Raw genomic sequence first — 55964 nt, 5'->3', positions numbered from 1 at the left:
AGCGAAGGTCAACACGTTCCTGGATGTCATCCTTGAGATATTGAAAGCCCCGCGGTCCCTCGATCTGCTGGAGGGAAACGGTCCTGATATAAGCGAGGATATCCTGGTGAATATCCTCGGAAACCTTGACATCCGGCGGCCCGTTGAACAGCAGCGCGACTTCGAGTCGCACCCAGTTTTCTGAAGGGTAGGCGAGGTTCGAGGTGATCGGCTCGAGCTGGACGACGTTGTTGGCCTCGGTCGAGATGCGCGCCAGGCCTTCCTCGGCCTTCTTCTTCGCCTCCGCATCCTTGGCCTGTTCGGCCTCCTTGGCGCCCTTGATGTTGGGCGCGACGATCGTGCCGACCGCCCAGCCGCCGCCGGCGCCGAGCAGTGTCAGGACCGCGATGCCGATGATCGTCATCAGCGCGCCGGATTTCTTCTTTTGTTGACCTGTGCTTGCGTCTGGCTCTGCCATCGTCGTTCAGCCTCAAAGCGGCGAGAAAAGGTCGACGGCCTGCTGGCCGCGCGGAGGCTGCTGCACTTCCATCAGACGGCCGCGACCACCGTACGAGATGCGGGCTTCGGCGATCTTGTCGTAGGAGATTTGGTTCTCGGCATTGACGTCCTGCGGCCGAACGATACCGGCGACGTTCAGGATGCGCAGTTCCTGGTTCAGGCGGACTTCCTGCGAGCCTGATATAACGAGGTTGCCGTTTTCGAGAATGCCGGTGACGACGGCGGCGACCAGAAGGGTGAGCTTATCGGTTCGTTCGATCTTGCCCTTGCCGTCGGTGCTGGTGTCGGAGCCATAAGTCAGGTCGGTCTTCGACTCGGGCGTCCAGCCGAAGATCTGGGCGTTGACATCCCAGTTCATGCCACTTGAATTCGTGCGGCTGCGGTTGGTCTCGTTGTCGAAGGAGGCCTTGTCGTTGATCTGGATGTCGACGGTCAGGATGTCGCCGACGTTGAGCGCGCGTGCATCCTTGAAGAGGGCGGCCTGCGAATCGCTCCACAGCGAATAGCCTTGCGCCACAGCACGCGGCTGCTTCGGATAAAGCGCCATCTGCGGCGTCTGGCCGTAGGCGAGGCCGCTGCCGATCGGGCTCATGGCAGGCGCACGGCCGATCTCGCTGACCGCCGTCGGAGACTGGCAACCTGCAAGGAGTGCGAGGGCAGCGATCGCGGCCGGGAAACGCATATTCATGAAGGATCCTTCGACGTATTGGGATCGGACGCACTGGCGATGACGCTGGCGATGACCGCGGCCTTCTCAGGGTCCATCTCGTTGAGGATGAGGCTCGACTGACGCGGGCCGAGCCGCATGATCACGGCGGAGGCCACCTCGATCTTCATGTCCTGCAACTGAAGTGCGGCCGCATCCGGCTTCATCTTTCTGTAGATTTCAGTGAGGCCGGCTTCCGCCTGCTTCAGGAAATCGTCGCGCCGTTTCAGCCAGTCCTGGTATTCGGCCTTGCGCTTGTCCATTTCCGCCATGCGGGCGTCGATGTCGGCGCGAAGCTTTTCCAGCTCCTGCTTCTGCAGGAGATAACGCTGGTCGCGGGCAGGCTCTGCAATGTTGGTGCAGAACTGCTTGATCTCGTCCTGGGAGGTGATGTCGCCTGCCGGCGCATGTTCCTGCGCGAAGGCGCTGGGGATCGACAGAAGGACGAGGCCTGCGGCCGGCAGCGCCAGCCGGCGCAGCAATTGCAGAACCGTCATGTCAGGGTTGATGATATCAATCATTGCAGCACAAGCTCCGCCTGCAGGGCGCCTGCCGACTTGATGCCCTGGAGAATGGCGATGATGCCATCCGGTTTCACACCGATATTGTTGAGGCCGGCGACAAGGGTCCTGAGATCTGGACCGTCGATGATGGCGACGCGCCCGCCAGTCTGCTCGGCCGCGATATCGGTCTGCGGCTGCACGGCGGTCCGGCCGCGCGAGAAGGGTTCGGGCTGGATGATCTGCGGCGTCTCGGTGACCTGGACAGTCAAGGTGCCGTAGCTGACGGCGACCGGCGAGACGCGGACGTCGGAGCCGATAACGATCGTTCCGGTGCGCTCGTTGATGACCACCTTGGCCGGCGTATCGGTTTCGACGATGAGGTTTTCGACGTCGGCCATCAGCCGGGTGAGATCGGCCGCGCGCGGCTTCTGGATCACGACTTCCTGCGAATCCTTGGCTTCGGCGACCGGGCCGCCGAAGCGCGCCGAGGCATAACCGTTGACGATGTCGGCGATACGGATCGCCGTCGAGAAGTCTGGGTTGCGCAGCTGCAGGACGAGATTGACCGAGTCCTTGAAGCGGGACGGCAGTTCACGTTCGATGATCGCGCCGCCGGGCACGCGGCCCGCGGTGGTGACGCCTTCGGTTACGGTCGCCGCCTGGCCCTGCGCTTGGAAACCGGAGACGATGACAGCGCCCTGCGCGACGGCATAGATCTGGCCGTCGGCGCCGGAAAGCGAGGTCATGACGAGCGTGCCGCCGCGCAGCGACGTCGCGTCGCCGAGCGAGCTCACCGTCACGTCGATACGACTGCCGGGACTTGCGAAGGGCGGCAGGTTGGCGGTGACCATCACGGCCGCGGTATTCTTGGCGTTGGACTGGCCGCCCTGCGTCGAGATGCCGAGATTCTGCAGCATCGCCCGCATCGACTGCTCGGTGAAGGGCGAGGCACGGAAGCCGTCGCCGGTTCCCTGCAGGCCGACGATGAGGCCATAACCGATCAGCTGGTTATCGCGCCCGGCCTGAAGGGAGGCAATATCCTTGATGCGGGAGGTCAGCGCCCAGGCGGGCGCGACATCGGCCAAACTCATGGCGAGAACCGCGACAAGGGTGACGAAACGGAAGAACAATTTCATTTTGCCCTCACATGGACCGTGCCGTCCGCAAGCACCGTGCCGCTGACGATGACGCCGGAGTCCATATTGCGCGCGCGAACGACCTGCCCGATCGTGCCGTCTTCGAGCGGCGTGCCGGCGGCGGAGATCGTCATCGCGCCGAGCGATAAGACCAGGCGGATCGAAGAGCCGCGCGTCACCGTATAGGCCTCGCGCAGACCCGAAACCGAAATCGTGCGGCCCGGCAACAGCGTGCGCTTGGAGACCATGCCTTCGACCTGGGAAATGGATTTGGCATAATCGCCGGCGAGGTTGGGGTTGGTGACCTCGACCTCCTGAAGCTGGCTCGACGACAATATGTCGCCGGGGTAGATGATCGTCGTCGGGACGACGGCATAACCCATGCCGGCATCCACGTCCGCGGGCAGGAAAATGCCTGCGACTGCGATCGTGGCTGCCGCCACCCATCCTGAGATGTGTCCTGCCCGGCAAAACATCATGTTTTCGGCCCTTCCCTTTACTTCAGGTTCTTGCTGACGATGGAGGCCATTTCATCAGCGGTGGTGATCACCTTGGAATTCATTTCGTAAGCGCGCTGGGCCGAGATCAGCTCGGTGATTTCCTTCACCGGGTCGACGTTCGAAGATTCCAGGTAACCCTGTTTCATGTAGGCGAAACCTTCCTCGTCAGGATTGCCGATGACGGCTTCGCCGGAGGCCGGCGTTTCCTGGAAGAGATTGTCGCCGAGCGGCTGGAGACCCGCCTCGTTGACGAAGTCGGCAAGGGTCAACTGGCCGAGCTCGGTCGCCTCCGTCGCTCCTGGCAGCTTGGCCGAGACCTGGCCGGAGCGGCTGATCGTCAGTTCGGTCGAGCCCGTCGGAATGGTGATGCCGGGAAGGACCTCGTAGCCGTCGATGGTGACGAGTTGGCCCTGGTCGTTCTTGTTGAAGGCGCCGGCACGGCTGTAAAGCGTCGTACCGTCGGTCGACTGGATCTGGAAGAAGCCCTTGCCGATCAGCGCTACGTCGAGATCGTTGCCGGTCTGGGTCAGTTCGCCCTGGAGATGCAGGTTGCGGACCGCCGAGGTCTGGACGCCGAGGCCGATATTGGCACCTTCCGGAACGACGGCCTGGTTGGCGCGGTTGGCGACACCCTTGGCACGTTCGGTCTGGTAGAGAAGATCCGAGAATTCGGCGCGGGCGCGCTTGAAACCGGTCGTATTGATGTTCGCGATGTTGTTCGCGATGACTTCCAGATTGGTCTGCTGGGCATCCATGCCCGTTGCTGCGATGGCGAGCGCTCTCATGTGTTCGTCCTCAAATCAGTTACATCTGCATCTTGGTGACTTCGAGAAAGGCCGAGACGACCTTGTCGCGGATGGCAATCGCGGTTTGCAGCGTCTGCTCGGCCTGGAGCATGGAATCGACGACTTCACGCGTCGTCGCCGTGCCCTTGATACCGGCAAAGGACATGCTTTCCGCACCCTTCAGGCTATTGACCGCATCGCTCGCCATGTTGCCCATGATGGAGGCGAAGCTCATGCCGTTGGCCGCACCTGCGGCGCCCGGCATGGTGGCGGCAGACGACGAGGCGGAATTTTCGGTATCGACGGCGCCGAGCGCACGGGTCATCGAAAGGTTGCTGACATTCTGGACGCTGCTGATCATTATTATTGGCTCTTCAGGAGGTCGATCGTGGAGGAGATGAGATCGCGGGTCTGTTTGATGGTCTGCAGATTGGCGTCATACGAGCGGTTGGCTTCGCGCATGTCGGCCATCTCGACCAGGATATTGACGTTCGGCAGTTTGACGACGCCCTTCTGATCCGCAGCCGGATTGCTGGGGTCGAATTCAGTGCTGAAGTCGCCTTCGTCGACGCCGACCTTCTTGACGCCGACAGTCTCGACGCCGTTGCTGCGATCCATCTGCTGGCCGAAGGTAATCGTCTTGCGGCGATAGGGGTCAGCACCGGGCGTGTCGCCGGTCGAGCGGGCATTGGCGATGTTTTCCGAAACGATGCGCAGGCGCGTCGACTGCGCCTCGAGCCCGGAACCGGCGATTTTCATTGCTGCTGAAAGCGGATCCATGACTTTACCTCCTGACCGTCATCAACATCATGCGGTTGAAGGAACTGACCAGCGAGGTGTTCAGATCGTACTGGCGCTTGATATCGCCCGACTTGGAGAGCTCCTCGGCCAAACCGACCGTATTGCCGGATTCCTGGACGCCGATTTCCTGGTCGAGCGCGGCGTCCTTGACGTCGATATCGCCGCTGTCGCTGAAATCGTTGCCGCTGAGATGCGCCGGATTGGTGCGCGCCATGTTGATATCGGAATTGTCGAGCACCGCATCAAAGGGCGTAACGTCCTTGGCGCGGAACTTCGGCGTATTGGCATTCGCGATGTTGCCGGCAACAACCTGCTGACGGATCGTCAGCCATTCCGCCTGCCGCGAAGCCAAGTCGAAAAGTTGGATCGGTTGCATGAGAACTCTCCGTTTTTACTGTCCCGAACCTAGTGCGGTAATCTTGCGTGGGACTTACGGGGAATTCAGGCTTCGGGGCAGTTTTCGGCCAAGGCCGCCGCGATGACGGCGCCGCGCGTCTTTCGGACATGCAAGAACGCTGTAACTCTTTGAATTGCTGCGTCATTCCCTAAATCGGAATTGATCGAAGGAATGACGGAATAAAAAACAGGGGCTCCGGCCGGTTCGCGGCGGAGCCCCAGTTGCCTTCGGCGTTTGCGGACAGGTTCAATTGTTCTGGTAGATCTCGCCCTTGGAGGTGACGATCACCCATTTGCCGTCGCGCTGCTCGAGTGTCGCAAGGCGGCTTTCGTCGGGCAGGATCGAGCCGATGCGCACCACATACATGCCCGAGGGATCCTCGATCAGCGCCCGGCCGTTGGAAACATGCAGCAGGCGGAAGGAAGATTTGCCGGGGAAAGGCTGGTCTTCCTGTATGGCACGGCCATCGCGCTCCTTGCCGAGATCGGAGACCGTCGCCGTCGTCAGCGGATCAATCGGCGGGGTCTTCTTGTCCGCCTCGTTCTTGTTGACCATGGCAAGCGGCGAGACGCTGAAGACGTTGCGGGCCGGCCAATCCGGCAGTTCACGCGAATTCTCGCTGGCGGCGACATTGATGCCGAATTTGTCCGCGTTGAAGAAGACGTACCAGGGAAAGAAGGCGGAGGCGCCGGCAAGCGCCAGGCCGGAGAAGGTCAGAAACCGATCCAGGATGGCGGCCTTCCTGCGCTGCTTCAGGGAAGCGATACGTTCGTCGTCGAAATCAGCCACGTCTAGCCTCTCCTCTGAATAGGTGCGCCCTGATTGCCCATGCCGGCTGCAGCCTTGAGCGCGCCGGCGAGATCGGCGAAAGCGTCGAGCGAGTCGCGATCGCCCGGAGACTGCTTCAGGACGTCGTAAATAATCGGCACCTGCTTGATCGCCATGTCGAGATCGGGATCAGCCCCCTGACGGTAACCGCCGATCATGCGCAGGTCGCGCGTCTCTTCGAAACGATGGATCAGCACCTTCAGCCGCGATACCAGCTTTTCCTGATCCGGCGTCCAGGCCTTGCGGGCAAGACGCGAGATCGAGGCGAGCGGATCGATCGGGGGATACCGCCCTTCCTCGGCGAGACTGCGCTGCAGGACGATATGTCCGTCGAGGATGCCGCGGGTCGAATCGGCGATCGGGTCATTGTGATTGTCGCCGTCGACGAGGATCGAGATGATCGCCGTGATGGTGCCGGCGCCCTCGGGACCGGGACCGGCGCGTTCTAGGAGGCGCGGCAGCTCGGTGAAAACGGAGGCGGGATAACCGCGCGCGATCGGCGGCTCGCCGGAGGCGGTCGCCACCTCGCGGATCGCATGGGCGAAACGCGTGACGCTATCGACGATGAAGAGGACGTTCTCGCCCTTGTCGCGGAAATGCTCGGCGATAGTGACCGCCGTCAGCGGTGCCATCTTGCGCAGCATCGGGCTTTCGTCGCTGGTGGCGACGACCGCGATCGCCTTCTTCATATTGCTGCCGAGCGTATCCTCGATGAATTCGCGCACTTCGCGGCCGCGTTCGCCAACGAGCGCAATGACAACCTTGTCGAAGGCATCGGCGCGGGCGAGCATGGACAGAAGCGTCGACTTGCCGACGCCGGAACCGGCGAAGATGCCGAGGCGCTGGCCGAGGCAGAGCGGCGAAAAGATGTCGATCGCGCGCACGCCGGTCTTGAAGCCGGTCTCGACACGCTTGCGGGTCATCGATGGCGGCGCGGTATTGGAGATCGAGCGGCGATCGAGGCCTTCGGTGATCGGACCCAACCCGTCGATCGGCTCGCAGAGCGAGTTGACGGTGCGCCCGCACCAGCTGTCCGTCGGTGAAATGCGGAAGGCGCCCTTGCGGATGACGGTATCATGGATACCGATCGGTTCGCCGGGTTCGATCGGGCAGACATAGATCAGTTCCGGCTCGACGCGCACGACCTCGCCGAGATGGATGCCGGTGGCCGATTTATGGGCCACGAACTCGCCGAGACGAACATGGCGGGAGAGACCGTGAACCGTGTAGTGGCCGGCAGCGATGGTCTGCACGCGGCCGCCATGGGCAACCGCGAACTCCGGCGATGCGTATCGGTCGACGAGGTCCGCCAGATGCGCCAGCTTCGGAGAAAGACCGTCCACTGATAGTAGGGTGGTGCTCATGCTTCAAATCCCGCCCTAAAATACGTCGCGTGCAGCTTGCTGCATGCGACCTATTTTGGATCTTTGTTCTTCATATCGTTCTCCCAAAACCGCCGGACACTTTTGGGCGACATGCATTAGCGGCTGCCCCCGAGCGTCTGGACGGCTTCCTTGAAAGAATCCTCGCTGTCGCGCATCAGCGACGAGACGCTTTCGAAGGCGCGGTTGACTTCAATCAGCTGGGTGATCTCGCGCATGGCGTTGACGTTGGAGTTTTCGAGATAACCCTGCTCGACACCGACATTGAAGCGGTCGACGACGGCGCGCGGCTGGTCGGTGGTCATGATGCCGCTGTTTTCGTAGCGCAGGTAACCCTTGCTGACATCGGCCTCGAACAGGCCGAGCGAGCCGATCTGGCGGCCGCCCTGATAGATGATGCCGTCAGTGCCGACGGCCGGCTCGCCGCCTGTCGTATTGAGCTGGATCGGCGCGCCGCCGGCGTCAAGAACCGGGTATCCGCGGATCGAGACGAGTTCGCCGGTATCCTTGATCGTAAAGCGGCCGTCCCGTGTCAGAACCCGGCCGGCCGGCGTGTCGAGCGCAAACCAGGCATCACCCTTGACGGCGAAATCGAGCATGTTGCCGGTGTGCTGCAACTCGCCATTTCCCTCGTTCAGGTAGTCGTTGCCCTGGGAAACGAACGCGACCTTGGTGTTCAGCTTGTTCTTGGTGGCTGCCACCATCTCGTCGAACTTCACCTCGGTGGCGCGAAAACCGGTCGTGTTCACGTTCGCCATGTTGTCTGCGATAGTGGTCAGGCGCTTTTCGAGGGCCATCTGCGACGACAGAGAAACATAAAGACCGGATTGCATGTCGGTAAGCTCCAAGCATTGGCGATGAACGGAACGAAAAGCCGGGCCTCGTCTTATGTGGTTCGGCCGGGATTTCGCTGAGGCGGCATCTCAGAAACGGGCGCGGACACCCATTCGTCCCCTTTAGACTGACGGCAGATGCTTGCGCGAAGCTGGCACGCGGAAATGCCTCGCGAGCGGGCCTTTCATCAGCCTCACGCAAGGCAGAAACCCTATCGGTCTCAATGAAAAGCAACGTTCAGATTGGGCTGACGATGAACATCATTATCGGATTTATAGTGACTTGCGGCTGTGTCATCGGCAGCTTCATGGCGATGGGCGGCGACGTGAACGCTCTGTTCCAGCCCTTCGAATTCGTCATCATCGGTGGCGCCGGTCTCGGCAGCTTCATCATGGCGAACCCGATGAAGGTGGTGAAGGATTCCGGCAAGGCGCTTGGCGAAGCCTTCAAGCATGCCGTGCCGAAGGAACGTAACTATCTCGATACGCTCGGCGTGCTCTATTCGCTGATGCGTGACCTGCGCACCAAGTCGCGAAACGAAATCGAAGCCCATATCGACAATCCGGCCGAATCGACGATCTTTCAATCGGCTCCGACTGTCCTGAAAAACAAGGAACTGACGGCGTTCATCTGCGACTACGTGCGCCTGATCATCATCGGCAACGCCCGCAGCCACGAGATCGAGGCGCTGATGGATGAAGAGCTCAACACCATCATGCACGACAAGATGAAGCCCTACCACGCGATTCAGATCATGGGCGATTCCTTCCCGGCGATCGGTATCGTCGCGGCCGTTCTCGGCGTCATCAAAGCGATGGCCCACATCAACGATTCGCCCGAAGTGCTCGGTCACCTGATCGGCTCGGCGCTCGTCGGCACCTTCCTCGGCATTCTCTTGTCCTACTGCGTCTGCTCGCCGCTGGTCTCCCAGATCAAGGTCGTGCGCAACAAGCAGCACCGCCTCTACGTCATCGTCAAGCAGACGCTGCTTGCCTATATGAACGGCTCGGTACCGCAGGTCGCTCTCGAATACGGTCGCAAGACGATCTCGGCTTACGAGCGACCGTCCATCGATGCGGTCGAGCAGGAAATGATGAACCCAGGTGGCGAAAACAAGGCGGCTTAAATGACTATGAGCAATGCTTCGCATGACAAACCGGCAATGGATCCTTCCCTTCTCGCCAAGCTGACAGGCGGGCTTGGCGACAGAGGCAGGGTCGCCAAGATCTGCAGCTCCTTCGGGGAAATCTACAGCGAATTCTTTCCCGACGTCATCAAAAGCGAGACCGGTCTCGACGTGACGGTCAACTATCTCGGCTGCGAGATTGGCTATAAGAACCACCTCATCGAAGACCTGAGCGCGAACGTCACACTCGTCGACGCGACGCTGCGCAACTGGTCGCAGAACATTGCGCTTGCTTGCGGCAACGGCTTCGTCATCACGCTGATGGAGCATCTGCTCGGCGCCACAGCCGATACGATCGAGGAACCGGCCGACCGGCTGCTGTCGATCATCGAGCTCGATCTGGCGGTCATGGTCTTCGACAAGATCGCCAAGGTGCTGCGATCGGCTGTCAACGCGCCGGGCGGTTTCGAACCCAGCCTTTCGGCTCCGTACGCCCATGACATGCGCGCCCGGCCGCAGGAGGATCGTCCGGATGAATTCGCGGCCGCCATTAACATGTCGATCACGCTTGCCGGCATCGTTTCGGAATTTTCGTTGATCGTTCCGCAGACGGCACTGCTCAAGACCAAGGTGACGCCGCCGAAGCCGAAACGCCAGGCCAGCAGCAACTCAGCGGAATGGACCGAACAGCTCGGCGACCAGGTCCGCCGCTCACATGTCACGCTCGAGGCCAAGATCAGGCTGCAGGACCTGACGCTGCGCACGATATCGAAGCTGATGGTCGGCGACGTCATTCCGTTCCGCGACCACGGCGACGTGCGTGTCGAGGTCAGCGCCAACAGCAAGGAATTGTATGTGTGCGAGTTCGGGCGTTCAGGCGAAAACTACATGGTCCGCGTCAAGGATACGATGAACTCGGATGACGAGCTCATCCGTCATTTAATGAATTAATCGGTTCTCTGGCTTTTGGGCTGCAAAGGCAGTTTGAGGCAAGTTTCAACTGGAATAGTGATTTTATGGCTACGAAGAAAACACAGCAGAACAGCGACCTCTCCCTGGATCTTCCGGGCAGCGAAGCCGATCTCGACCAGGCGATCGACGATCTGCGCGGCGTGCTGAAGCAGGATGCCGATGGCGACCTGTCGCAGTTTGGCGGCGACCTGCAGAGCGATCCGTTCGCAGCAGGAACGGACCTGGCGGCCTTTGGCGGCGAGACTTCGGAAACCCCGTTCGGCGGCGATGATTTCGGCGGCGACTTCGGCGGCGGCGATGCCAGCCCGGCGGCCGGCATGGATTTCGGCAGCAGCCCCTCCTTCGAGGCGTCGCCGGCCCCGCTCGGCAGCGCTTTGAATTCCAACTTCGACCTGATCATGGACATCCCGATCGACGTCCAGATTGTGCTCGGCACCAGCCGCATGCAGGTCTCCGGCCTGATGAACCTCAATGAAGGGGCGACGATCGCCCTCGACAAGAAGATCGGTGAACCGGTCGAGATCATGGTGAATGGCCGCAGGATTGCCCGCGGTGAAATTACGGTGCTTGATAACGACGACACGCGATTCGGTGTGAAACTGATTGAAGTTTTGAGTACGAGAAAAGCCTGATCCCTGTGTGGGACGGAGAGGTTAGACCATGATGGACTTTGACGATTTCGGCGGCGCACTAGCCGGGAAACCGTTGACCCAGGCTGAAAAGGCGGCGGCTGTTCTTCTCGCTATGGGAAAGGGCGTCGCCGGCCGGCTGTTGAAATATTTCACCCAGGCCGAACTGCAGACCATTATCTCATCCGCCCAGTCGCTGCGCGCTATTCCGCCGGACGAGCTGCTGTTGCTCGTCTCCGAGTTCGAAGACCTCTTCACTGAGGGCGCTGGGCTGATGGACAACGCCAAGGCGATCGAGGCCATTCTTGAAGAAGGCCTGACGCCCGACGAGGTCGACAGCCTGCTCGGCCGCCGCACCGCATTCCAGGCCTACGAAACCTCGATCTGGGATCGCCTCAGCGAGGCGGAGCCGACATTCGTCGCACAGTTCCTGCTGCGCGAACATCCGCAGACCGTCGCCTATATTCTTTCGATGATGCCCTCCGCCTTCGGCGCCAAGGTGCTGCTGCAGCTTCCCGACAACCGCCGCGCCGACATCATGAACAGAACGGTCAACATGAAGGCGGTCAGCCCGAAGGCTGCGCAGATCATCGAAAACCAGGTCATGACGCTGCTTGCCGAGGTCGAGGCAGAGCGCAATGCAGCCGGCTCGACGAAGGTCGCCGATCTCATGAACGAACTCGACAAGCCGCAGGTCGACACGCTGCTCAGCTCGCTCGAATCGATCAGCCGCGAGTCGGTCAACAAGGTTCGCCCGAAGATCTTCCTGTTCGAGGACCTCATGTACATGCCGCAGCGCAGCCGCGTCATGCTGCTGAACGACATCTCGGCGGACGTGCTCACCGTCGCGCTGCGCGGGTCGCCACCCGAGATCCGCGAATCGGTTCTCTCTGCCATCAGCCCACGCCAGCGCCGCATGATCGAATCGGATCTGCAGAGCGGCATGGGCGGCGTCAATCCGCGCGAGATCGCGATTGCCCGCCGCGCCGTAGCGCAGGAAGCGATTCGCCTGGCCAACTCCGGCCAGATCGAGCTCAAGGAAAAGGAAGGCAACGCTTCGGCGGCCGCCTAAAACGTCGAGACTGTTGACAAATCCGGCATGCCGAAAGGCGGCTGTTGATCGCCGTGTCACAGACGACTACCCTTCCAGCAATAGACCGTGCTCTAAAGCGCGTCGCATAGAACTCGGTTCTTGCGACGCGCTTTAAGTCTTTGTTCTGATGCATGTCGTCATCCCAAAAGCGCTGCACGTTTTTGGGCGACATGCATTGGCTACGGCCTATTTCTTTGACGGAGGGCCGCGACTTGGCAGACGATGACAAGGACAGCAAAACAGAAGCCCCAACCGCGAAAAAGCAAAGCGATGCCGCGGAAAAGGGCAACGTGCCATCTTCGCGCGAGCTTTCGATCTTTGCGACCATCCTTGCGACCTTCATTTACCTCGTATTCTTCCTTCCCGACAGCGTCGGACGCATGACTGAAATGCTGCGCGACATCTTCGAACAGCCCGACCAGTGGAAGATCGAGACGGGACCGGATGTCCTGGCGCTGTTCGTCCGGATCGGCTGGGCAAGTGCCGCGCTGCTGGCGCCCGCCTTCATCCTGTTCATGGTGTTCGGCGTCGCCTCCTCCGTCTTCCAGAATCTGCCGACACTGGTGCTTGAGCGCATCCGCCCGCAGGCCTCGCGTATCTCGCCGATCAAAGGCTGGTCACGGCTCTTTAGCCTGCCCGGCCTGGTCGAATTCGGAAAGTCGCTGTTCAAGGTGGTCGTGGTCGGGGTGATCCTGTTCTTCGTGCTCAGGAGCGAATATTTCGGTTCGATCGACGCGATGTTCTCCGATCCGCAGACGATCCTGGTGCGGATTATGGCGGCGATGCGCAAGATCATCATCGTCATGCTGATCGCCACCGCGATCGTGGCGATCGCCGATCTTTTCTGGACGCGCCATCACTGGTTCACCGAGCTGAAGATGACGCGGCACGAAGTGAAGGAAGAAAACAAGCAGGCGCAGGGCGATCCCTTGGTCAAGAGCCGGCAGCGCTCGCTGATGCGCGACCGGGCGCGCCGGCGCATGATCGCCAACGTGGACCGCGCGACACTGGTGATTGCAAACCCGACGCACTATGCGGTGGCGCTGCGTTACGCGCGCGAAGAGAACGACGCGCCGGTGGTGCTGGCCAAGGGCCAGGACCTGATTGCGCTCAAAATCAGGGAGATCGCCGAGAAGAACGGCATACCGGTGTTCGAAGATCCGCCACTTGCGCGCTCCATGTTTGCGCAAGTCTCGATCGATAGTGTCATCCCGTCAGTCTTCTACAAGGCGGTAGCGGAGCTCATCCACCGGGTCTACGCTGCGGACGCCAAGAACAAACGGGTAAGATAAGCCGAATGAAAAAATGCCCCCACTCTACCCAGCGTGAAAAGATCCTCGCAGACGCGATCAGCCCGGTCGCTACTGAACTGCGCCTTCTGGATGCTTCTGACCTTATTTCACTGCTGCGCTTCGAGTATTACGGCAATCTTTCCGATCTCGTCGCTTCGGCGGCGGAGCTTTTCTTTCATCCGGGCACGGTGAATTTCGGCCTGGGCGGCAACTATACTCTGGAGTGGGGCGGCAAGCCCGAAGTCGTTCTCGATCTGGAAATCAAGCCGCGCGGCGTCACCGTTTACGCGCAGCTCACTCTTGCCGAAGATCACGCCGGCATCGAGATCAGCCATATCGCTTTCCAGGAGCCCTCGGCCGATCCTGACGAGAATACCATCTTCCTCAAAAAGAGCCTTCGGGAAGCGCGTTACAGCGTCAACCAGCCGCCGCAGGCGCTGGCCGGCTGATTTTCTTTCGAGACAATCGCGCTTTCATTTCGACTTGGACAACAATTCAAAGCTTTACAGCGTCCGTTGCGGTAAAGGACTGGGCGGGTTCAGCTGATATAACCGAGCCGGATCGCCTTAGCGATCGCCTGGATGCGATTGACGGAATCGAGCTTGATGGTCGCCGAGCCAAGATAGGCGTTCACGGTGTGCACGGACAGGCCGAGCTTCTCGGCAATCTCTTCGCTGATGCGGCCGTCGCCGGCAAGCTGCAGACAGGCGATCTCGCGTTCGCTGAGCGCCTCGGCGGCAGCCGTGCGGCGTTCGTCGAGCGAGAGCAGGTCCATCATGATGTGGCAGCAGCGACCGTGCAGCTCGACGATGGTATCGCTCGAAGGATCGATCTCATCGCCAGTGAAAAGGATGAAACCATTGCCGACGGCGCCGAGCCGCACCGGAAAGGCAAGTCCGGAGAAGGGCAGAATACCGTCCTGCAGTCGCGTCATGAACGGCGAGAAGTCTGCCGGACCGGGTGCCGCACGGTCGTAACCGCCGGCCCATGAGAGCGGCAGCAGCGACTTGTCAATATGATCGAGAAGAATATCGCCGTAGGCATCCGTGAGGGCCTTGCCGAAACCGGCATTGGAAGACCCCCAGTTCTCAAGCTCGCAGACAAGCCTCTGCTTTGCCGGAAGGCCCGAGCCGCTGACGCGGAAGATCGCGAAGCCCTGCGCATCGGCGAGCTTCTGCATCGCGATCAGCCGCGGAAAAAGATCGGACCGGCTGGAAATCCTGTTCACACGCACCGAGCGCAGCTGCTCGGCGCTGCTCATCGTCCTGCCTGCTGGATAGCCCATGGATCCCCCTATACGAGATTATTGCGGACGGCGAAGGCAATGGCCTCGGACCGGGTCTTGGTCGCCGTCTTGCGCATCACGCTGGTGATGTAGTTGTTGATGGTATTGCGGGAGATTCCGAGGATCATCGCGATCTCGTCGCTGGTCTTGCCTTCGGCGATCCAGAACAGGCATTCCAGCTCGCGGTCGGTCAATTCGAAATCGCGATCGACCTTCGTACCCCCGCAGCGCAGGAAGCTCGCGACATAACCTGCAAGCAGGCCTACGTCCCGCAGGCGCTCCGGCGAAAGGATGAACCCCTCGCCGAACAGGAACATCAAGGCCAGCCGCGACCGGCCGACATTGAAGGTCACCGAACAATATTGGCGGCTGGCGCCGTCCGGAATCTCGGCACTGTCAGGCAGAAGAGCAAAATTCGGCTGGAAGACCTGCATGCATTTTTCCAGCTCTGTCGAGCGGGCATAGCCGCGGACCAGATCATTGGCGATGTCCCTGACCAGATCGAAAGGCCAGTCCGACGAAACGATGAAATCGAGGCCACTTTCCTGAAGGAGATCGCAGCGCGCCAGAAGGTAGTGCGAAGCACCCACGTAGTCCGTCAGAGCGCGCAGACCAGATTGCAACCTGCCGGTGCTGGCAACGCCGTGGAGGCGCTGGAGCAGCTCATCGCGCGGCAGCAGATCCGGCACCACCGCACTCGCGAAATTCGCCATATGCCTCTCGCCTTTGCTCGCCTGAATTACATTCATATCCATTGGCAATGTCCTGCGGCTGAGAAACGATCGAACTCGGTGCAACAGCAATTTTTCTGTAAAGGATTCAGGTCAAGTCCCGCTCGAATCCCATTTCGAATCACCCAAGGGTAAGCCAGCCGATGCAAATCACCATCTCCGACTTCTAGGGATTTACTTTCGCTGTCGCCAATGCACTGATTCGACCACTCGTTCCAGCCTTCAAGATCTAAGGAGGCTAAGGTGATTCTGGCGGTATCGCAACCAGCTTCGCGTTTTACGCGAATCCCTCTCATCATGTCGCGTTACAGCCGCATTTAAGTAGTCGGGTCTATAGTGTTGTTCGAATTCCCAACCCTGATTGTCATGCCCCAAGTCTCTCACAGAGCCGGGCATGGTTTTCAGCAACAGCGGTCAGGAAATCCAGCTTTGGTACCGACATGAAAAAAGGCCGGTTGCCCGGCCTTTCCTTTACGCTGCTTCGTCGATCGCCCATTTCCTGAGGATTTTCGCGGCGCGTTCCTCGTTGATCTCGACCATACGGGAAAGCTTGCGTTCCGGACCTTCCTTGACACGGCGATTGAAGTTTCCATCGTCGTCGCCGAGGCTGAGCAGGTCTTCGGTACTGTCGAAGCCGAAGTCGGACCCGAAGCCGTCCATGAGAGCGCCGCCGGGTGCTCCCGATGCAGGCGCGAAGTCCGGAAGCTCGAGGCCAGCCGCTTCCGGCGTCGCGTCGCCGAAAGCCGCGGAGCTGCCGTTGCCGTTGATGCTGCGCACCAGAGGCCGCAGGCCCATCCAGACCACCACGAAGGCGACCGCGACAAAGGCAAGCGAGTTGATGATGCCGGCAAGGTTGCGGCTCAGCATGTCCATGACGCGGACACCGCCGGTGGCGTCTTCAAGCAACTGGTTCTCGAGGAAGTCCATGGCCGTCACGGTGACGACGTCGCCGCGCTTGGGGTCGATGCCGGCCGCCGAAGAGACGATCTTCTGCATTTCGGCAAGATAGGCGTCGACCTTGGTCTGATCGGCTGGCTCACCGACCATCTTGGCGATGCGGCCCTTGTTGACCACCACGGCGATCGAAAGCTTTTCGACCTTATAGCTGCTGCGGGTCGTCGCCGTCGTCTTGCTGTTGATTTCGTAGTTGGTCTGCTCTTCGCGCTTGTCGGACTTGTCCTGCGATTCAGGCCCGGCGGAACCGCCGGCCTCGGGAGCCGCCTGCGGAATATTCTGCTCGACTGTCGTCGCGCTATCGGACTGCTTCTGCTGCGACTGCTGGGCTTCCTTCGTCGAGCGGACCGAACGTTCGACCTTGGATTCAGGATCGAAAACCGTTTCCTGGATCTGCTGGGCGTCGGTGTTGAGATCGGCGGTGACGCTGGAGCGGAAGTTGTCCATGCCGAGGAAGGGTGCCAGCGCCTTGTCGATGTTGGATTCGACTTCCTGCTGAACGTTCTGGACGATGTTGAGCGAGCGGTTCAGCGAGCTGTTGCTCGCCTCGTCGCCGGAAGCGAGCAGCTGGCCAGCGGAATCGAGGATGGTCACGTCATCGACATCAAGCCCCGGCACGGCCGAGGCGACGAGGTGGCGGATCGAGGTCGCCGCGCTCCGCCCGGTGGTGGCGCTTGCGCGAATCATGACGGATGCGGTCGGTTTCTGCTCCGCCTTCCGGAAGTTTCCGACCTCCGGCATGACGATATGGACGCGCGCGGCCGTGATACCCGAGATCGACTGGATGGTGCGGGCGATTTCGCCTTCCAGCGCTCTAACCCGCGTTACCTCCTGCATGAAGGAGGTCAGGCCGAGGGAGCCGACATTGTCGAAGAGTTCATAACCGGCATTGGCGCTGTTCGGCAGGCCGCGCTCGGCAAGCATCAGGCGGGCCTTGCCCGTCATCCCCGCGGGAACGCTGATGCTGGAGCCATCCGTGCCGACCTGGAAATTGATGTTGGCTTCGGCAAGCGCCATGCTGATCTGGTTGAGATCCGGCGAGTCCAGGCCGACATAGAGGGTTTCCTGTGCCGGCTTGTTGACGAAAAGGGCGGCCGCAAGGACGATTGCAATGGAAACGGCACCGACGCCTCCGAGAATCATCAGGCGTGTTCGGCCCAGGGAACCGAAGTTCTTAAAGATCTGAACTAATTGATTTAACAGATTCATTCTGTTCTCGCACGATCCGTCAAAGACAAAGCAGGCTTATTGCCTCATCTGACGAATAGTCGGCGAAACTTGTGCGAGCGTTTCGTGAGAGTGTGCGGGAGGGAAAAGGCCTAAAGTAATTCCAGCAAAAAATGCGCGGCGGTTTTGCGTCCGGAATTGCGCAGGAACAAAGAGAGAGCGTTTCCGTGACTCGGAGAAAAACGGGGTCGTTCTAGAAGAAATCGAAGTCGCCGGCTGCCTTGCTCAATGGCTGGGAGTGGCCGTGGCGTGTGGCGCCGCCCAGTGCCTTTTGCATCTCTGCCAGCTTGACGAGGCTGAGCGCGGTTGCGACGTCGACTGCCCAGCCGTGGGGGATTTCGCCGGTGATGGTGTCGATGAATTCGGCAAGGCCGCGCGATTTCTGCACGGCCAGATCGATGCCCTGCATGACCTTCATGGCATCCGGCGAGTTCAGGATTTCGGCGCCGCCGAGGTCGAGAAGCTGCGGCTCGATGCGCTCGATGAGATAGGCGACATCGTGCAGTTCGGACACGATGCGCATCAGGATGTCGCTCAGCGCTTCGACAGGCGCAGGCGGCTCCATCATCTGGGTAAATGTCATATGAAAATCCTCGCCATCAAAAAAATTCGATACTGGTTTCGACGGGCTTCTGCGGAGCGGTGGGGCGCTGCTCGAGAGCGACGGTTCTCTGCGTTTCGGCGCCGGTCAGGGGGTATTGCCGGGCACGACCGGAGACCGGCCAATATTCAAGCTTGCGTCCATGCTCTCCGCCGGTCGAGGAACCGACCACCGGAATGCCTTCATCCCTGAGGAACTGCACGGCGAAGGCCGCGTTCTGCTCACCGACATTGGAGAATGTCGAGATCGTCTTCGCGCCGCCGAAGATCTTTGCCTCCAGCCGGTCGCGCCGGGCGCCCTGCTTCAGGAGACCGTTGATCAGCAGTTCCATCAGATGCACGCCGTAGCGCGTGGCATCACCGCCTGATGTCGGCGACGTCGCCGAACCGGGCAGCAGAAAGTGGTTCATGCCGCCGACACCGGCGACAGGATCTCTGAGGCACGCAGCCACGCACGAACCGAGAATGGTCGAGAGGACCGCATTCGGATCGTTCAGAACCTTGTACTCGCCCTGAATGATGTGCACGCGGCGGGCTGCCCCCTCAGTGATCATTTCAGGGCTCCAAACACGGCTTCGATGGCCGCTTTCATCTTCTCGATCGTGAACGGCTTGGCGAGCACGTTGTTGGCGCCGAGCTGGGCCGCCTTCTGCACCAGTGCGCGGTCACCCTGGGCGGTCAGGATGATGAAGGCCGCCTTCTTGGTGTTGGGGTTGGTGCGCACTGCCTGAAGGAAGCCGATGCCATCCATCTTCGGCATGTTGAAGTCCGAGATCACCAGGTGGTGCGGCTGCTCGGCCATGATCTTCATGCCCTGCTCACCGTCACCAGCCGACGTGATCTGCTTGAAACCGAGCTGGGTCAGCGCATCGCTGAGCAGCAACCGGCTCGTTACCTGATCGTCGACGATCAGAACTTTGATTTTCTCCGCGAGCGACATTTATTCGGTCCCTTCCTTTCGGGCGGCTGTCATTTTCAATATTTCTTCACCGATGGCAGACAGCGGCAGCTGCTGCTCAACGGCGCCAAGTTCGTGAGCAACCCTTGGCATTCCGTAAACGACACAGGTTTTTTCGTTCTGGCCAAGCGTTCTGGCGCCGGCGTGGCGCATTTTCAACAATCCGGCGGCGCCATCGCGGCCCATTCCGGTCAAAATCACACCGACGGCATTGCGGCCCGCCAATTCCGCGACCGAATCGAACAGCACATCCACCGAGGGGCGGTGACCGTTGACCGGCGCGCGGTCAATGAGACGGCAGCAGGGCGCCGAGGCGCCGCTGACCTGCAGGTGCCGCTCGCCGCCGGGCGCCAGATAGATCTTGCCGATTTCGAGCCGGGCGCCGTCGGTCGCTTCCTGCACCACCGGCGCACAGAGGCGGTTCAGCCGCTCGGCGAAGCTCTTGGTGAAGGTCGGCGGCATATGCTGGGTGATGACGGTCGGCGGGCAATTCGCCGGAAATTTCTGCAGCACGGCAATGAGTGCCTCGACGCCGCCGGTCGACGAGCCGATCGCAACGATCTTGCGGCCGACGCGGAAATCGGCGACCGACGGTGGTGGCGCAACGGCGGCGACGGGCTGGGAATACTGGCGTTGCGTGCGCGCGGCGGCCTTGACCTTCTCGGCGAGGTCGCCGAAAGGCCTGAGTTCGCCCGGCGCCGGCTTGCCGACGCAGTCGAAGGCGCCGATCTCCAGCGCCGCAAGCGTCGCCTCGGCGCCGCGATGGGTCATCGTGGATACCATGATCACCGGCATCGGACGCAGCGTCATGATCTTTTCGAGGAAATCGAGGCCGTTCATGTTCGGCATCTCGATGTCAAGCGTCAGGACGTCGGGGTTCAGCCGCTTGATCGCCTCGCGCGCTTCCAGAGCGTCGCCGGCCTGGCCGATGACGTTAACCTCGGGGTCGGAACTCAAGACGGCGGTGATCAGGCCCCGCATCGTCGGCGAGTCGTCAACAACGAGAACTCTTGCCGGAGCGCTCATGCCTTCCTCCCGAGACCTTTGGCCGTGTAGCGATAGGTCGTGATGCCGATATTGTCGAAGACGTGTTTTGCCTCGCCGGAAACACGCTCGGAATGGCCGATATAGAGATGACCGCCCTCCGGAAGCAGACCAGCGAAACGCTGCCAGATCTTCATCTGCGTCGGCTCGTCGAAATAGATGACGACGTTGCGGCAGAAGATGACGTCGAACTTGCCCTTGAACGGCCATTGCGCCATCAGGTTCAGTTCGTTGTAGGTGATCAGCCGCTTCACGCGGTCGTCGACCTGGAACTTCCGGCGGCCCTGCACCTCGACTTCGCTGAACCATTGCTTGCGCATGGCCGGCGACACGGTTTCGAGCGCATTTTCGTCATAGGCGCCGGCGCGGGCGATCGCGAGGATCTTCGGATCGATGTCGGTTGCCAGGATCTTGAAGTCGTAATCCGCGACATTCGGCATCAGCGACAGCACCGTCAGCGCGATCGAATAGGGTTCCTGCCCGTCGGAAGAGGCGGCCGACCAGATGCGCACCCTGCCGCCCGATCTCGCCCGCTGCAGAAGCTCCGGCAGGACATGGTCGCGCAGATGGTCGAAATGGTGGTTTTCGCGAAAGAAGCGGGTAAAATTGGTCGTCAGATGCGAGAGCATCTCGCGGCGCGGCGCAGCACCCGCCGGCGAAGCGACGAGGTCGCAATACTCCCGGAAGCCGGACAGGCCGAGATTGCGGATGTGCTTCGACAGGCGCGAATAGACGAGCGACGCCTTCGTCTCGTTGAGGAAGATGCCGGCATCCGAATAGATCATCGCAGCGATCTCGGTGAGGTCGCGGCGCGTCAGCGGATATTCTCCGCTCGCCAGGACCTCGTCGGATCCCTGTCTCTGATCTTTTGCGCCCATTACACTCATGCGGCTTCGCTTTCGGTCTCTGGAAAGAGGGATTCGAGTTCGATCAGGCAGATCATGCGCTTCTCGATGGCGAGAATGCCGCGGGCAAATTGACGCTCGAGCTCGGAGGAGATCTCGGGCGTCGGCTGGATGGTTTCGTCGGTCACCGTCAGGATGTCGGAGACGGCGTCGACCAGAAGGCCGACGACTTTACGCCGGACCTGGGCGACGATGATGACATGGCGAGCGGTCGGATCGGCCGGCTTCATGCCGAGCCGGGCCGCAAGATCGATGATCGGCAGCACCGCGCCGCGCAGGTTGATGACACCCAGCATATAGTCAGGCGAATGCGGCATCGCGGTCGCCGGGGTCCAGCCCCGGATTTCGCGAACCGACATGATGTTCACGCAAAATTCCTGATCCCCGATACGGAACGCGATCAGCTCGCGATCCCCCTGGTTCAGATTTTTTACAGTGTACGACATTCCCTTACCCTACCGCTGCTAACGACATTTCCGCTTTGAGGGACTGGCCGCGCGAGGCGCCGACAACCGCGTCGACATCGAGGATGAGAGCCACGCGCCCGTCGCCGAGAATGGTGGCGGCGGCAATGCCCGGCACATGGGTGTAGTTCGCTTCCAGGCTCTTGATGACCACCTGGCGCTGACCCTGGATGGCATCGACCATCAGGGCGCGCTGGCCGCCGCCTTCGGATTCCACCAGAAGCGCCACGCCCTCGACCGGATTGGCCTGGGTGGCGCGGAAGTTCAGGATGCGGCCGACATCGACCAGAGGGCAGAAGCTGTTGCGGATCGAGATCAGCCGGTGGTTCGCACCGAAGGAGTGGATCGCGGCCGCTTCCGGCTGCAGGGTTTCGACGATCGCCGTCAGCGGCACGACCAGCGTCTGGCCGGCGACGGTGACCACCATGCCGTCGAGGACAGCGAGTGTCAGCGGCAGGCTCATGGTGAAGACCGAGCCGTGACCCGGCTTCGAGGTGATGTTGATGCGGCCGCCGAGCGCCTGGATCGAACGCTTGACGACGTCCATGCCGACGCCGCGGCCGGAGATGTCGGAGATCTTGTCGGCCGTCGAGAAGCCCGGCAGGAATATCAGGTTGTCGATTTCTTCGTCCGACAGGTTGGAATCGGCCGGGATGAGGTCGTTGTCGATCGCCTTCTGGCGGACCTTCTCGCGGTTGATGCCGGCGCCGTCGTCGGCAAGCTCGATCAGGATGCGTCCCGAACGATGCTTGGCAGTCAGGCGGACTGTGCCTTCGGTGTTCTTGCCGGCGGCTGCGCGCTTTTCGGGCGTTTCGATGCCGTGGTCGACGGCATTGCGGATCATGTGGGTCAGCGGTTCGGCGAGCTTGTCGATGACCGTCTTGTCGACTTCGGTGTTTTCACCTTCGGTGATCAGGCGGATCGACTTGCCGGTCATGTCGGCGATTTCGCGAACGATACGCGACATGCGCTGGAAGACCGGCTTCACCGGCTGCGCGCGGATCGCCATGACCGAGTCCTGTATCTCACGGGTGAGCTGCTGCAACTCCTCGAGGCCCATATTGATCGAGGAGGTGCCCGTCGTGTCGTTCTCGATGACGCTCTGCGACAGCATCGCCTGGTTGATGACCAATTCGCCGACGAGGTTGATGAGGCGGTCGACACGGTCGAGATCGACGCGGATCGTCTGGCCGGCACCGGCGGCATTGTTCTGGGCGGCAGCGCTTGCAGCGGCCGCTGCGGCGGCTGCCGATTCTTTCTTCTCGACGCGGGCGGCGACCATCTGCGTGACGTTGGAGGCAGTCTCGGCGGCAGCAACGGCTGCGGCCGTCTCCCGCGCGTCCGAGGCGGAAACTTCTTCCATTGCGCCCGTTTCGTCCAGGATCGACAGATCGAAGGGAACCGGCACCATCGGCAGTTCGTCGTTGCTGGTCGCGTCGGCCCTTGCTTCTTCGACCGGCTTGACCGTCAGTTCGCAATCCCACTCGGCGAATTCGAAGACGGTGCGGATGGCGTCCTCGCCCTTGTCCGTCTTGATCGTGACGTTCCAGAAGAAATAAGCGCCTTCCGGGTCGAGTTCCTCGAGGCCCGGCAAGTCATCCGTATTGCAATAGATCGTCATTTCACCCAGGCGCGAGAGATCACGCAGCAGCAGGGTGGCGTCATTGCCCTTGGAATAGAGTTCGTAGCGCGGCTTGAAGATGACTTCATAGGTCGGCATGCCGCCCGCATCGTCTTCGCCGCCAAAATCGTCGAAGGAAAAGGGGACCGGCTGGAAGCCGCTGTCGTCCGTCGGCTTGGGGGTCGGCGCCGGAGCGGCCGAAGCAACCTTTGCGGCGGCCTTCGGCGCAGGCGCCTCGGCTGATGCAGAGGGAGACGGCAGTTCGCCGTTGGCCAGCGCCTCGAGCTCCTTGACGAGGCCGCGGCTGCGGCTTTCATCGACGCTGCCGCCGTCGCGCGCAGCATTCGTCAGGTCGGCGAGCACGTCGGCCGACTTCAGCATCACCTTCAGGACATCCTGGTTCGGCTCAAGCTTGTTGGATCGAACGCAATCGAGAGTGGTCTCGAAGACATGGGCGAAGGCGACCAGATCGTCAAGGCCGAAGGCGCCGGCGCCACCCTTGATCGAATGCACGGCACGGAACACCGCATTGACGGTTTCCGGATCGCGATCGCCATCATTCAATTTCAGAAGACCGGATTCCAACTCGGCGAGCTGTTCCTCGCACTCCTGGAAAAAGATCTCTTTGATTTCGTTCATATCCATAGGAGCAAATCCTGGGTTTAAGCGGTTACACGCTCAATGGCATCGATCAGCTTGGCCGGGTCGAAAGGCTTGACGATCCAGCCCGTGGCACCAGCCTGGCGGGCGCGGTTCTTCTTTTCCGCGTCGCTTTCGGTGGTCAGAACCAGGATCGGGATCGCCCGATATTTCTCGTTGCGGCGGACACCTTCGATGAAGCCGAAGCCATCGAGGCGCGGCATGTTGATGTCGGTCACGATGACGTCAGGATTGGACTCTTCGAGGATCTCGAGGCCCTCGATGCCATCTTCCGCCTGGATCGTCTCGAAGCCGGCATTGTTCAGCGTCACGAGAAGCATGTTTCGGATGGTGCGGGAATCATCCACGGTCAGCACTTTTTTCTTCATTGCCGAATCTCCTTGGCAAGCAGGTGGTCAATATTGACGCCAACCAGCTGCATGGTTTTCTGAAATGCGTCGGACACCTTGGAGAAGGTGAACGGCTGCTTGTCCTGCTCCCAGGTCTTCTCGGCGGACATCAGAACCTGGGCGCAAAGAGCACCGATCCGTTCGACGCCGGATGCGTCTATCGAAAGACCGCTACCCCGGAGAGAGAGGAGTTTATCGCGCAAGGCGGAAGCCTCGTTGAGGTCGAGCACCGCTGTCAAATCCAGCGTCTTGCCACTCTTCTTTGCTGCCATCAGCTTTTCCTTGTCCCCTTATCCCCGGCCCGAAAAGACGAGCTGAGGCAATCATCCGATAGGTTAGTAAACATTCCGCCCACCTCCGACGCTTGCGAACGCTTGCGGAAGGCCAAAATCGTCATTTTCGTATTCGTCCACGACCGGTGCCGGGCGGGTAGCGCCCTCAAGGGCGCGCGGCGGTGTCATGCGCACTGGCGCCGGGCGCCCGGCAATGGCGTTTTCCCGGGCGATGCGGAATTCGCGAATCGTCTGGCCGAGCTCGAGTATGACGGAGTGGAGGTGGTCGGCGCCTTCGGCCGAGCGCTCCGCAAGGCCGGCGCTGTCGGCCACCTCGCCACCCAGGCCCTTGACGTCGGCTGCCACGCTGTCGAGGCTTGCGGCATGTTCGCCGGTTCGGGTGGCGATGCCTGACATGGCGGCGTTGATGTCGGTGACCTGGCGCACGATGCTGCCGATCGAATCCTGTGTGCGGCCGACCATCTGCACGCCGGCGTTGACCTGCGCCTTGGTCGTCGTCACCAGGGTCTTGATCTCGCGGGCGGCTTCGGCCGAACGCTGGGCAAGGGCGCGGACTTCCTGGGCGACGACGGCAAAACCGCGGCCGGAATCGCCGGCGCGAGCGGCCTCGATGCCGGCATTCAGCGCAAGAAGATTGGTCTGGAAGGCGATCTCGTCGATCGCGCCGATGATCTGGCCGATCTTTTCGGCCGACTGCTCGATATCGGCCATGGCGCTGATCGCGCGGCCGACGACCTCGCCGCTTTCCTCGACGGCAGCGCGCGTCGAGGCGGCCGCCTGTTCGGCAGCGCGGCTGTCGGCAGCACCATCGCGGACACCGCCGGCAATGCCGGCAAGGGCAGCGGCGGAAAGCTGCAGCCGGTCGGCTTGGCCGGAGGCCGTGCCGGCAAACTGCCGCGACATACCGGCAAGCGAACCAGTCGCCGCTTCGGCCTTGGCCGTGCGCTCGGTAATAGTGGTGAACTCGGCCTGAAGGCCATCCAACGCGCCGTTCAGCGCGGCGGCGATCCCGGCATGAGCGCCGTCACCGTCGACGGGGGCTCGCCGCGTCAGGTCGCGTGCGGTCAGGCCTTCGATGACATCGCCGAAGATCCGGGCAATTTCGGCCTCGCTGTCGGCGCGCTGGTCGGCAAGCGCGCGGCTCTGGGCGGCGCGCAGCGCGTTGAAACGGAGCGAGACGGCGATTTCAACATCGACCATGACGATGCGGATGATCGCCGTCATCAGATCGGAGATTTCGCGGGTGCGACGCTTGGCCGACGGCAGCAGCGGACGGCCGGCGATCTCTTCGGCGAGACCGGAAACGACATGTTCCAGCATGACGCCATGGCCGGCGACGTGCCAGCGCGGGTCGAGGCCCATCTTGCTTTCGGTATCGGAGAGAACCTTGACGCGCTCGGCATAGAGGCTGTCGAACCGCGCATCCGTCAGCACGTCCCAATGCGAGGACTGCAGATCGTGAAGGCGCTCGACCTGGCGCTCGCTCTCGAAATTGCGCGAGGCGTCGGGGAATGACTGGAACCTGTGGAAGAGATCCCGGAGGCCTGCCTTCAGATGCGCTTCGAGCGCCGGCCGGTTACGGCGCACCAGTTCACACTGGTCGGCATCGAGACCGGCAAAGCGCAGGCGGTCGCGCAAGCTGCCTGCCTGCGCTCCACGAGCCTGATCTGATGGCATGTCCTGCCTCAACGCCTGTCCCCAACCACATTCCGGGCGAAGGCCCGGCCAAAAACTTGCGCAGCATCCGTTGAACGCGAAGCGTGGAGATGGTCCTCACCACCGGTTACAACCGGCGGATCGAAACCCCCTGATCAGCTATGTTTCGGAGCTGTCTGAAGAGATGGATACCGGATCAACCCGGTACGGCGGGACGGCGTCATGCCTGGTGGGAACGAGTGCATCTTCCCATTCCGACGTGTACACCAATGTTTATGGTTAATTCCTTGCCTGAAGGTTAATAAGCCTTTCGCGGTGCAGGCTTTTGAAGCAATTCAAGGCCGTTCGCTGCAAATACTGTTGCGGAGTTGCATGGCTGCTACAAGGCACACGCAAGCTCCGTGTTATATGCCGGTCGATAACCAAGACATGACGTCGACAAGGACAGAGCAATGATTGTTCTCGGATTGGGTGCCTGCTTGATTGCAATGACGCTGCTTGCAGCCGTCGCCCGCCTCGATTCCCTCGCCGCAAACCGCGATATGCGCGCCCTTCGGGTGTTCTAAAAACCCACCCTTCCCCGTTGGCAGTCCGGCACCTTTGGTGTATCGCACTCGCGCCTTTCATGTCAGCGGAACTATCGGTTCATGTCCCCCAGATCTGGTCTCCTCATCGTTCTTGGCTTCACGCTCTGGCGCGTCGTCATGCTCAACTTCGATGCGACGGACCTTTTCGTCGACGAGGCACAGTACTGGTTCTGGTCGCAAAACCTCGACCTCGGCTATTATTCCAAGCCGCCGATGATTGCGTGGGTGATCCGGGCGATGACCGAGCTTTCCGGCTCCAACGCCATCTATTGGATCAGGCTGCTCGGACCGCTGATTCACATGGCGGCGGCACTGGTGCTGATGAAGACGGCAAAACGTTTCGTCGGGCCGGAGATCGAAGGCTGGACGGGCGCCACCTATATCACGCTCCCCGGTGTGGCGCTTTCTTCGGTGTTCTTCTCGACCGATGTGATCCTGCTGTTCTTCATCGCGATCGCCTTGCTTGCCTATTTCGGCTTGACGCAGCGGCGCTCGGTCGGGCTGGCGCTGGTCATGGGCCTTGGCGTCGGCTTCGCCTTCCTGACGAAATATGCCGTGCTGTTCGTTGTTCCGGGCGGCGCGATTGCCCTCCTCCTCATTCCGGCGGCACGCATCGCCATTCGGGATTTCATCATCGCGGTCGCGGTCGCGGCGGTCGTCGCCCTGCCGAACCTCTGGTGGAACCTGCAGCACGACAACACGACGGTACGGCATACGCAGGACATCGCCCATTGGAGCGAACTTGGCGTCAATCTCCGGCGCGGGCTTGAATTTTTCGCCGCCCAGTTCGGCGTCGTCGGGCCGATCATCTTCTTTGCGATGCTCTGGGCGGTCTATCGCATGATCAAGGGCAGGAGCGACGATCGGGAAAAGATACTGGTCTGGCTGTCGATGCCGGTGGTGCTGCTCATCACGCTGCAGGCAACGGTCGCCAAGGCTTACGCCAACTGGGCGGTGACCGCCTATGTCGCAGGCACCATCCTTGCCGTCTGGCTGCTTTATCGGATGTGGCCGAAGGGGCTCAGGCTGTCGCTCACCATCAACGGCATCGCCAGCCTGCTCTTTCCGCTGGCGACGATCTTTCCGCATCAGTTGCTGCTGCCGAACGGCGACGCGCTGATGAAACGCTATCTCGGCCGCGCCGAGGTCAGCCGCGAGACCGCCGCACTCGCAGCGCAAGCCGGCACCGATATCATCGTCACCGACAATCGCGATATGGTCGCCGATCTTTTCTATACGCTCCGCGATGCATCCTACAGGATCTATGCGCGGGCGCCCGCCGGCCTGCCGGAAAGCTATTACGAGCAGGAATTCGCTCTGCCTGCCGACATCACCAGCAAGGTGCTGTTCCTGACGGACGGGGCCTTCACCTGCGCCACCGAGACGCCGGAAGTGCTGAAGAACTGGCAGCCGACGGAGGGCAACTACAAGGGCAAGACGCTTTCCATCTACAAGGTCTCTGCCGCCTGCCTGGCACCCTGAGCGGGTTTCGGCCTGCTCTATGACACAGCCAAGCCCCTTTTAGAGGTGCGGCTCGGTATCACTTTGAATTGCTGAATCATTTTATCCAGCGGGCAGGCAGAGGCCGGTGCCCGCCCCTTCGATCTCCACGAATTTGACGCCGCCTTCCTCAAAGGCGAGGCGTAGCTGCGCCTCCGTCGCGCGATGGATGTCATGGTGCCGTCCCTCATAATCGCGGATGGTGCTGCGCGAGACGGCGGCCTTTTCGGCAAGGTCGGTCTGGGTCCAGTCCAGCAGGCCGCGCGCCGCGCGGCAGAGAGCGGGAGTGAGAATTGTTTCTCTTGCGCCTTGACCCATGATTTCAAGTTGCCCATATTGGTCGATATAGACCATATATGTCATATTACGGACGGGATTTCCAGATCGGGAGACAAAGATGCCACACGATACGCCCTTGATTTCGACAATCGTCGGCGGCCTCGTGCTGGCTTTCATCTTTGGGGCCTTCGCCCATCGGCTGCGGATGCCGCCGCTCGTCGGTTATCTGATCGCCGGCGTGCTCGTGGGGCCACATACGCCGGGTTATGTGGCGGATCAGAACCTTGCGCCGGAGCTTGCCGAAATCGGCGTCATCCTGCTGATGTTCGGCGTCGGGCTGCATTTCTCCCTGAAAGACCTGCTGTCGGTGCGCGGCATCGCCGTGCCCGGGGCGATCGTGCAGATCGCTTTCGCGACATTGCTCGGCTGGGGGCTCGGCGCCTTTATGGGCTGGTCGACCGGCGGCAGCCTGGTCTTCGGCCTAGCGCTTTCGGTCGCCTCCACCGTTGTGCTGTTGAAAGCGCTGCAGGAGCGGCGCCTAGTCGAAACGGAGCGCGGCAGGATCGCCGTCGGCTGGCTGATCGTCGAGGATCTCGCCATGGTGCTGGCGCTGGTACTGATCCCGGCCGCAGCCAGCATCGGCGGTGAGGGTCACGCTCCCGTCGAGCCGCTCTCAGCCGGGCTGAGCAGCCTCTTCGGCCTGGATCTCGGCATCGGCGGCATGATCGCCATGACGCTGGTGAAGGTGGCATTGTTCGTGGCGCTGATGCTGGTTTTCGGCCGCAAGCTCATTCCCTGGACGATGCACCGCATCGCCCATACCGGTTCGCGTGAACTCTTCCGGCTCGGCGTGCTGGCGATCGCGCTCGGCGTCGCCTTCGGAGCAGCGAAGCTCTTCGGCGTGTCGCTGGCGCTCGGCGCCTTCTTTGCCGGCATGGTGCTTGCCGAAAGCGAACTCAGCCATCGCGCCGCGCAGGAAAGCCTGCCGTTGCGCGACGCCTTTGCCGTGCTGTTCTTCGTCTCGGTCGGTATGCTGTTCGATCCGAACATTCTGATCGACAAGCCGCTGCCGATCCTTGCCACCATCTTCATCATCGTCATCGGCAAGTCCGTCGCCGCCTTCCTGATCGTGCTCGCCTTCAAGAAGCCGCTCGGCACGGCGCTGACGATTTCGGCAAGCCTCGGCCAGATCGGCGAATTCTCCTTCATCCTCGCCGCCCTCGGCGTCGAACTCGGGCTGCTGCCGGAGGAGGGCCGCGATCTGATCCTTGCCGGCGCCATCATCTCGATCATCCTCAATCCGCTGCTGTTCTTCCTCTGCGACCGCATGCGGCCACTGCTGGATGGTGCAAAGCGCGAAGACGTCGTGGCAGACCCTGCTCCCGCTGCGGATGCGATAGCAGCGCAGGAGGAGATGCTGCCCGAAGACGACGAGGTGCACCCGACCGCTCTCAGCGGCCACGCCATTCTCGTCGGCTACGGGCGGGTTGGCAGCATCGTCGGACAGAATCTCAAGTCGTCAGCCACACCTTTTCTCGTCATCGAGGACTCCGACAAGCGCATCGGCGAGCTGAAGGCGCAGGGTATCGAAACTCTGTCGGGCAATGCGGTGATGCGGGAAACGCTCGACCTTGCCAATCTCTCTGGCGCCCGCAGCATTGCCATCGCCATCCCGAACGCCTTCGAAGCCTGCCGTATCGCCGAGCAGGCGCGCAGCGTCAATCCATCCATCCTCATCGTCGCCCGCGCCCATTCCGACGCGGAGGTCGATGAGCTGAAGCAATATGGCGCCGACACCGTCATCATGGGCGAGCGTGAAATCGCGCTGGGCATGGTTGACCGGCTCGCGCAAGTGCATCATGAGAGTGTGCCCTATGAAGACGGGCATGGGCCTGATACAATTATGCCGACGGATGACCCTCCGCCGGGAAGAGAATGAGAGATTGGCGCGCTTTTGAGCCGATACGGGAGTGACATAACCGGGACGGAGATGGAGCTGGATCAGCGCCGTCTGACGAGCCGTATCGCCGCTTCCCTCCTCGTCGCCGTCCTTGCCTATCTCGGCCTGCTTTTCGGCGGCAATCTGGTGATTTCGCCGGTCGCCGCCGCCAATACGCTTTCCTCTTCCGATCGGGATTCGCAGCCGCCGCAGCTGACTGCGCGCGACGCCGTGCGCGGGCTGCTTGCCACTGAACGCAAGCTTGCGCCGAAGCAGGCGGCGCATGACGCCGGACCCCTTGCCCTTGCCGCCGCCCCGGCTGCCGATTTTTCCGGCTGGACCATGGCCGCGCCTTTTCCGGCATTTGATGCTTCGCTTCATGCCGCAGTCTCCAGGACCCATCAGCCGCGCGCACCGCCGGTCGCTGCCTGACGCTCGCGCCGATCGGCGCTCCCGACCATTGACGACATGCCGCCAGCGCCCGAGCGCCGGCCCTCGATATCAAGGAATACAACATGCGTACTTCACGATGGCTGGTGGTCACCTATACGGTGATCATCCTACTCGGCCTATTGATCGCCCTGCCGAACGTCCTGCCGCAATCCGTCCTTCAGCGCGTGCCGGCCTGGCTGCCGCATGAGCAGGTGTCGCTCGGCCTCGACCTTCGCGGCGGTTCGCACCTCGTTCTGGAAGTCGACGAAGCTGACCTTACCAAGGAGCGGCTGCAATCGCTGCTTCAGGACGCGCGCCGCGTGCTGCGCGAAAAGGGCATCCAGCCGAAAGCCGTGGTCCGCAGCCAGAACCAGATCGTCGTGACGCTCGCCGATGCCGCGCAGAGCGATGCTGCCGTCACCGAACTCAAGACGCTTGCCAACCCGATCAGCACCGGCCTCAGCGCCGGCCAGGCGGATCTTGATGTCACGGCGAACGGCGCCACCATCACCGTCGGCTTCTCGCGGGCCGGCATCGCCGCCAATGTCGACAATGCCGTCCAGCAGAGCCTTGAAGTCATCCGCCAGCGCGTCGACCAGGTCGGCGTCTCCGAGCCGACCATCCAGCGCATCGGCGCCAACCGCGTGCTCGTCCAGCTTCCCGGCGCGCAGGATCCGTCGCGCCTGCGCGAACTTCTAGGCTCCACCGCCAAGATGTCGTTTCATATGCTGGCGCCGAACAATGCGCCCGGACCCGGCGTGACCATGCTGAACGACGATGAGGGCAGGTCCTATCCGGTTCTCGACCGCGTCGAAATCTCCGGCGACCGCCTTTCGGATGCCCGCGTCAGCTTCGATCCGAATACGCGTGAGCCGATCGTCAGCTTCCGCTTCGACAGCGCCGGCGCCACCCGCTTTGCCGAGATCACCCGCCAGAACGTCGGCAATCCCTTCGCCATCGTCCTCGACAACAAGGTGCTGAGCGCGCCCGTCATCCGCGAGCCGATCACCGGCGGCTCCGGCCAGATCTCCGGCAGCTTCTCGGCCGACAGCGCCACAACGCTGGCCGCCATGCTGCGCGCCGGCGCCCTGCCCGCCAAGCTGACTGTTATCGAAGAGCGCACCGTCGGAGCCGATCTTGGCGCCGACGCCATCAAGATGGGCATTTATTCCGGCATCGTCGGTTTTGCCCTCGTCGCAGCCTTCATCTTCGTTCTCTATGGCTCCTGGGGCTTTCTGGCGAATATCGCGCTGTTGATCCACACGATCCTGACCTTATCGGCGCTAACGCTGGTTGGTGCGACGCTGACGCTGCCGGGCATTGCCGGTGTCGTTCTCGGTATCGGCCTTGCGGTCGACGCCAACGTTCTCATCAACGAGCGCATCCGCGAAGAAACGCGCAAGGGCAAGAGCGCCTTCGCCGCCATCGACACCGGCTTCCGCCGTGCCTATTCGACCATTATCGACGGCAACATGACGGCCCTGATCGCTGCGGCCATCCTATTCTTTTTCGGCTCCGGACCGGTTCGCGGCTTTGCCGTGACCATGGCGCTCGGCCTGATCATCTCGATGTTCACATCGGTTGCCTTCGTGCGTGTAGCGATGATCGAGATCACCCGCCGCCGCAAGCTCAAGGTGCTGAACATCCGGCCGTTGATCCCGTTCAGCCCCTATGACAAGCACATCGAGTTCATGAAGGCCCGCTTCTTCGGCGTCACCGTCTCGGCGCTGCTTTCGATCGCCTCCGTCATGCTCTTCATTTATCCCGGTCTCAACTACGGCGTCGATTTCCGCGGCGGCATCCAGATGGCCGTCAAGACCCAGGGTGCGGCCGATCTAGCGAAGTTCCGCGAAGGTCTTGATAGTCTCGGCCTCGGCGAAATCACCCTACAGTCCTTCGGCGACAAAAGCAGCATTCTCGTTCGTGCCCAACGGCAGGAAGGCGGCGAAGAGGCGCAGACGGCAGCAGTGACCAAGCTGAAGGCCGAAGTCGCCAAGATCGATCCGACCGCTACCGTCGAAGGCACCGACGTCATCGGTCCGAAGGTCAGCGGCGAGCTTGCCTGGGCCGGTATCCTGTCGGTGGTGATCGCCAGCTTCGCGATGCTCCTCTATATCTGGGTGCGGTTCGAATGGCCATTTGCCGTCGGCGCCATCGTCACGCTGGTGCTCGACGTCACGAAGGCGATCGGCTTCTTCGCAATCACCGGCCTCGACTTCAATCTGACAGCGATCGCTGCCATCCTGACGCTTGTCGGTTATTCGGTGAACGACAAGGTCGTCGTCTATGACCGCATGCGCGAAAACATGCGGCTCTACAAGTCGATGCCGCTGCGCGAGATCATCGACAAGTCGATCAACGAGACCTTGGCGCGAAGCCTTTACACCAATGCGACGGCCTTCCTCGCGCTGGTGCCGATGGCGATCTGGGGCGGTAGTGCTGTCTCGAGCTTCGCGATCCCGATGGTCTTCGGCATTCTGGTGGCCGGCGCCTCGTCGATCTTCATCGCGGCACCCATCCTGCTCTTCCTCGGCGACTGGCGCCGCCGCCATGCCAAGGCCGCACCGGCAACCGATGAGGCAGTCGAGATCATTCCGCCGGAACAGGGTCGCCCGCGCAAATCCGCGAGCTAAAATCCCGTTAACGCATCCTTGATAGGGCGCCGGTTGCAGAGCCGGCGCCCTCTTTCTATTGTCGGCTGCTGCATTATTTGCCATTTCAAGGAGTTACAGCGTCCTTCGCGCGTCCGAAAAGATGCACGGCGCTGTAAAAAAGATCGGGGAAACCGCCAGATGTCATCTTACCCGACGAAACCCACCTTTGCCGGAGACAGCGAGGAGCGCATCAAGCGTTTTCTCGCGACCGCTTCGCACGACCTGCAATCGCCGCTCCGCCATATCGCCATGTATGCCGAACTGCTGCTCGACGACCTCGAGGAGACGCTCGACGGCGAACAGCTTCAGAGCCTGCGGATGATCATGGAAAAGGCGCAGACGGCGCAGCGTCTCACCAAGGCATTGATGAGCCTTGCCGGCGGCACACCCCAGGTGACGCCTGAAGAGGTCGATCTGCAGGCGCTCGCCGAAAATGTCTGGGGCGAACTTACGGACGAGACGGCGGTCGGCGAGGCGACGCTCGAAAGCAACGGCCTGCCCTCCATCCGGACCGACCCTGCCCTCTTCGGTCTGGTGCTGCGGCACTTGCTGACCAATGCCCTCATTTATCGCAGCGAAGCGGCGCCGCATGTGGCCATTGTCGCGGAGCGCGAGGGAACGGACTGGTTCATCCGGATTTCCGACAATGGGACGGGCATCGATCCCGCCTATCGGGAGCGGATATTCGAGCCTTTCTGGAAATTGCCGAAGCCGGGAACGGTCCAGGGCGCCGGTCTCGGGTTGACCACGGCGCAGGAGTTTCTGACGGCGCTCGGCGGCGATATCAGCCTCGAACATTCGGATGAAAGCGGCAGTCGCTTCATCATCCGCCTTCCGATTGCCTGAGTTTAGAGCAATTCCAGCAAAAGTGTGCAGCGGTTTTGCGTCCGGAATTGCGAAAGTACAAAGACTAAAGCGCGACAAGCGAATCCGAAAGACGCGCCTTAGATACTGTAATCGTCCTTCCAGAATTCCGGGACGTCATAGGTTACATATTCGCGGATGATGTGCTGCAGCGTCTGGGCATCGATTTCGTCTTTGCCGATGCGGAAATCGACGCCATAATCCGGGAATTCCTGGAAATAGCCGCCCGATATATCGGTCGAGACGACGCCGATGGGACCAGTGTAACCGATGCCGCGCAGCTCCGGCACCGTGTCGCGGAAATCGGCATTGGGCAAAAGGCGATTGTCGAGCAGGATGAGATCGAAGCGCGCAGCGCGGATCTTTTCCAGCGCGTCACCGATCGATTGCGAATATTCAACCTCGACGGCCGGCTCGGAGAGATCGGCGATCTTCTTCTTGAGCGCGCGGAATTCGATGAATTCGTCGTCCACAAAGAGGACCTTTACGGCATTCCTTCGGCTCGTTTCGGTGATCATCGTCCCATTTCCCCAATCCGAAACCAACTTCACGAAACCAAACCATTCCTCAAGGCGATCGCCACCATATGAACGCGGTTCACAGCGTCAAGTTTGCGCGCGGCCGCGGTGATGTGCGAATTGACCGTATGTTCGGAAAGACCGAGAATGATGGCGATTTCCGCCGACGTCTTGCCTTCGCTTGTCCATTTGACAATTTCCGATTCGCGCTGGGTCAGCCGTCCGGACATTTCCGGCGTCAGAATTTCCTCGTAGAGCTTGTCGAAAATACGCATGGCGTCGAGAAGCATGTCGGCGATCTCACTCTGATCCGGCTCCTGACGCTCGCCGCTGAGGACGAGGCAATATCGCCGCCCTTCCGGCGTGAACAGCGGGATGAAGAGAAAGACGCCGCTGAGGAACTCGTTGAAAACAAGATCGGACGGATAATCTGCCGGCTGTACGTTCCGGCCATGGACCGGCGTTGCCAGGAACTGGGCGGTCTTCGCCCGGACGGTGCCCAGCGCTTCCTTCAACGTCGTGATGAAAAGACCGACACGCCGCTCGGCAACATTGGTGATGACGATATCGCGTTCACCGAAAGGGGCCGAAGCCTCGGAAATGCGAGCAAGCGCGAAATTGTCGAAGTTGTAATGCTGCGCCGCGGATTTCAGCAGACGGAAAAAATCGGTGCGATTGATCGCCCGGCTCAGCTCCGGTCCGGCATGAAAGGGAATTGCCGGGGCATTGTTCATTCCACTCTTCCTCTCCTCCCGCCAATGCCTCTAATCCCGAAATCTTGGGATATACGTCTTAAACGCGAAGAGCTACAAAAATTGCGAGACGATTGATGAGGGATATCGAAAACGGGGACTTTCGATATGTAAGGCGGAAATCATCAATCATCTCAAACGACAGGTGATGCACGGGCAGATTTTACTGAGGGGCAGTAGTTCTTACCTGGGTATCGTATTCTTCCTGCATTCAACATCCATGAATGCGAGAAGGCAGTGCCAGACGTAAGCGCGAGAGAGCCGATAGACCCATTCAGCTAAGGGGTTGGCTGATGTTCGTGGCGGCGAACGCGGGTTGATCGGTTCTCTCAGCGCTTATTTTGCGTTCCATATTCTTCGCTTCGGTTGCATCTTGTGATGCGTCCTCGCCCTTGTCAATTGCGGTTTGTCATATGGTTGGGACGAATGAGGAGGAATAGGTCATGCGGCTTTCGCCGTTTTCTACATCTCAAGATTGAGAATGACGGTGGCAAGGTCAAGCGGCTTTTCCAGATAGACATCGGCGCCGGCATCGAGTGAGCGCGCGCGGTCCTCGGCAGCATCCGATCCGCTGCAGATAGCAAGCCGCATCGCCTTGAAACGATCATCCAGGCGCAACCGAGTGATCAGGCCGATACCGCTATCGAGCGGCATGTAGAGATCGGCGACCAGCAGATCGGGCAAGGTCTTACCTTTCGCCCCGCGCGTCGCCAGCGCCTCCAGGGCCATTTCGGCGGTCGAAAAACAGAATAGATCGACGTCTATCTGCTGCTTTCTGCTCATATAGTCGACATAGAAGAGGTCATCATTGCTATCGTCGACATAAAATATGGTGGTCATTCAGCACCGTGATTTGGATATTGTTCAAATGAACCTCGCTGTCCTTAGACATCACCATACCGCGGTTCCACTGAAATTCGATATACCTCATCGCAGATCATTTCGCAAAAAGCGCGGCACCGCCCTGCCTTGCCTATTGAGTATTGCTCGATTTCGGAAAAGATGGCCGCGCAAACCGAAGGAGGACACACGGGTGCAGGATCAGGGCAACGTGGACCTGCAGGACCAGCCAAGGCGACACTACCGAGCCTTTGCGATTGCCGTCGGCTGCCTGATATTCGTTCTCGGCGTGACGGCGGTTGCCGGCTGGCTGCTGCAGGTCGAGATTGTCATTTCGCTGGTTCCCGGCTTTCCGTCGATGGCCTTCAATACCGCGCTCTGCTTCGTGCTTTCCGGCGTGGGGCTTGCCGCTTCGACACTCGCCGCCCGCCGCTTTCGAGCAACGGCGGCGATCACGGCAGGGCTTGCGGCGGCGATCGCCGCGGCCCGGCTCGTGGAAATCGTCATGATCGGGCGGACTTTTCACAATGTCGACGTGTTGATCTCGCGCTTCCTGGTTTCGCCGGATTTCATCGCCGAGATCGGCGGCGGCATGGGGCCGAACACGGCGCTGGTCTTCCTGATCGCCAATCTTTCGCTGCTGCTCTCGCTCCAGGTGGAGAGGTCGAGAAGCCAGGTGGTGCAGGAATTGACGAGCTATGTCGTTATCACGCTCGGCATGATCGCACTAGCCGGCTATGTCACCGATGCCGAACAGGGCTACCGCTGGGGGCCCTATGCGGCGATGGCGCTGCATACGGCGGTCGGCATGGTGATCTTCGGCTCCGGGCTTCTCGCCCGCTCCTGGTGGATGCAGCCGGCAAACCGGGCGCAGATCCCACTCTGGATCCCGGCCGCGGTCTGCTTCACCGGCCTTCTCGTCGATCTCTATACACCGCTGGGTGTCGCCAACGGCATTCTCTATGTACCGCTGGTGCTGACGGCGCTCTGGTTCGGCAACAGAAATGCGCCGCTTTTCTTCGCCTTTGCCTGCACCGTGCTGCTGACGCTCGGCTTCTTCGCCGTCAAGCACGACGAGGCCGGTTTTTGGCAGGAGATCGCCAACCGCACCATTACGGCTGCCACGCTTTGGCTGATCGCGCTCCTCGTCTTCTATTTCATGCGCAACACCCATCACCTCGAAAGCGAGCGCGTCCGTTTCGGCGCGTTGGTGCGCGGCACGCCTGATGCCGTCGTCGTCATCGACGAGCGTGGAACGATCAGGAATTTCAATCCGGCGGCTGAAGCCATGTTCGGTTACTCCCCGCAGGAGACGATCGGCAAAAACATCAAGATGCTGATGCCCGAACCCTACCATTCCGAGCACGACGGCTATCTCGCCCATTACCGGCAGACCGGCGAGGAGCGCATCATCGGCACGACGCGCATGGTCTCCGGACGACGCAAGAACGGCATCGTCTTTCCGATCGATGTTTCCATCAGCGCCGTCGTCGCCGGCCATACCAAAACCTTCGTCGGTATCGTGCGCGACATCAGCGAGCGCGTCCGGCAGGAAGAACGGATGAAAACGACGCTTTCCCAGCTCGAGGCCTATACAGCCGAGCTCGAGCGCAGCAACCACGACCTCGATGAATTCGCCTATATCGCCTCGCATGATCTCAAGGAACCGCTGCGCGGCCTGCACAACCACTCCCGCTTCCTGTTGGAAGATTATGAAGACAAGCTCGATGCGGACGGCGTGCGCCGGCTGAACCGGCTCGTGCGTCTCAGCCAGCGCATGGAGAAGCTCGTCAACGAGCTTCTTTATTTCTCCCGGCTCGGGCGCCAGCAGCTGGCGGTCAAACGCACCGATATCGGCCTGATCGTCAAGGATGTCGTCGCGACGATGGAGCTGCTGCTGGAGGAGCGGCATGCCAAAGTCATCATCGACGGCCGGCTGCCGGAGGTGGTCTGCGACGCGCCGCGGTTGACTGAAGTCTTCCGCAATCTCATCACCAATGCGGTCAAATACAACGACAAACCGGCGCCACTCGTCTCAATCGGTTATCTTGACCGGTTCGTCGGCAAGGACGGCACGGTTGCCCGCAACGTGTTTTTCGTTAAGGATAACGGCAAGGGCATTCCGCAGGAATTCCACGAGGATATTTTCCGCATTTTCAAACGGCTGGAAAAGTCGCAGGATTCCGACGACGGGACCGGAGCAGGCCTCACCTTCGTTCGCAAGATCATCGCGCGGCACAATGGCGATATCTGGCTGGAATCCGAGGTCGGCACCGGCACGACATTCTACTTCACTCTGGGAAAAAAGCGCGAGGGGCAGAATGCAGCAGCGTGATACGCAACCGATCCTGATCGTCGAGGACAGCGAAGACGATTTCGAAGCGACGATGCGCGCCTTCAAACGTACCAACCTGCGCAATTCGATCCGCTGGGCGGCCTCCGGTCAGGAAGCGCTCGACATGCTCGCCGAGATGGTGCCGAAACCCGGGCTGATCCTGCTCGACCTCAACATGCCGGGCCTTGACGGCCGCAAGACGCTGGAGGCGATCAAGTCGAACGCCGGCTTGCGCAAGATCCCGGTGGTGATCCTCACGACCTCAGACGACGAACGTGACATCGAAGGCTGCTATGCGCTCGGCGCCAATACCTATGTGCAGAAGCCGGTGGATCTCGACGGGCTCTTCGCGGCGATCCAGCGGCTGAAGGAATACTGGTTCGAAATCGCGATCCTGCCGCTCGAGGACTGACAGATTGGCGGAACACTGCTCTATTCTCATCATCGACGACAACATCGACGATCTCGAGGTCTATCGCCGCATATTGGGCCGCGTTTCCAGCACTGCCTATACCGTCGTGGAGGCGGAGACGGGCGAAGAGGGTCGTGCGCTGAACGGCCGGAAACGGCCGGACTGCATCCTGCTCGACTATTCGCTGCCGGGGCGCGACGGGCTCGGCGTTCTTGCCGATATCCTGGAGGATGATCCCGCCGCCAACGTCATCATGCTGACCGGCCAGGGCAACGAAACCGTGGCCGTCGAGGTGATGAAGAGCGGGGCACGCGACTATCTGACGAAGGATTCGCTTTCGCCCGAGACACTGCATCGCTGCATTCAGAACGCCATCATGCACGGCATGCTGGAAGCGAAGCTGGAGCAGAAGCGGCAATCGCTTGAGATCTTCACCCGCGCCATGGCCCATGATTTGAAGGAGCCGCTCCGGACGATCAAATCCTTCAGCCGCATCCTGCACGGTTCTGCAGCGCTTCCGGCCGAAGACCGGGAATTGCTCGATTACGTGCTCAGCGCCGCCGACCATATGGAAGACCTGATCGTCAAGGTCTCGGGCTTCACCAAGCTCGAGGCCTCCGGCGGGCTGGAGCTCAAGCCGGTCTCGCTCTCTGATGTGCTCGGCCAGGTGGAGGACAATCTGCGCCAGCAGACCGAAAGCCGCGGCGCCGTCATCATCCGCGGGGCGCTGCCGGAGGTCATGGGCGACGCGACGCTGCTGACCCAGCTCCTGCAGAACCTGGTGTCGAATGCCATTCGCTATTGCGAGCAGAAGGTTCCGGAGATCAGCATCACAGGCGAAGCGCAGGGCGATACCTGCCGCCTCACCGTGCGTGACAACGGGCCCGGCATCGATCCTGAACATCGCGAGCTGATCTTCCAGCCGTTCAAGCGTCTCGTCGGGCGCGGCATCGAAGGCACCGGGCTCGGCCTTGCCATCTGCCGCCGCATCGCGCAGATGCATGGCGGCTCGATCTGGTGCGAGGCGGAAAATGGGCCGGGCGCCACCTTCATTCTCGAAGTGCCGCTCGCCGAGGCGAGGCCCGCGCCGCTGGCCGCATCGGCCGTGCCACACAGCGCAAGGCCGGCGGAGCAGCCAGGAGAAGGTCCGGGCAGGCTCGCCGAAGTGCTGCTGGTCGAAGACAGCCCGGCCGACATCCAGATTCTGAAGATCAAGCTGATGCGGCGGGACAAGGTGAATTTCAACCTGCATGTCGCCACCAACGGACGCGAGGCTATGCGGCTGCTCGAAGAACGCGCCGGCATCGCAAATGTGCCGCAGATCGACCTGATGCTGCTCGACATCAACATGCCGATCATGGACGGCTTCGAGGTGCTGCATGCGCTTTCCGTCGATGCCCGCCTCAAGCAAATTCCCGTCTGCATCCTCAGCACATCGAGCGACGAGACCGACATGCGCCGGGCCAAAAATCTCGGCGCACGCGCCTATATGGTCAAGCCGCCGACCCTGCAGCAATTGGAAGAGGCGCTCGAAGATGTCGAACATTTGGAGTTATTGCAGCGCGGCGATTCGCTTGCGCTTTGTGCGGAACAAAATTAAGCGATGGTCATTGGCAACAGTATGACCTTCGCAGCTCTCATACTCGCGCTCCTGACGACGCCGCTTCAATCAGGACTGCTCTCGATGGTATCAGGCATACATCACGTTACGGCCATCACCCGAAAGGTGCAGGCGAACGTGGACTTCTACGCCGGCTTTCTCGGCATGCGGCTCGTCAAGCAGACGGCCGGTTACGAGGACGCGACGCAACTTCATCTCTTCTACGGCGATGCGGCGGGAACGCCGGGATCCCTCCTCACTTTCCTCGCTTGGGAAGATGGCGCGCCCGGCCGGGCCGGCTATGGCCAGATCAGCGAAATTTCGTTGGCGATCGATCCCGCCAGCATCGGCTACTGGCTGACGCGGGCCATGAGCTTCGGTCTGAGATCCGAGGGACCGGCCGACGAATTCGGCGAGCCCGTCCTGCGGCTGAAAGACCCTGACAACATCATCCTCAAGCTCGCAGGCGCAAAGAACCTGACATCGCCGTCCGCCTGGGACGGAGCTTCGATCCCGGCCGAGCACACCATACAGCGCGTGCGCGGCGCCACCATGCTGACGGAAAAACCCGCCGAAAGCCGCAGCTTCCTCGAAAGCCATTTCGGTTACCGCTTCCAGACCAACCGCGGCACGATCGACAGGCTGGTTTCGGAATCGGGCGACGTCATCGACGTGCGCGATGCACGCGGCTTCTGGTCCGGTGCGCCAGGCACCGGCACGGTCGATCACGTCGCCTTCCGGGCCCCTGATGAGGACGCGCTGCGTTCGGTATCCAAGGCGCTGGAGAAGACCGATGCGTCGCCGACCAACATGCACGACCGCAAGTATTTCCGCTCGCTCTATGCCCGCGAGCCTGGCGGCACGTTGGTGGAGCTTGCAACCGACAAGCCCGGCATGACTGTTGACGAAGAGCATGCATCCCTCGGCACCAAGCTCTTCGCGCCGCCGGAAACGATCACCAATCTCGACGACCTGAAGGTGGTTCTGCCGCAATTTTCGATGCCCGGCCAGCCCCGCATCAACTACCGCGAGCTCCCGTTCGTCCATCGCTTCTACACGCCGCCGAATCCCGACGGCAGTGTCTTCGTGCTCCTCCACGGCTCGGGCGGCAATGAGACGACGCTAATGCCGCTCCTGAACAAGGCGGCGCCTCGAGCAACCCTGATGGGCGTGCGAGGGCGCGCGACGGAAGAGGGTTTTCCGCGCTGGTACAAGCGCATTACACCCTTCTCCTTCGACCAGAACGACATCAAGACTGAGGCCGAAGCCTTCGCGGCCTTCATCGAAGGCGCCGTCAAGTCCTACGGCCTCGATCCCAAGAAGGTGGTCTATGTCGGCTATTCCAACGGCGCCAACCTCTTGAACTCGCTGCTCTACCTGCACCCGAACCTCGTTCACAAGGCGGTGCTGCTGCGATCCATGCCGGTTCTTAGCGACTATCCGCATGCCGATCTGAAGGGCACCGACCTGCTCGTCATCAGCGGCAAGACGGATGCCTACGGCAAATATGCGAGCGAGCTGGAGGAAAGGCTGAAGAGTTCGGGCGCCACCGTCGATTCCGACGTCATCTCCGGTGGTCATGACCTCGGCGATGCCGATGTACCGATCATCCAGAAGTGGCTGCTGCAGAGGATGGGTGATGATCCACAGCCGCTGGAGCAGCAAGCGGTTAAGCCGGCGCGCGAGACGTCCGGGCAACCATGATGCCGGCGAGCACCACCGCGGCGCCCAGCGCCTGCATCATCCCGATCGCCTCATTGAGCAGCGCCCAGGCAAGGATTGCCGCAACGACCGGCTGCAGCAGCAGCGTCAGCGATGAAAAGGCCGCCGGCAGATAGGCGAGCGCATAGGTGATCGCCACCTGTCCGCCGGCATGGCTGATAAAGGCGAGGCCGAAGAGGATCGACCAGCCAAAGACGGTCGCGGGCAGCATCTGGCCTTCGAAGAAGAAGGCTATCGGAAAAATGCATACGGCTGCCGATGCCGTGCTCCACAGCATGATGCGGATCGTATCGAACCGGCTGCGCAACCTGCCGATCGCCAGGATATAGCAGGCATAGAAGAAGGCGGCGATCATCGCGGCGCCGTCGCCGCTGAGGTCGCCATTGCCAACGGCCGCCGGTCCGCCCTTCAGAATAACCACTCCGGCGAGTGCCAGGACCAGTCCCAAGAGGAAGACGATGCTGGTTCTCGCCCTGAAAAACAGTACGGCGATCAGCGTGACGAAAACAGGCGCGAGATTTGCAAGCAGCGTCGCGTTGGCGACCGAGGTCATGGTGAGCGAAAGATGCCAGGCGGCCAGGTCGAGCGCCAGCATGAGGCCCGGAAAAGTCAGCAGGGCATAATCGGAAACGTTTTGCGGCTTTGGTCCCGCATCCTTCTTCACGAGCGAGACGATGAATATCGGGATCAGCGCAAGCGCCACACGCCAGAAGGCAGTGGCCATCGGCCCGGCCTCGGACAGTCGGACGAAGATCGGCGAGCCGCCGATCGCCGCCCCGCCGAGAACGAGCGCGGCAAGGGCGAAACGATTGGAAGGCGAGGCATCGGAGAGGGTGGAAGCAGTCTGCGACATGATCTGGATATTTCTGATTGCCCGAACGACGACGGCCGGCCATCGACTGCCGAGTGCGTAGCAGAAGTCGACCGCCGGCGACAGTCGAAGAGCGACATCGAAACTGAAAATCAGACGTGATGCGTGTTCGTCTTGGCCAGCCGTAGCTTTTCGGCGATCTCGGTCGCGACGAAGAAGGCATGCTCGGTCACCTGCGGCAGTCCCATCAGCTCGCCGAAGGTGCCGCGCGCCAACGGACCGGAGATCAGCAGAGAGGGATCTGCCTTTCCTGACGGGCCGATCGCCTCCGAGCGCTCGGTGCAGGCAAGGCCGAGGCCGGTCGGATCGAGCGTCAGATGGCCGCTTGCCGCCAAGGCTGCGAGCCAGGGCTGGGTTTGGAGAATACCGCCATGCGCCGGGCCGGTGGTGACGACGACGGCGTCATAGCTTCGCTCTAACGGCTGACGCTGATGACGCGGCTGCAGGGTGCAAAGAATGAGCTCGCCCTCGATGCGCGCATCGGCGACGGAGCCTGCCAGGATATCGAGGCGGCCTGCCGCAACCGCCGCGTCGAGCACGGCCTCGACCTGCGGGGCGATCCGGAAACGGTGTACATCCCAATAGGGACGCAGATGGCGGACGAGACGGCGTCGTTCGGCAACCGACAGCGCCAGCCAGAGATCGTATCCCTGCGCCCGCACCTGATCGATCACCCCATGCCAGCTTATGCCCTCTTCCTTCGCCGCACCTATGGCGGCGCGGATGCCTCTCAGCAGCGACACGGCGGAATGGGCCGCATCGGAGACGAAATCGCCGAAAATCTCCTGCGGTACCGGCGGATGGCCGCGAGACCGCAGCCCGCGGCGCGAGATCGCGGTCACCGGACCGTCATGCCCGCGCTCAGCAAGCGAGGCGATGACATCGGCGGCCGTCAGGCCGTTGCCGATGACCAACACCCGGTCCTGCGGGCGGATTACGTCGAGCGCGCCCGGCTTGGTGGTATCGGCGACGAAACGGGGATGAGCGGCAAGCCGGCTCGCAAGCCGGCCGGGGGCTGCCGGCGGCGGATGGCTGGTGGCGATCGCGACGATATCGGCCTCCGTCACGCCGCCTCCATCGTCGCGGATCGACCAGCGGCCGGCACGGCGTTCGACACTCGTCACCGTCGCGCGGCGATGACGCACGGTACCGTCTTCCAGCAGCGGTTTCAGCAGCGAAGCGACATAATCGCCGAAGAGCCGGCGCCGGGGAAAGAGCGAGCCATCGGGCTGCCTGGCCTCTGGGTCGCCGGCGACGGCGTCGCGGGCTTCGATCCATGCCAGGAATTCGCCCAGATCATCGGGCTGCAGGCTCATCTTGGCGGCTGGAACATTGATACGGTGGGCCGGATCGGCCGTGTCATAGGCAAGGCCGCGGCCGAGTTCGGCGCGCGGCTCGAAGACCACGATGGCAGGGCGCTCGCCGCAGTCGGCTCTGGCGAGATGATAGGCGACGCCGGCGCCGGAGACACCGCCGCCGATGATGGCGACGACGGGTTGTTCAGACGTCGGGAGAGGCTTGGGCTGCATGGTGGCCGGGATCATTGCTTTCGATGCCCGAACATAGAAGCGGGGCAGTGGTCACGCAATCCTCCGCTCTCGATTGTCTATAATTATTATGTAGATTTAGCCTTACCCCGATATCGTCGTCGAGAACTCGGGATTGCCGCGGATGGTGTTGCTCACCGTGCAGATCTCGTCTTCGGCGGCATGGGCGATTTTCTGTCGGGTTTCTTCGTCGATATCGCCCTTGATCGAAAAAACGATATTGAACTTTGAAACGCGCGAAAGGCCTTCCGTCGCCTTCTCGCCGGTGACGTCGGCAGTGATCTCGCTGATCTTATCGAGAACGCCCATCTGGCTGGCGGCGATGCGGGCGCTGAGCACCAGACAGGCCGAGAGCGAGGAATAGAGCAGATCGAGCGGATTGAAACCCGGCTGCGACGGCGCGGTGACGATATCGATCTCGCCCTTGGTGGCGGAGGTGACGTGCGGAAAACCGGTGCGGCCGAGAACGGCGGTGGCGCCGGTCGGGCGCGGACGTGCCTTGAGATCGGCCATGTTGAAATCCTCTCACGAACATCTTGCAGATGGTGATTTCCGCCTGAGGCGGCAATGGCAAACGCCGCCCATGGGTTTCGGAACCTTTCCATCCGTCATCAGTTGAATACACCTGAACGAAATCAGTGACAAAGGTGGATTGTGATGCCTGACGTCCGCAGGATGGATAAACAAGGCCGGCGGATGGATGCTCGCGATCGGCTGATCGTTGCACTCTATGCGCAGCTGAAGGCCGAGCGGGAAACACGGGAAACGCTGGAATGGGCGATCCGCAACGGCGCCATCTCGCAGGAGGTGCTGGAGGCGATCGCTGCCGATCCGGTTCCGGTCGTCACTAGCGAGGATATCGCATCGCTAGAGAAGATCATCGCGCTCGACGAACGGCGCAAAACAAATCGGAACTAGCCGACGACCTCATGCACCCGATTTAGTTGAGAAGAGGAGATCCGAGATGGCCGATATCACCTATCAGGTCGTGCCGCATGACAATGGCTGGGCCTATAAGCTCGGCGACACGCTTTCGGAAACCTATGCGACAGCGGATGAAGCGATCATTCATGCCAAGGATGCCGCATCGCGCCAGAAGATCGGCGATGGCGATGCACTGCTCGCCTATCCCGCGCCCGACGGCCGCGGCTGGGCATTTCAGGAAATCGAAACCGACAAGAGCGGCAGCCGGCTCTGATTTGATGCGGAGGATGGAATGGCCGCTCGGGCAAGCTGGAAGGGTCATCTGAAGGTGGGCGACCTTGCCTGCGCCGTTGGGCTCTACACCGCCGTTTCCTCCTCCGATCGCGTCTCCTTCAACATCATCAACCGCAGGACCGGCCACCGCGTGGAACGGCAATTCGTCGACAGCGAGACCGGCAAACCGGTCGAGCGGGGCGACCAGGTCAAGGGTTACCAGATGGAGAATGGCGACTACATCGTCATTGAAGGTGACGAGATTGCCGAAATCATGCCGGAAGGCGACAAGGTGCTCGATGTCAAGGCTTTCATTGCCTATGACGATATCGACAAGCTCTATTTCGACCGTCCTTATTATCTCGCGCCCGCCAACGAACATGATGAAGAGGCGCTGTCGCTGATCGCCCGCGCCATGCGCGACGGCAAGGTCGCGGCTCTGGCCGAAGCCGTGCTTTTCCGGCGCAACCGGACGCTGCTGATCCGTCCGCATGACGACTACATCGTCGCGACGATGCTGAATTTCGACTACGAGGTGCGCTCGGCCGATACCATCTTCACGGACATTCCAGACATCAAGTTCGACAAGGAGATGCTCGAACTCGCAGGCCACATCCTGGATACCAAGCGTGGCAGCTTCGAACCGAGCGAATACGAAGATCGCTACGAGGCTGCCCTCGTCGAACTGGTGAAGGCGAAGATCGAGGGCCGGGCGCCACCGAAGAAGAAACCGCCCCAGGAACGCAAGGTCGTCGACCTGATGGAAGCGCTGCGCCAGAGCGCCAAGATGAGCGGCAAGGGCTCGGCGAAGAAGAAGGCGCCGGCGCGCAGCGACAGCCAGAGGAAGAAGGCAAGCTGAGATGGCATCGCCCCCCGGCGGGCGATGGGCAATCTCAGGCGCACCCGACCTCGCGCGAATGCATCGGTTTATCGCGCCGGCGAAGCCGGCTGGACCTGAAGCGCGTCAAAGTGGATTCCGCGGTGCGCTTTAAGTCTTTGATTTATGTATGTCGTTTCCCAAAATCGCTGGCCACTTTTTCATTGGCGCGGCTTCTCGCCGCCTTCGGCCGCCAGGCTCTTTTTCAGCGCATCCATGATATTGATGACGTTGCCGGTCGATTTCACCGGTGCAGGTTTTTGCGCGGGCGCCGCCTTCTTCAGGCTCTTCTGCTTGCCGCGGATCATCGACTTCAGGCGTTTCTGGATCGGATCCTGCACCATGGCCGGGCTCCAATTCTTCGTCTCTTCCTTCACCAGTTGCGTCATCAGCGTCAGCAGCTTGCTGTCGATTTCAGTTTTGCTGTCGAGTTCGGCCACGGGATCACGCACCTCGTCGCCATAGCGCAGCGTCCAGAGAACGATGCCTTTGCCCAGCGGTTCCAGCAGCACCGCACGCTCGCGGCGATAGAGAACAAGGCGGGCAATGCCGACGACGTCATTTGCCTTCATCGCCTCGCGGATGACGCAGAAGGCTTCCACCCCGACCTTGTCCTCGGGCGCCAGAAAATGCGGTTTGTCGTACCAGATCCAATCGATCGAGCCGCGCGGCACGAAACTGTCGATCTCGATGGTGCGGGTGCTTTCGAGCCCGACTTCCTCGATCTCCTCGTCCTCGAGAAGGACATAGTCGTCCTCGCCGCGCGGATAACCCTTTACCTGATCCCTGTCGGCAACGGGCTTGTGGGTGACGCTATCGACATAGCGGCTTTCGACGCGGTTCTTCGTCTGGCGATTGAGGACGTGGAAACGGACCTTGTTGCTTTCGGTCGTCGCCGGCGTCAGCGAGACGGCGGCGGTGACGAGCGAGAGCTTGAGATAACCTTTCCAGAATGTCTGACGTGCCATGTCTGTCCTGTCTCCCGGACACGGTTGGGCATGGCAATCAACGGAGGGTTCGGTCTTTGGTTCCGGCAATTGAAGATTTCGTTGATCAGATACGGTCGATGCATTTTCATTTCGTGGATCGGCTGCCATAGACCCGAGCATTGCTGGCGGAGAGGCCAGAGCCACTCTCTCCTTGCCACCGCCATTTTCCTCTTCAATAATGAAAGCCCCAAGACGTCAGGATATCGGTAATCTGAATGTTGCGACTTTTCGCCAACCTCGTCATCGTCCTCGCATGCAATTTCTTTCTCATCGTCGGCAATGCTGGCCCGTCCTTTGCACAGGAATGCCCTGACCCGACCAAAGCGACGAATGCCTCGGCCCAGCAAAAGCAGGCAAGCAAGCGATTAAATCGCGCTCTTCCCAGCTATCGCGCCAGATCGGCCCGATACAACATGGCTCTTGTCGGCGATTCGCTCGTCGAACTCTGGCAGCCCTGGATCAAGGAGAGCTTTCCCACCCGCCCGGTGATGAACCTCGCGGTCGCCGGCGACACCACGCAAAATGCATTGTACCGCCTCGAGGGTTTAGACCTTCCGGATTTCCATCCCGCGGACGTCGTCGTGCTGATCGGCACGAACAACCTGGGTGCGAAAACCGCGCCATGCGCAGTGGCAGCTGGTGTCGTGGCTGTTGTCAGCAAGGTTCGCGCTCTTTGGCCGGACGCCCATATTTACGCGTTGTCCATACCGCCTCGGGGCAAGCGCTATGCCTTCTACGAGGATGTCAGAATTCCGGCCAACCAGCTTGTCGCATCGTCATTGGCTGAAATCCCGGGTGTCACGTTCGTTCAAATGAACGATGATATGTTGCGGTGCGGTAAGCCAAGCGATAAGGATTGTTCCAACTACAAGCCTGACCATCTTCATTTCAATGAAGGGGCATACAAGCTGATCACGAGCTTCCTCGCCGCAGCGGGTCTGCAGCTTTGATTTTTGCCGCTCAGGTGGTTACCAAAACGTAAGGCGGAATGTCATGAGCACCTCATTTGACAGCTACCAACCGATTGGCCTGCAAAGACATAGACCCAGACCTCGGGCACAATATCGCGTTCGGCGTGAAACCCTCGTTCGGATCCTCCTCTCGGCAATATTTTATATTTCCCTCTGGAGAGCGACCGGCATGTGGTATGGGCTGCCCGCCGACTTCCAGGAGGGTGTCGGCAAAGATCCCATGCCAATGCGACTGTTGCTGATGTCGCTCGTTCCACTCATTGGCCTCTACTGCTTGCTGGAGCCCAGACGAGTCGTTGAATTGCTCCGCAGCGCTTCGCCGCTGGTCGGCATAGTCTGCTTATGCGTCTTTCTGTCGATTGCTTTTTCCGTCAGCGTTACAGCCTCGCTCCGGGCTCTCGTCGCCGTCGCATTGCTGACAGCTGGACCCCTTCTTTACAGAGCCCGTTATGGAGCCGTCGACACATTTGAAAGCCTGGCCAAATTTGCCATTGCGACGGCTTTCATCAATATTCTTTACACGGCAGCCTTTCCCCGGTTTGCGGTGATGAGAGGCAGCTATGCCGGGATGGTGAAAGGGGCCTTCTACCACAAAAACATGCTTGGCCAGTTTTCGGCAATAAACTTCATACTGCTGCTTCCAGCCCTGCCGATGTGGCGTCTGCGCTATTATGATCTCCTGCGATGGGCGGCAATGCTGCTCTACCTCGTGCTCATCGTGCTGGCGAAATCATCAACGGCGATCATCCTGCTTTCGATCGGAATAGCCGTATACTACGGAATGAGCTGGATTCAGCGCTTTCCAGGCCGCATCTTCAGATCCTTCGTCGTTCTTCTTGCATTCGCCCTGCTGGGCTTCGTCGTCTCCGTCGCGTTGATGGGCGTGGCACAGGCGATTGCCGAGTCATTCGGGAAAGACCTTACGCTCAGCGGACGTACGAATGTCTGGGAACAGTTGCTGCCGTTGATCTACGAGCGGCCGCTTACAGGCTGGGGATTTGCCTTGTTCCGACAACCCGAAATCATGGAGCAATATGTTCGCCTTACGTGGGACGCTCAATCCACCCACAACACCTATATCGAACTTGCGCTGAACATAGGCATACCCGCGACCATAATCTGGACGTCGTTCGTCGTAGTGCGGCTCGTGGCGAAGATGACCTCGTCGCCCCTCAATCAAGCACTTGCCATCACCAAGAGAAAGGAGGTTGTCATTATCCTCCTGATCTTGATCGGCGCATTCACCGAAGCCGGAATGATGCTCGCCCCCTTCATCTTATGGCCCCACACCGTGATCGCGCTTACGAGCCTTGGCCCGGAGTTCCTGTCCCGCTTCCGCAAACCGACCCAGGCAGGCGCGCAACATGCATCAGGCTAAAAAGATGACTTCAAATAATCGTAGACTGGTTGGCCTCGATGGGATTCGTGGCTTGGCGGCTATTTGTGTGGCAGTGCATCACACCGAAGGTTTTGTCGGTTTCGATGCAGCACCTGCTGCCTATCTCGCCGTCGACTTGTTTTTTTGTCTCAGCGGCTTCGTGATCGGCCACGCCTATGAGAGGAAACTCATTCAAGAGTCTTCGCTCTCTGCCAATGATTTCGCCATCAAGCGTCTCATCCGCCTATACCCCCTCTATCTGCTCGGTTTGCTGCTCGGCGTCCTTGCATATGCAGGCATGTCGCTCAGCAGAAATCAGCAAATGGATCCGATGCTGTTTGCAACCTCGTTGATTGCCTCGATGTTCTTCCTGCCGGCGATCGGTGGAACATCGCTGAAGGCGCCGAACCTGTTCCCGTTCAACGGTCCGTCATGGTCTCTATTCCTGGAGATCGTGATCAACCTGGCCTACGGCTATACGGCGAGATTGCTGTCCAACGGTGTGCTCGCTGTGATCCTGCTTGCGTCATGGGTTTGGCTGGCGGCGCAAACGCTGGCCCATGGAAGCGCCGACTTGATCCCGCTCGACGGCGCCTTGCTCTCCGGATTTCCCCGCGTTCTCTTTTCTTTCAGCCTCGGTATCCTGATGTACCGCTACCGTCAGCGGCTTTCCCCTTCGGGCATCGGAAAAGCAGCCGCAGTGACAACAATCGTCGTCGCGACTGCTCTTCTCGTCTTCCAGGCGCCACCCGCCTGGGTTGGCATAAAGGACCTGATTGTCATCACTGCTTTATTTCCTATCGCCGTGCTTGTCCTTTACACAGCCAACTTCGATGGCGTGCTGCGGCAGCCGCTTCTTATTGCGGGAGAGGCGTCCTACGCGCTCTATGCAATTCATGTTCCGCTGCTGGGATTGCTGTTGGGAGCCTGGAAAGCCGCTGGCCTGGGACAACCGCCGGCCTGGGCGATCTTTGCCATCGTTCTTCCGCTGATCGTCGTATTGGCCATTGTCGTCACCCGCCTCTACGATGAACCGGTTCGCAAAGCGCTCAGCGCAGGAAAGGCCATGAGACTTCGCTGGCGTCGATCCTGATTTTGGCGCGATGCGTAGATTCAAAAGTGTTAGAGCGTCCTTTCTCCGTCTGAAAGGACGCACGGCGCTCTAATCGTCGTGCAGCCAAGCGATACGCCGCTTAAATCGAGAGGTAGCGCTTGCGCCAAGGCAGCATGTGTTCCTGCCATGCGCGCGGCGTGAAATCGTCATAGGCAGTCTCAGCGATCGCCAGCATCCAGTTCTGCTCCTTGCGGGCCAGCAGGACGCATGACAATTCCATCCCGGGCTCGACCGTAATGGAAGGCCGATTGGCGCCTGGAATATCGATCCCCTTGTTCCGCCACTGGATGCGGATTTCGTCGGGCTCGGATGTCCATTCGCCGGAGGCAACGGAAGCGTTGCCGTCGGGCTTGAAGCGAAGCGGCGGCGGGGTGACATTCAGAAAGCTGCCATCGTTGCGATAGTTGCCATCGATATCACCCGCAGTCGTTTTGCCGTTTCCCTTGAGAACGATGTCCTGCTCGCACCGCAGGAATATGTTGCGCCGAAAGCTGCCGGACCACCGACGGTTGGCGAAGAACGCGATGTCGCATTGGCTAATGACGTTGTCGTGGATATCGATGTCTTTGCGAAATGCCAGCTCCTTATCCGAAAAACCGCTCAGGCTGACGCCACGATTGGTGTTCTCGATCCAGTTATCATAAATGTGATGGCCGGCGTGGTCGGCCTTGTCGCCGACGCCGTAGCCGAAGGAATAGTCATTCATCCTGCCATCGCGCATGATGTTGCTGCGCACCACGGCGTCATCGCCGATCGACGAAAAGGAGAAATTCTTGCCGCCGATGAAATTGTACTCGACCAGGTATTTTCGCGTTTTGTCGCAGACCAGCGCGCCCTTGTTCGATGCGCTCGCCGGCGACTGCAGGAAGAGGTTGCCGCGGATCACGATATCGGAGCTGATATTGTCGTCGCTGTTTTGATAGGCGAACTGGCAGCAGTCTGCTCCCTCGCCCGGTGCTGCGCCGATGCGATTATTCTCCAGCAACACGTGCGTCGTCTTCGTCAGGTAGATGCCGTCGCCGTTCACATTCTCCGTTTCACAGCGCCTGACGGTGAGATTCGTGCCATTGTGAAATTTGAAGCCTCGAGGAGAATTCTTGACGATAACGTCTTCGATCACCGTATCGGAAAACACCTGATAGGCGACGCCGACATCGGGCGCACCATCGATGACCTGTCCGCGTGTAGACGCGCCGTGAACTTTCTTTCGCAGGATGGCGGTCATTACATTTCCTTCGATACCGGTGCCGCGGGGAATTAAGCAGAGGGCATGTGGCGGATGTTTGAATATTTGGAAATCATCTGGCTTCTGGCAGGTACACGCTTCGCCTTCCCACAGGCGCTGTTCAAGTGATCTCTAAGACCAAGCGAAGCTGACAGCACATCGTATCAGCTTATAAACCGCCCATCTTTCAAAAACGACAGGGTCTGGCTCCACATCGTCCTGTTGACGGGCAAGAAAGTGTGGTTTGCCGGAATGACGATATGCGCTGCCGCGCCGTCGAGACGGGTGCTCTCCACCGAAACCTTTCCATCATTCGGAACCCTGACGCCAATGATAAGCGACGAGACCGGGTCGATGGTCCGGTTCCCAGCGATGATGCCAAGTTCATAATCCACTGTGCCGAACAGGTCGGTCATTTCGGTTTGATCCGTAATCAGCTGCTGCCCCGCCGGCCCATAGACCTTCCTGTATAAGGGCCAGTTCTTGAGGAAATCAGCAATCTGACTGCCGTTGTTCGGCGTTCCGACCATGACCACTCTGCCCAAATTGGCTGGGCGATAACGCCTGAGAAAAGCACGGATGAGCAGCCCGCCCATCGAATAACCGACGAAATGGACCCGGCCCTCGCCTGCCTCCTTCGCAGCGTCGTCGATCTCAGGTCGGACGATGTCGATGAGGTCGCTGATCGAAAACTTGGTGGAGGGGTAACCGACATTCACAACCCGATAACCGTGGCCGGACAGGAAGCCGGCGAGCTTCGCCATGCTTTTCCTCGTCCGGGCAATGCCGTGAAACAGGAGGACTGTGTCGTTCATCATCTGTCCGCTTAACGGGCTGCTATCGATCAGGCTCTATCCTGTAGCTTTCAAGGTGAAGCTTGTCACGAACGACAGACGTTCTCGAGTAGAGGCGCGCTTGATGCGGCGTCCCGCTAGTGATCTATTGGACGATGAAATGAAGGTGAACTTCAGCAGCCCGTCTCATGAATGTTCGACCGCTCCTGTGCTAGTGCCCTTTGCGCCTTTGAACAGACGCGCGGCGCTGTAGAGAAAGAAATGCGTGCACGTGACGACCAGCATCCGACATATCGCTAAACTTGCAGGAACGTCAGTCTCTTCGGTCTCGCGCGTGCTCAACAACAGCGGTTACGCCTCGCCTGAGCTCAGGGATCGCGTCGAGGCGGCTATCCGAACGCTGAACTACACGCCGAGCAAGGGTGCCCGTATGCTGCGCGGCGCACCAAGCCGGATGATCGGACTGATGCTGCCGTCGATTGAAGTGCCTTTCTTCGGCATCCTGGCCCATGCGATCGAACAGGAATTGTTCCAGCACGGCTATCAAACGCTGATCTGCAGCACGGCGGAAAATATGGACCATGAGGTGCGCTATATCTCCATGCTGCTCGCCCAGCGCGTCGATGGCGTTATCGTGGCAAGCGCCTTCGGCAGCATCGAGCATTTCGGGGTGCTACGGGACGCTCGCATTCCGATCATCGCCATTGACCGCGAGCTGAGCGGCATTGCCGACGATGCTGTCATGGCCGATCACGAGGAAGGCGGACGGCTGATGGCGCGCCATCTGATCGATCTCGGCCATCGGGCAATCGCCATCGTCGGCGCGCCGGCCCACAGCCAGCCGATCCAGCTTCGCCTTCAGGGCATCACGGCGGAGATGGCGAAAGATGGCATCGCGCCCGCCATCGTGGCGATGGCGGAAGAGCACAGCTTTGCAGAGACCTACCGGCTGGCGCGGGAATTGCTGGCGTCTCGACCTGAGGTCACCGCGATCATCGGCACGACCGACGTTTCGGCGATTGCCGCAATCCATGCCATCCAGGATCGCGGATTTTCCGTTCCGAACGACTATTCGGTCGTTGGCTTTGACGATCTGCCGGAGGCAGCCTACGTCTTTCCACGGCTGACAACGGTCGCACAGCCGATCCGCGACGTCGGGCGGCAGGCAGCACGGCTGCTGGAAGCGCTGATCGACGAGCACCACACGGGAGACGAATCTCGACAGGGTGCGATCGTAAAAGTGCCGGTCACGCTGATCGAGCGCGATTCCACCGATCTCGTCCGCAACTGAGGTCGGACCCCGAAGCTAGGGCCGGACGATGACCTTGATCTCGCCTGGCAATGGCGCGTTGCCCACCACCTCGGCGACCTCCTCGAGACCTATGGTTTTGGTGACCAATGCGTCCAGTTCCAACGCCCCGCTCGCAACCATTGCCGCAGCGCGCGAATGGGTGAAGGGGTTGAGGTAGGCCGGCCTGATATCGACTTCGTTCACGAGCAGATCGAAAGGCAGAACCGGCACCTCGACACCCGCCGGCGTCACCCCGAAAAGCACGAAGGTACCACCGCTCCGCGCCATCTTCAGACCGCTTTGAAACGTGTCGCTGACGCCGGCGCATTCGATGACCACGTCGACGCCGCCTTTGGTGACCTCTCGAACGGAAGCGATTGTGTCTGAAGCGGCCGGGTCGAAGGCGTGCGTGGCCCCCAGGCGCAGAGCGGTTTGGCGTCTTGATTGCTGCCGCGTGATCAAAATAATCTCGCCTGCCCCAGCCAGGCGGGCCAGTTGCACCATGAGCAGGCCGATCACGCCCCCGCCGAGGATCGCGACGCTGTCGCCCGGACGGATCCTTGCCTTGTCGATGGCGTGGATACAGCAGGCCAGCGGTTCACTGAAGGCGCCGTGAACGGGATCGAGGTGAGCCGGCAGGACGAAGGCCTGGGCCTGCGGCACCGCCACATATTCGGCAAAGCCGCCATCCCGTGTCACGCCGATGGCGGTCAAGCTCTCGCACAAGTTCGGCCGCGCCTGCGTGCAGGCCCGACAGGTGCCGCAGGAGATATTCGGGTCGACCGTCACAAGCTCACCGCCGGTAAAGCGGGTGACGGTATCGCCGATCTCTTCGACTATGCCGCAGAATTCGTGGCCAAGCGTGACGGGGATCGCTGTCGGATACTCGCCCTTGTACATGTGGCGATCGGAACCGCAGATGCCGGCCACTGCAACCCGGACAAGCAGCTCGCCTGGCCCGGCAACCGGCTTCTCGACGCTGCGCATGGTCAAAGACCCGATCGACT

General features: G+C 60.7%; 58 protein-coding genes (2 of these 58 only partly in view). 22 read left to right on the top strand and 36 right to left on the bottom strand.

Translation table 11 applies throughout. The annotated features are described in order from the left end of the window. The 12 genes from RlegSU303_RS01690 to flgF form a co-directional block, all read right to left on the bottom strand. Positions 1-457, bottom strand: partial view of a flagellar basal body-associated FliL family protein gene (locus RlegSU303_RS01690; protein ID WP_017958994.1) — the 5' portion only. The gene continues 50 nt to the left of window position 1, outside the view; only the first 457 of its 507 coding nucleotides appear in the window; its start codon is at positions 455-457; the stop codon falls past the left edge of the window. A gap of 12 nt (positions 458-469) precedes the next feature. Further along, positions 470-1186, bottom strand: a complete 717-nt coding sequence (gene flgH, locus RlegSU303_RS01685) for a flagellar basal body L-ring protein FlgH (protein WP_017958993.1) — start codon at positions 1184-1186, stop codon at positions 470-472. Next, the gene (locus tag RlegSU303_RS01680) at positions 1183-1725 is read right to left on the bottom strand and encodes a MotE family protein (RefSeq protein WP_012756064.1); all 543 of its coding nucleotides are present in this window, start codon (positions 1723-1725) and stop codon (positions 1183-1185) included. The genes flgH and RlegSU303_RS01680 overlap by 4 nt, the downstream gene beginning before the upstream one ends. Further along, the gene (locus RlegSU303_RS01675; protein WP_003545536.1) at positions 1722-2843 is read right to left on the bottom strand and encodes a flagellar basal body P-ring protein FlgI; all 1122 of its coding nucleotides are present in this window, start codon (positions 2841-2843) and stop codon (positions 1722-1724) included. The genes RlegSU303_RS01680 and RlegSU303_RS01675 overlap by 4 nt, the downstream gene beginning before the upstream one ends. Continuing rightward, positions 2840-3322: a flagellar basal body P-ring formation chaperone FlgA gene (gene flgA / locus RlegSU303_RS01670; RefSeq protein ID WP_017958992.1), complete on the bottom strand. Its 483-nt coding sequence runs from the start codon at positions 3320-3322 to the stop codon at positions 2840-2842. Before flgA ends, RlegSU303_RS01675 begins: the two co-directional genes overlap by 4 nt. A gap of 17 nt (positions 3323-3339) precedes the next feature. Continuing rightward, entirely contained in the window at positions 3340-4128 is a 789-nt protein-coding gene (gene flgG / locus RlegSU303_RS01665; protein WP_003545534.1) for a flagellar basal-body rod protein FlgG, read from the bottom strand. A 19-nt stretch (positions 4129-4147) separates the two neighbouring features. Further along, a complete protein-coding gene (locus RlegSU303_RS01660) occupies positions 4148-4489 on the bottom strand; it encodes a flagellar hook-basal body complex protein FliE (protein ID WP_017958991.1) in 342 nt (113 codons plus the stop codon). Positions 4490-4491: 2 nt separating this feature from the next. Then, positions 4492-4908, bottom strand: coding sequence for a flagellar basal body rod protein FlgC (gene flgC / locus RlegSU303_RS01655; RefSeq protein ID WP_003545531.1), 417 nt, complete (start codon positions 4906-4908; stop codon positions 4492-4494). Positions 4909-4912: 4 nt separating this feature from the next. Then, a complete protein-coding gene (flgB, locus tag RlegSU303_RS01650; protein WP_017958990.1) occupies positions 4913-5305 on the bottom strand; it encodes a flagellar basal body rod protein FlgB in 393 nt (130 codons plus the stop codon). Between the two features lie 267 nt (positions 5306-5572). After that, positions 5573-6115: a hypothetical protein gene (locus RlegSU303_RS01645; protein WP_017958989.1), complete on the bottom strand. Its 543-nt coding sequence runs from the start codon at positions 6113-6115 to the stop codon at positions 5573-5575. 2 nt (positions 6116-6117) lie between these two features. Next, positions 6118-7518: a flagellar protein export ATPase FliI gene (gene fliI, locus RlegSU303_RS01640; RefSeq protein ID WP_017958988.1), complete on the bottom strand. Its 1401-nt coding sequence runs from the start codon at positions 7516-7518 to the stop codon at positions 6118-6120. A 116-nt stretch (positions 7519-7634) separates the two neighbouring features. After that, complete coding sequence (gene flgF / locus RlegSU303_RS01635) at positions 7635-8369, bottom strand: flagellar basal-body rod protein FlgF (protein ID WP_017958987.1); 735 nt, start codon at positions 8367-8369, stop codon at positions 7635-7637. Between the two features lie 254 nt (positions 8370-8623). Between flgF and motA the strand changes: the two genes are divergently transcribed. The 6 genes from motA (at position 8624) to RlegSU303_RS01605 (ending at position 13931) form a co-directional block, all read left to right on the top strand. Next, complete coding sequence (gene motA / locus RlegSU303_RS01630; protein ID WP_011650470.1) at positions 8624-9496, top strand: flagellar motor stator protein MotA; 873 nt, start codon at positions 8624-8626, stop codon at positions 9494-9496. Further along, a complete protein-coding gene (locus tag RlegSU303_RS01625; RefSeq protein WP_017958986.1) occupies positions 9497-10447 on the top strand; it encodes a FliM/FliN family flagellar motor switch protein in 951 nt (316 codons plus the stop codon). Between the two features lie 65 nt (positions 10448-10512). Beyond that, entirely contained in the window at positions 10513-11100 is a 588-nt protein-coding gene (gene fliN, locus RlegSU303_RS01620) for a flagellar motor switch protein FliN (protein ID WP_094086728.1), read from the top strand. A 28-nt stretch (positions 11101-11128) separates the two neighbouring features. After that, positions 11129-12169 (top strand): flagellar motor switch protein FliG, encoded by a 1041-nt coding sequence (gene fliG / locus RlegSU303_RS01615; RefSeq protein WP_017958984.1) that lies wholly within the window; start codon positions 11129-11131, stop codon positions 12167-12169. 233 nt (positions 12170-12402) lie between these two features. Continuing rightward, positions 12403-13482, top strand: a complete 1080-nt coding sequence (gene flhB / locus RlegSU303_RS01610) for a flagellar biosynthesis protein FlhB (RefSeq protein ID WP_026158526.1) — start codon at positions 12403-12405, stop codon at positions 13480-13482. A 5-nt stretch (positions 13483-13487) separates the two neighbouring features. After that, positions 13488-13931 carry a hypothetical protein gene (locus RlegSU303_RS01605; RefSeq protein ID WP_017958982.1) on the top strand — a complete coding sequence of 148 codons (444 nt, stop codon included), beginning with the start codon at positions 13488-13490 and terminating at the stop codon, positions 13929-13931. An 89-nt stretch (positions 13932-14020) separates the two neighbouring features. Here the strand turns inward: RlegSU303_RS01605 and visR are convergent, their stop codons facing one another. The 13 genes from visR to RlegSU303_RS01540 form a co-directional block, all read right to left on the bottom strand. Continuing rightward, positions 14021-14767 carry a transcriptional regulator VisR gene (gene visR / locus RlegSU303_RS01600; RefSeq protein WP_017958981.1) on the bottom strand — a complete coding sequence of 249 codons (747 nt, stop codon included), beginning with the start codon at positions 14765-14767 and terminating at the stop codon, positions 14021-14023. A gap of 8 nt (positions 14768-14775) precedes the next feature. After that, positions 14776-15522, bottom strand: a complete 747-nt coding sequence (gene visN / locus RlegSU303_RS01595) for a transcriptional regulator VisN (protein ID WP_026154436.1) — start codon at positions 15520-15522, stop codon at positions 14776-14778. Positions 15523-15969: 447 nt separating this feature from the next. Beyond that, a complete protein-coding gene (fliF, locus tag RlegSU303_RS01590; protein WP_017958979.1) occupies positions 15970-17661 on the bottom strand; it encodes a flagellar basal-body MS-ring/collar protein FliF in 1692 nt (563 codons plus the stop codon). Between the two features lie 211 nt (positions 17662-17872). Continuing rightward, the gene (cheT, locus tag RlegSU303_RS01585; protein WP_017958978.1) at positions 17873-18262 is read right to left on the bottom strand and encodes a chemotaxis protein CheT; all 390 of its coding nucleotides are present in this window, start codon (positions 18260-18262) and stop codon (positions 17873-17875) included. Positions 18263-18278: 16 nt separating this feature from the next. Then, positions 18279-18833, bottom strand: a complete 555-nt coding sequence (gene cheD / locus RlegSU303_RS01580) for a chemoreceptor glutamine deamidase CheD (RefSeq protein ID WP_017958977.1) — start codon at positions 18831-18833, stop codon at positions 18279-18281. Continuing rightward, entirely contained in the window at positions 18830-19219 is a 390-nt protein-coding gene (locus RlegSU303_RS01575; protein WP_003545503.1) for a response regulator, read from the bottom strand. Before RlegSU303_RS01575 ends, cheD begins: the two co-directional genes overlap by 4 nt. Continuing rightward, a complete protein-coding gene (gene cheB / locus RlegSU303_RS01570; protein ID WP_017958976.1) occupies positions 19220-20263 on the bottom strand; it encodes a protein-glutamate O-methylesterase CheB in 1044 nt (347 codons plus the stop codon). Continuing rightward, entirely contained in the window at positions 20260-21168 is a 909-nt protein-coding gene (gene cheR, locus RlegSU303_RS01565; protein WP_017958975.1) for a protein-glutamate O-methyltransferase CheR, read from the bottom strand. The genes cheB and cheR overlap by 4 nt, the downstream gene beginning before the upstream one ends. Next, positions 21165-21632: a chemotaxis protein CheW gene (locus tag RlegSU303_RS01560; protein ID WP_017958974.1), complete on the bottom strand. Its 468-nt coding sequence runs from the start codon at positions 21630-21632 to the stop codon at positions 21165-21167. The genes cheR and RlegSU303_RS01560 overlap by 4 nt, the downstream gene beginning before the upstream one ends. Positions 21633-21636: 4 nt before the next feature. Then, on the bottom strand, positions 21637-23916 hold the full coding sequence (locus RlegSU303_RS01555; RefSeq protein WP_094086731.1) for a chemotaxis protein CheA: 2280 nt from the start codon (positions 23914-23916) through the stop codon (positions 21637-21639). A gap of 17 nt (positions 23917-23933) precedes the next feature. Beyond that, entirely contained in the window at positions 23934-24299 is a 366-nt protein-coding gene (gene cheY1, locus RlegSU303_RS01550) for a chemotaxis response regulator CheY1 (RefSeq protein WP_017958972.1), read from the bottom strand. Further along, entirely contained in the window at positions 24296-24592 is a 297-nt protein-coding gene (locus RlegSU303_RS01545; RefSeq protein ID WP_003545491.1) for an STAS domain-containing protein, read from the bottom strand. Before RlegSU303_RS01545 ends, cheY1 begins: the two co-directional genes overlap by 4 nt. Before the next feature lie 63 nt (positions 24593-24655). Further along, positions 24656-26290, bottom strand: a complete 1635-nt coding sequence (locus RlegSU303_RS01540; protein ID WP_043294395.1) for a globin-coupled sensor protein — start codon at positions 26288-26290, stop codon at positions 24656-24658. A gap of 626 nt (positions 26291-26916) precedes the next feature. Here RlegSU303_RS01540 and RlegSU303_RS01535 point away from each other — a divergent pair. Further along, on the top strand, positions 26917-28338 hold the full coding sequence (locus RlegSU303_RS01535) for an ArnT family glycosyltransferase (RefSeq protein ID WP_094086732.1): 1422 nt from the start codon (positions 26917-26919) through the stop codon (positions 28336-28338). 81 nt (positions 28339-28419) lie between these two features. On the opposite strand, the gene RlegSU303_RS01530 is transcribed toward RlegSU303_RS01535, so the two are convergent. Continuing rightward, positions 28420-28719 carry a helix-turn-helix transcriptional regulator gene (locus RlegSU303_RS01530; protein WP_017958968.1) on the bottom strand — a complete coding sequence of 100 codons (300 nt, stop codon included), beginning with the start codon at positions 28717-28719 and terminating at the stop codon, positions 28420-28422. Between the two features lie 34 nt (positions 28720-28753). Here RlegSU303_RS01530 and ybaL point away from each other — a divergent pair, with 34 nt between their 5' ends. From ybaL to RlegSU303_RS01510, 4 genes are all read left to right on the top strand, one after another. After that, positions 28754-30574, top strand: a complete 1821-nt coding sequence (gene ybaL / locus RlegSU303_RS01525) for a YbaL family putative K(+) efflux transporter (protein ID WP_017958967.1) — start codon at positions 28754-28756, stop codon at positions 30572-30574. Positions 30575-30625: 51 nt separating this feature from the next. Continuing rightward, on the top strand, positions 30626-31006 hold the full coding sequence (locus RlegSU303_RS01520) for a hypothetical protein (RefSeq protein ID WP_026158525.1): 381 nt from the start codon (positions 30626-30628) through the stop codon (positions 31004-31006). A gap of 83 nt (positions 31007-31089) precedes the next feature. Next, the gene (gene secD, locus RlegSU303_RS01515; RefSeq protein WP_017958965.1) at positions 31090-33639 is read left to right on the top strand and encodes a protein translocase subunit SecD; all 2550 of its coding nucleotides are present in this window, start codon (positions 31090-31092) and stop codon (positions 33637-33639) included. Positions 33640-33798: 159 nt separating this feature from the next. Continuing rightward, the gene (locus tag RlegSU303_RS01510) at positions 33799-34506 is read left to right on the top strand and encodes a sensor histidine kinase (protein WP_017958964.1); all 708 of its coding nucleotides are present in this window, start codon (positions 33799-33801) and stop codon (positions 34504-34506) included. A gap of 98 nt (positions 34507-34604) precedes the next feature. Here RlegSU303_RS01510 and RlegSU303_RS01505 read toward each other — a convergent pair whose 3' ends face one another. The 3 genes from RlegSU303_RS01505 to RlegSU303_RS01495 all read right to left on the bottom strand — a co-directional run bounded on the left by RlegSU303_RS01505 (position 34605) and on the right by RlegSU303_RS01495 (position 36634). Then, positions 34605-35042, bottom strand: a complete 438-nt coding sequence (locus RlegSU303_RS01505) for a response regulator (protein WP_017958963.1) — start codon at positions 35040-35042, stop codon at positions 34605-34607. Between the two features lie 29 nt (positions 35043-35071). Continuing rightward, positions 35072-35776, bottom strand: coding sequence for a response regulator transcription factor (locus RlegSU303_RS01500; protein ID WP_017958962.1), 705 nt, complete (start codon positions 35774-35776; stop codon positions 35072-35074). A gap of 480 nt (positions 35777-36256) precedes the next feature. Further along, positions 36257-36634, bottom strand: coding sequence for a response regulator (locus tag RlegSU303_RS01495; protein ID WP_094086733.1), 378 nt, complete (start codon positions 36632-36634; stop codon positions 36257-36259). A 28-nt stretch (positions 36635-36662) separates the two neighbouring features. On the opposite strand from RlegSU303_RS01495, the gene RlegSU303_RS01490 reads away from it, so the two are divergent. Genes RlegSU303_RS01490 through RlegSU303_RS01475 form a run of 4 tightly spaced genes read left to right on the top strand, consistent with a single transcriptional unit; the run spans position 36663 to position 42685 of the window. Next, positions 36663-38969, top strand: a complete 2307-nt coding sequence (locus RlegSU303_RS01490) for a sensor histidine kinase (protein ID WP_172426303.1) — start codon at positions 36663-36665, stop codon at positions 38967-38969. Continuing rightward, positions 38956-39381, top strand: a complete 426-nt coding sequence (locus tag RlegSU303_RS01485; RefSeq protein ID WP_017958959.1) for a response regulator — start codon at positions 38956-38958, stop codon at positions 39379-39381. Before RlegSU303_RS01490 ends, RlegSU303_RS01485 begins: the two co-directional genes overlap by 14 nt. 4 nt (positions 39382-39385) lie before the next feature. After that, on the top strand, positions 39386-40981 hold the full coding sequence (locus tag RlegSU303_RS01480) for a response regulator (RefSeq protein WP_017958958.1): 1596 nt from the start codon (positions 39386-39388) through the stop codon (positions 40979-40981). 21 nt (positions 40982-41002) lie between these two features. Continuing rightward, positions 41003-42685: a VOC family protein gene (locus RlegSU303_RS01475; RefSeq protein ID WP_231283383.1), complete on the top strand. Its 1683-nt coding sequence runs from the start codon at positions 41003-41005 to the stop codon at positions 42683-42685. On the opposite strand, the gene RlegSU303_RS01470 is transcribed toward RlegSU303_RS01475, so the two are convergent. From RlegSU303_RS01470 to RlegSU303_RS01460, 3 genes are all read right to left on the bottom strand, one after another. Beyond that, positions 42651-43556, bottom strand: a complete 906-nt coding sequence (locus RlegSU303_RS01470; protein ID WP_017958956.1) for a DMT family transporter — start codon at positions 43554-43556, stop codon at positions 42651-42653. The genes RlegSU303_RS01475 and RlegSU303_RS01470 overlap by 35 nt on opposite strands. A 110-nt stretch (positions 43557-43666) precedes the next feature. Further along, positions 43667-45118, bottom strand: coding sequence for an FAD/NAD(P)-binding protein (locus RlegSU303_RS01465; protein ID WP_172426304.1), 1452 nt, complete (start codon positions 45116-45118; stop codon positions 43667-43669). A gap of 87 nt (positions 45119-45205) precedes the next feature. Beyond that, positions 45206-45634, bottom strand: a complete 429-nt coding sequence (locus tag RlegSU303_RS01460; protein WP_094086735.1) for an OsmC family protein — start codon at positions 45632-45634, stop codon at positions 45206-45208. A gap of 144 nt (positions 45635-45778) precedes the next feature. On the opposite strand from RlegSU303_RS01460, the gene RlegSU303_RS01455 reads away from it, so the two are divergent. From RlegSU303_RS01455 to ku (RlegSU303_RS01445), 3 genes are read left to right on the top strand one after another with little or no spacing between them, the layout of a single operon-like run. Continuing rightward, entirely contained in the window at positions 45779-46039 is a 261-nt protein-coding gene (locus tag RlegSU303_RS01455; protein WP_017958953.1) for a hypothetical protein, read from the top strand. Between the two features lie 46 nt (positions 46040-46085). Continuing rightward, on the top strand, positions 46086-46319 hold the full coding sequence (locus tag RlegSU303_RS01450) for a DUF2188 domain-containing protein (protein WP_017958952.1): 234 nt from the start codon (positions 46086-46088) through the stop codon (positions 46317-46319). 18 nt (positions 46320-46337) lie between these two features. Continuing rightward, entirely contained in the window at positions 46338-47177 is an 840-nt protein-coding gene (gene ku, locus RlegSU303_RS01445) for a non-homologous end joining protein Ku (protein WP_094086736.1), read from the top strand. 179 nt (positions 47178-47356) lie between these two features. On the opposite strand, the gene ku (RlegSU303_RS01440) is transcribed toward ku (RlegSU303_RS01445), so the two are convergent. Beyond that, positions 47357-48163, bottom strand: coding sequence for a non-homologous end joining protein Ku (ku, locus tag RlegSU303_RS01440; RefSeq protein WP_017958950.1), 807 nt, complete (start codon positions 48161-48163; stop codon positions 47357-47359). 236 nt (positions 48164-48399) lie between these two features. Here ku (RlegSU303_RS01440) and RlegSU303_RS01435 point away from each other — a divergent pair, with 236 nt between their 5' ends. The 3 genes from RlegSU303_RS01435 to RlegSU303_RS01425 all read left to right on the top strand — a co-directional run bounded on the left by RlegSU303_RS01435 (position 48400) and on the right by RlegSU303_RS01425 (position 51626). Next, positions 48400-49134 (top strand): GDSL-type esterase/lipase family protein, encoded by a 735-nt coding sequence (locus RlegSU303_RS01435; protein ID WP_017958949.1) that lies wholly within the window; start codon positions 48400-48402, stop codon positions 49132-49134. A gap of 43 nt (positions 49135-49177) precedes the next feature. Continuing rightward, positions 49178-50533 carry an O-antigen ligase family protein gene (locus RlegSU303_RS01430; RefSeq protein ID WP_094086737.1) on the top strand — a complete coding sequence of 452 codons (1356 nt, stop codon included), beginning with the start codon at positions 49178-49180 and terminating at the stop codon, positions 50531-50533. Between the two features lie 67 nt (positions 50534-50600). Continuing rightward, entirely contained in the window at positions 50601-51626 is a 1026-nt protein-coding gene (locus tag RlegSU303_RS01425; protein ID WP_331275228.1) for an acyltransferase family protein, read from the top strand. A 100-nt stretch (positions 51627-51726) separates the two neighbouring features. On the opposite strand, the gene RlegSU303_RS01420 is transcribed toward RlegSU303_RS01425, so the two are convergent. Beyond that, positions 51727-52872, bottom strand: coding sequence for a right-handed parallel beta-helix repeat-containing protein (locus RlegSU303_RS01420; protein WP_094086739.1), 1146 nt, complete (start codon positions 52870-52872; stop codon positions 51727-51729). Between the two features lie 164 nt (positions 52873-53036). Continuing rightward, positions 53037-53687 carry an esterase/lipase family protein gene (locus tag RlegSU303_RS01415; RefSeq protein WP_026158522.1) on the bottom strand — a complete coding sequence of 217 codons (651 nt, stop codon included), beginning with the start codon at positions 53685-53687 and terminating at the stop codon, positions 53037-53039. A gap of 250 nt (positions 53688-53937) precedes the next feature. Between RlegSU303_RS01415 and RlegSU303_RS01410 the strand changes: the two genes are divergently transcribed. Beyond that, positions 53938-54957 (top strand): LacI family DNA-binding transcriptional regulator, encoded by a 1020-nt coding sequence (locus RlegSU303_RS01410; RefSeq protein ID WP_026158521.1) that lies wholly within the window; start codon positions 53938-53940, stop codon positions 54955-54957. A gap of 15 nt (positions 54958-54972) precedes the next feature. On the opposite strand, the gene RlegSU303_RS01405 is transcribed toward RlegSU303_RS01410, so the two are convergent. Further along, on the bottom strand, positions 54973-55964 hold the 3' portion of the coding sequence (locus tag RlegSU303_RS01405) for a zinc-dependent alcohol dehydrogenase family protein (protein ID WP_017958943.1). 19 nt of this gene lie beyond the right edge of the window; only the last 992 of its 1011 coding nucleotides appear in the window; the start codon falls outside the window, past its right edge; it ends in the stop codon at positions 54973-54975.

It is taken from the genome of Rhizobium sp. SU303, from assembly GCF_021052345.1.
Lineage (GTDB): Bacteria > Pseudomonadota > Alphaproteobacteria > Rhizobiales > Rhizobiaceae > Rhizobium > Rhizobium laguerreae.
Note: the sequence above shows the minus strand (reverse complement) of the source record. Positions and strands in the feature narration are given on the sequence as shown.

Coding starts and splice junctions, on each gene's coding strand:
- flgB (WP_017958990.1), bottom strand. CDS start 5,305: ATGCAACCGATCCAACTTTTCGACTTGGCTTCGCGGCAGGCGGAATGG.
- RlegSU303_RS01540 (WP_043294395.1), bottom strand. CDS start 26,290: ATGCCATCAGATCAGGCTCGTGGAGCGCAGGCAGGCAGCTTGCGCGAC.
- RlegSU303_RS01675 (WP_003545536.1), bottom strand. CDS start 2,843: ATGAAATTGTTCTTCCGTTTCGTCACCCTTGTCGCGGTTCTCGCCATG.
- RlegSU303_RS01605 (WP_017958982.1), top strand. CDS start 13,488: ATGAAAAAATGCCCCCACTCTACCCAGCGTGAAAAGATCCTCGCAGAC.
- visN (WP_026154436.1), bottom strand. CDS start 15,522: ATGGATATGAATGTAATTCAGGCGAGCAAAGGCGAGAGGCATATGGCG.
- RlegSU303_RS01625 (WP_017958986.1), top strand. CDS start 9,497: ATGACTATGAGCAATGCTTCGCATGACAAACCGGCAATGGATCCTTCC.
- cheR (WP_017958975.1), bottom strand. CDS start 21,168: ATGAGTGTAATGGGCGCAAAAGATCAGAGACAGGGATCCGACGAGGTC.
- cheT (WP_017958978.1), bottom strand. CDS start 18,262: ATGACATTTACCCAGATGATGGAGCCGCCTGCGCCTGTCGAAGCGCTG.
- secD (WP_017958965.1), top strand. CDS start 31,090: ATGCGTACTTCACGATGGCTGGTGGTCACCTATACGGTGATCATCCTA.
- fliI (WP_017958988.1), bottom strand. CDS start 7,518: ATGAGCACCACCCTACTATCAGTGGACGGTCTTTCTCCGAAGCTGGCG.
- RlegSU303_RS01495 (WP_094086733.1), bottom strand. CDS start 36,634: ATGACCACCATATTTTATGTCGACGATAGCAATGATGACCTCTTCTAT.
- RlegSU303_RS01555 (WP_094086731.1), bottom strand. CDS start 23,916: ATGGATATGAACGAAATCAAAGAGATCTTTTTCCAGGAGTGCGAGGAA.
- flgA (WP_017958992.1), bottom strand. CDS start 3,322: ATGATGTTTTGCCGGGCAGGACACATCTCAGGATGGGTGGCGGCAGCC.
- RlegSU303_RS01545 (WP_003545491.1), bottom strand. CDS start 24,592: ATGGCAGCAAAGAAGAGTGGCAAGACGCTGGATTTGACAGCGGTGCTC.
- ku (WP_094086736.1), top strand. CDS start 46,338: ATGGCCGCTCGGGCAAGCTGGAAGGGTCATCTGAAGGTGGGCGACCTT.
- RlegSU303_RS01470 (WP_017958956.1), bottom strand. CDS start 43,556: ATGTCGCAGACTGCTTCCACCCTCTCCGATGCCTCGCCTTCCAATCGT.
- RlegSU303_RS01520 (WP_026158525.1), top strand. CDS start 30,626: ATGGAGCTGGATCAGCGCCGTCTGACGAGCCGTATCGCCGCTTCCCTC.
- cheY1 (WP_017958972.1), bottom strand. CDS start 24,299: ATGAAGAAAAAAGTGCTGACCGTGGATGATTCCCGCACCATCCGAAAC.
- RlegSU303_RS01450 (WP_017958952.1), top strand. CDS start 46,086: ATGGCCGATATCACCTATCAGGTCGTGCCGCATGACAATGGCTGGGCC.
- flgH (WP_017958993.1), bottom strand. CDS start 1,186: ATGAATATGCGTTTCCCGGCCGCGATCGCTGCCCTCGCACTCCTTGCA.
- RlegSU303_RS01660 (WP_017958991.1), bottom strand. CDS start 4,489: ATGATCAGCAGCGTCCAGAATGTCAGCAACCTTTCGATGACCCGTGCG.
- flgC (WP_003545531.1), bottom strand. CDS start 4,908: ATGGATCCGCTTTCAGCAGCAATGAAAATCGCCGGTTCCGGGCTCGAG.
- RlegSU303_RS01535 (WP_094086732.1), top strand. CDS start 26,917: ATGTCCCCCAGATCTGGTCTCCTCATCGTTCTTGGCTTCACGCTCTGG.
- RlegSU303_RS01475 (WP_231283383.1), top strand. CDS start 41,003: ATGACCTTCGCAGCTCTCATACTCGCGCTCCTGACGACGCCGCTTCAA.
- RlegSU303_RS01510 (WP_017958964.1), top strand. CDS start 33,799: ATGTCATCTTACCCGACGAAACCCACCTTTGCCGGAGACAGCGAGGAG.
- flgF (WP_017958987.1), bottom strand. CDS start 8,369: ATGCAATCCGGTCTTTATGTTTCTCTGTCGTCGCAGATGGCCCTCGAA.
- fliN (WP_094086728.1), top strand. CDS start 10,513: ATGGCTACGAAGAAAACACAGCAGAACAGCGACCTCTCCCTGGATCTT.
- RlegSU303_RS01560 (WP_017958974.1), bottom strand. CDS start 21,632: ATGTCGTACACTGTAAAAAATCTGAACCAGGGGGATCGCGAGCTGATC.
- ybaL (WP_017958967.1), top strand. CDS start 28,754: ATGCCACACGATACGCCCTTGATTTCGACAATCGTCGGCGGCCTCGTG.
- RlegSU303_RS01485 (WP_017958959.1), top strand. CDS start 38,956: ATGCAGCAGCGTGATACGCAACCGATCCTGATCGTCGAGGACAGCGAA.
- RlegSU303_RS01505 (WP_017958963.1), bottom strand. CDS start 35,042: ATGATCACCGAAACGAGCCGAAGGAATGCCGTAAAGGTCCTCTTTGTG.
- visR (WP_017958981.1), bottom strand. CDS start 14,767: ATGGGCTATCCAGCAGGCAGGACGATGAGCAGCGCCGAGCAGCTGCGC.
- RlegSU303_RS01455 (WP_017958953.1), top strand. CDS start 45,779: ATGCCTGACGTCCGCAGGATGGATAAACAAGGCCGGCGGATGGATGCT.
- RlegSU303_RS01435 (WP_017958949.1), top strand. CDS start 48,400: ATGTTGCGACTTTTCGCCAACCTCGTCATCGTCCTCGCATGCAATTTC.
- RlegSU303_RS01500 (WP_017958962.1), bottom strand. CDS start 35,776: ATGAACAATGCCCCGGCAATTCCCTTTCATGCCGGACCGGAGCTGAGC.
- RlegSU303_RS01420 (WP_094086739.1), bottom strand. CDS start 52,872: ATGACCGCCATCCTGCGAAAGAAAGTTCACGGCGCGTCTACACGCGGA.
- RlegSU303_RS01575 (WP_003545503.1), bottom strand. CDS start 19,219: ATGTCGCTCGCGGAGAAAATCAAAGTTCTGATCGTCGACGATCAGGTA.
- RlegSU303_RS01465 (WP_172426304.1), bottom strand. CDS start 45,118: ATGATCCCGGCCACCATGCAGCCCAAGCCTCTCCCGACGTCTGAACAA.
- RlegSU303_RS01490 (WP_172426303.1), top strand. CDS start 36,663: ATGAACCTCGCTGTCCTTAGACATCACCATACCGCGGTTCCACTGAAA.
- motA (WP_011650470.1), top strand. CDS start 8,624: ATGAACATCATTATCGGATTTATAGTGACTTGCGGCTGTGTCATCGGC.
- flgG (WP_003545534.1), bottom strand. CDS start 4,128: ATGAGAGCGCTCGCCATCGCAGCAACGGGCATGGATGCCCAGCAGACC.
- ku (WP_017958950.1), bottom strand. CDS start 48,163: ATGGCACGTCAGACATTCTGGAAAGGTTATCTCAAGCTCTCGCTCGTC.
- RlegSU303_RS01680 (WP_012756064.1), bottom strand. CDS start 1,725: ATGATTGATATCATCAACCCTGACATGACGGTTCTGCAATTGCTGCGC.
- RlegSU303_RS01430 (WP_094086737.1), top strand. CDS start 49,178: ATGAGCACCTCATTTGACAGCTACCAACCGATTGGCCTGCAAAGACAT.
- cheD (WP_017958977.1), bottom strand. CDS start 18,833: ATGATCACTGAGGGGGCAGCCCGCCGCGTGCACATCATTCAGGGCGAG.
- cheB (WP_017958976.1), bottom strand. CDS start 20,263: ATGAGCGCTCCGGCAAGAGTTCTCGTTGTTGACGACTCGCCGACGATG.
- RlegSU303_RS01460 (WP_094086735.1), bottom strand. CDS start 45,634: ATGGCCGATCTCAAGGCACGTCCGCGCCCGACCGGCGCCACCGCCGTT.
- RlegSU303_RS01415 (WP_026158522.1), bottom strand. CDS start 53,687: ATGAACGACACAGTCCTCCTGTTTCACGGCATTGCCCGGACGAGGAAA.
- fliF (WP_017958979.1), bottom strand. CDS start 17,661: ATGAATCTGTTAAATCAATTAGTTCAGATCTTTAAGAACTTCGGTTCC.
- fliG (WP_017958984.1), top strand. CDS start 11,129: ATGATGGACTTTGACGATTTCGGCGGCGCACTAGCCGGGAAACCGTTG.
- RlegSU303_RS01530 (WP_017958968.1), bottom strand. CDS start 28,719: ATGACATATATGGTCTATATCGACCAATATGGGCAACTTGAAATCATG.